At 39.3% G+C, this 57,671-nt stretch carries 53 protein-coding genes (1 of these 53 only partly in view); 16 read left to right on the forward strand and 37 right to left on the reverse strand.

Annotation, left to right across the window (positions count from 1 at the left end; all coding sequences use genetic code 11):
• The 4 genes from ACTJJG_RS09745 to ACTJJG_RS09760 form a co-directional block, all read left to right on the forward strand.
• Positions 1-219, forward strand: partial view of an MFS transporter gene (locus ACTJJG_RS09745; RefSeq protein ID WP_032056919.1) — the final stretch only. 1,425 nt of this gene lie to the left of the window's left edge; 219 of the gene's 1,644 nt are visible here — the last part of the coding sequence; the start codon falls outside the window, past its left edge; it ends in the stop codon at positions 217-219.
• Positions 220-258: 39 nt separating this feature from the next.
• Positions 259-1,377 carry an HlyD family secretion protein gene (locus tag ACTJJG_RS09750; protein WP_032056920.1) on the forward strand — a complete coding sequence of 373 codons (1,119 nt, stop codon included), beginning with the start codon at positions 259-261 and terminating at the stop codon, positions 1,375-1,377.
• Between the two features lie 65 nt (positions 1,378-1,442).
• Entirely contained in the window at positions 1,443-2,324 is an 882-nt protein-coding gene (locus ACTJJG_RS09755; protein WP_032056921.1) for a 1-aminocyclopropane-1-carboxylate deaminase/D-cysteine desulfhydrase, read from the forward strand.
• 117 nt (positions 2,325-2,441) lie between these two features.
• Positions 2,442-3,641, forward strand: a complete 1,200-nt coding sequence (locus ACTJJG_RS09760) for an NAD(P)/FAD-dependent oxidoreductase (RefSeq protein ID WP_032056922.1) — start codon at positions 2,442-2,444, stop codon at positions 3,639-3,641.
• A 12-nt stretch (positions 3,642-3,653) separates the two neighbouring features.
• Here ACTJJG_RS09760 and ACTJJG_RS09765 read toward each other — a convergent pair whose 3' ends face one another.
• From ACTJJG_RS09765 to ACTJJG_RS09775, 3 genes are all read right to left on the reverse strand, one after another.
• Positions 3,654-3,824, reverse strand: a complete 171-nt coding sequence (locus ACTJJG_RS09765) for a hypothetical protein (RefSeq protein WP_002120038.1) — start codon at positions 3,822-3,824, stop codon at positions 3,654-3,656.
• Between the two features lie 126 nt (positions 3,825-3,950).
• Complete coding sequence (locus ACTJJG_RS09770) at positions 3,951-5,654, reverse strand: mechanosensitive ion channel (RefSeq protein ID WP_372552696.1); 1,704 nt, start codon at positions 5,652-5,654, stop codon at positions 3,951-3,953.
• 225 nt (positions 5,655-5,879) lie between these two features.
• Positions 5,880-6,107, reverse strand: a complete 228-nt coding sequence (locus ACTJJG_RS09775) for a hypothetical protein (RefSeq protein WP_002120072.1) — start codon at positions 6,105-6,107, stop codon at positions 5,880-5,882.
• 290 nt (positions 6,108-6,397) lie between these two features.
• Between ACTJJG_RS09775 and ACTJJG_RS09780 the strand changes: the two genes are divergently transcribed.
• Positions 6,398-6,817, forward strand: coding sequence for a hypothetical protein (locus ACTJJG_RS09780; protein ID WP_014205905.1), 420 nt, complete (start codon positions 6,398-6,400; stop codon positions 6,815-6,817).
• Between the two features lie 49 nt (positions 6,818-6,866).
• Here the strand turns inward: ACTJJG_RS09780 and ACTJJG_RS09785 are convergent, their stop codons facing one another.
• On the reverse strand, positions 6,867-7,628 hold the full coding sequence (locus tag ACTJJG_RS09785; protein WP_032056923.1) for a ferredoxin--NADP reductase: 762 nt from the start codon (positions 7,626-7,628) through the stop codon (positions 6,867-6,869).
• Positions 7,629-7,714: 86 nt separating this feature from the next.
• Between ACTJJG_RS09785 and gigC the strand changes: the two genes are divergently transcribed.
• Positions 7,715-8,599, forward strand: coding sequence for a LysR family transcriptional regulator GigC (gene gigC, locus ACTJJG_RS09790; protein ID WP_002120024.1), 885 nt, complete (start codon positions 7,715-7,717; stop codon positions 8,597-8,599).
• Positions 8,600-8,618: 19 nt separating this feature from the next.
• Here the strand turns inward: gigC and ACTJJG_RS09795 are convergent, their stop codons facing one another.
• The 15 genes from ACTJJG_RS09795 to ndhC all read right to left on the reverse strand — a co-directional run bounded on the left by ACTJJG_RS09795 (position 8,619) and on the right by ndhC (position 24,808).
• Entirely contained in the window at positions 8,619-8,912 is a 294-nt protein-coding gene (locus ACTJJG_RS09795; RefSeq protein WP_005803269.1) for a cold shock domain-containing protein, read from the reverse strand.
• A 116-nt stretch (positions 8,913-9,028) separates the two neighbouring features.
• Positions 9,029-9,664, reverse strand: a complete 636-nt coding sequence (upp, locus tag ACTJJG_RS09800) for a uracil phosphoribosyltransferase (protein WP_002120045.1) — start codon at positions 9,662-9,664, stop codon at positions 9,029-9,031.
• 100 nt (positions 9,665-9,764) lie between these two features.
• Entirely contained in the window at positions 9,765-11,258 is a 1,494-nt protein-coding gene (gene nuoN / locus ACTJJG_RS09805; protein WP_017386603.1) for an NADH-quinone oxidoreductase subunit NuoN, read from the reverse strand.
• Positions 11,259-11,260: 2 nt separating this feature from the next.
• On the reverse strand, positions 11,261-12,859 hold the full coding sequence (nuoM, locus tag ACTJJG_RS09810; RefSeq protein ID WP_069119170.1) for an NADH-quinone oxidoreductase subunit M: 1,599 nt from the start codon (positions 12,857-12,859) through the stop codon (positions 11,261-11,263).
• Position 12,860: 1 nt separating this feature from the next.
• Positions 12,861-14,750: an NADH-quinone oxidoreductase subunit L gene (gene nuoL / locus ACTJJG_RS09815; protein WP_002120008.1), complete on the reverse strand. Its 1,890-nt coding sequence runs from the start codon at positions 14,748-14,750 to the stop codon at positions 12,861-12,863.
• Entirely contained in the window at positions 14,747-15,055 is a 309-nt protein-coding gene (gene nuoK / locus ACTJJG_RS09820; RefSeq protein ID WP_000529822.1) for an NADH-quinone oxidoreductase subunit NuoK, read from the reverse strand. The genes nuoL and nuoK overlap by 4 nt, the downstream gene beginning before the upstream one ends.
• Positions 15,055-15,573 (reverse strand): NADH-quinone oxidoreductase subunit J, encoded by a 519-nt coding sequence (gene nuoJ / locus ACTJJG_RS09825; protein ID WP_014205902.1) that lies wholly within the window; start codon positions 15,571-15,573, stop codon positions 15,055-15,057. Before nuoJ ends, nuoK begins: the two co-directional genes overlap by 1 nt.
• The gene (gene nuoI, locus ACTJJG_RS09830) at positions 15,573-16,115 is read right to left on the reverse strand and encodes an NADH-quinone oxidoreductase subunit NuoI (protein ID WP_002120012.1); all 543 of its coding nucleotides are present in this window, start codon (positions 16,113-16,115) and stop codon (positions 15,573-15,575) included. Before nuoI ends, nuoJ begins: the two co-directional genes overlap by 1 nt.
• 18 nt (positions 16,116-16,133) lie before the next feature.
• Positions 16,134-17,150: an NADH-quinone oxidoreductase subunit NuoH gene (gene nuoH / locus ACTJJG_RS09835; protein WP_002120063.1), complete on the reverse strand. Its 1,017-nt coding sequence runs from the start codon at positions 17,148-17,150 to the stop codon at positions 16,134-16,136.
• Positions 17,151-17,153: 3 nt separating this feature from the next.
• Positions 17,154-19,838 (reverse strand): NADH-quinone oxidoreductase subunit NuoG, encoded by a 2,685-nt coding sequence (nuoG, locus tag ACTJJG_RS09840; RefSeq protein WP_069119172.1) that lies wholly within the window; start codon positions 19,836-19,838, stop codon positions 17,154-17,156.
• Between the two features lie 11 nt (positions 19,839-19,849).
• The gene (gene nuoF, locus ACTJJG_RS09845) at positions 19,850-21,181 is read right to left on the reverse strand and encodes an NADH-quinone oxidoreductase subunit NuoF (protein ID WP_002120030.1); all 1,332 of its coding nucleotides are present in this window, start codon (positions 21,179-21,181) and stop codon (positions 19,850-19,852) included.
• Positions 21,178-21,687, reverse strand: coding sequence for an NADH-quinone oxidoreductase subunit NuoE (gene nuoE, locus ACTJJG_RS09850; protein ID WP_002120040.1), 510 nt, complete (start codon positions 21,685-21,687; stop codon positions 21,178-21,180). The genes nuoF and nuoE overlap by 4 nt, the downstream gene beginning before the upstream one ends.
• A 13-nt stretch (positions 21,688-21,700) precedes the next feature.
• Positions 21,701-23,488 carry an NADH-quinone oxidoreductase subunit C/D gene (gene nuoC, locus ACTJJG_RS09855; protein WP_002120052.1) on the reverse strand — a complete coding sequence of 596 codons (1,788 nt, stop codon included), beginning with the start codon at positions 23,486-23,488 and terminating at the stop codon, positions 21,701-21,703.
• A gap of 84 nt (positions 23,489-23,572) precedes the next feature.
• The gene (locus tag ACTJJG_RS09860; RefSeq protein WP_002120034.1) at positions 23,573-24,250 is read right to left on the reverse strand and encodes a NuoB/complex I 20 kDa subunit family protein; all 678 of its coding nucleotides are present in this window, start codon (positions 24,248-24,250) and stop codon (positions 23,573-23,575) included.
• Positions 24,251-24,256: 6 nt separating this feature from the next.
• Positions 24,257-24,808 (reverse strand): NADH-quinone oxidoreductase subunit A, encoded by a 552-nt coding sequence (ndhC, locus tag ACTJJG_RS09865; RefSeq protein WP_002120061.1) that lies wholly within the window; start codon positions 24,806-24,808, stop codon positions 24,257-24,259.
• Positions 24,809-25,233: 425 nt separating this feature from the next.
• On the opposite strand from ndhC, the gene ACTJJG_RS09870 reads away from it, so the two are divergent.
• Positions 25,234-26,652: a GGDEF domain-containing protein gene (locus ACTJJG_RS09870; protein WP_017481284.1), complete on the forward strand. Its 1,419-nt coding sequence runs from the start codon at positions 25,234-25,236 to the stop codon at positions 26,650-26,652.
• 92 nt (positions 26,653-26,744) lie between these two features.
• Positions 26,745-27,098, forward strand: coding sequence for a hypothetical protein (locus tag ACTJJG_RS09875; protein ID WP_002120022.1), 354 nt, complete (start codon positions 26,745-26,747; stop codon positions 27,096-27,098).
• 21 nt (positions 27,099-27,119) lie between these two features.
• Here the strand turns inward: ACTJJG_RS09875 and bfmS are convergent, their stop codons facing one another.
• From bfmS to ACTJJG_RS09890, 3 genes are read right to left on the reverse strand one after another with little or no spacing between them, the layout of a single operon-like run.
• The gene (gene bfmS / locus ACTJJG_RS09880) at positions 27,120-28,769 is read right to left on the reverse strand and encodes a sensor histidine kinase BfmS (RefSeq protein ID WP_002120020.1); all 1,650 of its coding nucleotides are present in this window, start codon (positions 28,767-28,769) and stop codon (positions 27,120-27,122) included.
• A gap of 32 nt (positions 28,770-28,801) precedes the next feature.
• A complete protein-coding gene (gene bfmR / locus ACTJJG_RS09885; protein WP_000076440.1) occupies positions 28,802-29,518 on the reverse strand; it encodes a response regulator transcription factor BfmR in 717 nt (238 codons plus the stop codon).
• Positions 29,515-29,697, reverse strand: a complete 183-nt coding sequence (locus tag ACTJJG_RS09890) for a hypothetical protein (RefSeq protein WP_031944149.1) — start codon at positions 29,695-29,697, stop codon at positions 29,515-29,517. Before ACTJJG_RS09890 ends, bfmR begins: the two co-directional genes overlap by 4 nt.
• 353 nt (positions 29,698-30,050) lie before the next feature.
• On the opposite strand from ACTJJG_RS09890, the gene ACTJJG_RS09895 reads away from it, so the two are divergent.
• From ACTJJG_RS09895 to ACTJJG_RS09905, 3 genes are all read left to right on the forward strand, one after another.
• The gene (locus ACTJJG_RS09895) at positions 30,051-32,885 is read left to right on the forward strand and encodes a ribonucleoside-diphosphate reductase subunit alpha (protein WP_002120003.1); all 2,835 of its coding nucleotides are present in this window, start codon (positions 30,051-30,053) and stop codon (positions 32,883-32,885) included.
• Positions 32,886-32,941: 56 nt separating this feature from the next.
• Positions 32,942-33,076 carry a hypothetical protein gene (locus ACTJJG_RS09900; protein ID WP_002120013.1) on the forward strand — a complete coding sequence of 45 codons (135 nt, stop codon included), beginning with the start codon at positions 32,942-32,944 and terminating at the stop codon, positions 33,074-33,076.
• A 138-nt stretch (positions 33,077-33,214) separates the two neighbouring features.
• Positions 33,215-34,498 carry a ribonucleotide-diphosphate reductase subunit beta gene (locus tag ACTJJG_RS09905; protein WP_005803276.1) on the forward strand — a complete coding sequence of 428 codons (1,284 nt, stop codon included), beginning with the start codon at positions 33,215-33,217 and terminating at the stop codon, positions 34,496-34,498.
• A gap of 81 nt (positions 34,499-34,579) precedes the next feature.
• On the opposite strand, the gene ACTJJG_RS09910 is transcribed toward ACTJJG_RS09905, so the two are convergent.
• Positions 34,580-35,473 (reverse strand): PhzF family isomerase, encoded by an 894-nt coding sequence (locus ACTJJG_RS09910; protein WP_032056927.1) that lies wholly within the window; start codon positions 35,471-35,473, stop codon positions 34,580-34,582.
• Between the two features lie 224 nt (positions 35,474-35,697).
• Here ACTJJG_RS09910 and ACTJJG_RS09915 point away from each other — a divergent pair, with 224 nt between their 5' ends.
• Positions 35,698-36,561 carry a LysR family transcriptional regulator gene (locus ACTJJG_RS09915; protein WP_069120101.1) on the forward strand — a complete coding sequence of 288 codons (864 nt, stop codon included), beginning with the start codon at positions 35,698-35,700 and terminating at the stop codon, positions 36,559-36,561.
• Between the two features lie 117 nt (positions 36,562-36,678).
• On the opposite strand, the gene ACTJJG_RS09920 is transcribed toward ACTJJG_RS09915, so the two are convergent.
• Both ACTJJG_RS09920 and ACTJJG_RS09925 read right to left on the reverse strand, forming a co-directional pair.
• On the reverse strand, positions 36,679-38,445 hold the full coding sequence (locus ACTJJG_RS09920) for a GmrSD restriction endonuclease domain-containing protein (protein WP_069120103.1): 1,767 nt from the start codon (positions 38,443-38,445) through the stop codon (positions 36,679-36,681).
• A 773-nt stretch (positions 38,446-39,218) separates the two neighbouring features.
• Positions 39,219-39,818: a TetR/AcrR family transcriptional regulator gene (locus ACTJJG_RS09925; protein WP_069120105.1), complete on the reverse strand. Its 600-nt coding sequence runs from the start codon at positions 39,816-39,818 to the stop codon at positions 39,219-39,221.
• 122 nt (positions 39,819-39,940) lie between these two features.
• Here ACTJJG_RS09925 and ACTJJG_RS09930 point away from each other — a divergent pair, with 122 nt between their 5' ends.
• Positions 39,941-40,270: a darcynin family protein gene (locus ACTJJG_RS09930; RefSeq protein ID WP_069120107.1), complete on the forward strand. Its 330-nt coding sequence runs from the start codon at positions 39,941-39,943 to the stop codon at positions 40,268-40,270.
• Between the two features lie 380 nt (positions 40,271-40,650).
• On the forward strand, positions 40,651-41,727 hold the full coding sequence (locus ACTJJG_RS09935; protein WP_069124161.1) for a hypothetical protein: 1,077 nt from the start codon (positions 40,651-40,653) through the stop codon (positions 41,725-41,727).
• A 125-nt stretch (positions 41,728-41,852) separates the two neighbouring features.
• Here ACTJJG_RS09935 and ACTJJG_RS09940 read toward each other — a convergent pair whose 3' ends face one another.
• The 5 genes from ACTJJG_RS09940 to ACTJJG_RS09960 form a co-directional block, all read right to left on the reverse strand.
• Positions 41,853-42,404 (reverse strand): TetR/AcrR family transcriptional regulator, encoded by a 552-nt coding sequence (locus tag ACTJJG_RS09940; protein ID WP_372552694.1) that lies wholly within the window; start codon positions 42,402-42,404, stop codon positions 41,853-41,855.
• Between the two features lie 683 nt (positions 42,405-43,087).
• A complete protein-coding gene (locus tag ACTJJG_RS09945; protein ID WP_000249487.1) occupies positions 43,088-43,579 on the reverse strand; it encodes a flavin reductase in 492 nt (163 codons plus the stop codon).
• Between the two features lie 185 nt (positions 43,580-43,764).
• Complete coding sequence (locus ACTJJG_RS09950; RefSeq protein WP_017400049.1) at positions 43,765-44,808, reverse strand: methionine synthase; 1,044 nt, start codon at positions 44,806-44,808, stop codon at positions 43,765-43,767.
• A gap of 21 nt (positions 44,809-44,829) precedes the next feature.
• Positions 44,830-45,816 (reverse strand): DUF1852 domain-containing protein, encoded by a 987-nt coding sequence (locus ACTJJG_RS09955; RefSeq protein WP_000031350.1) that lies wholly within the window; start codon positions 45,814-45,816, stop codon positions 44,830-44,832.
• A 368-nt stretch (positions 45,817-46,184) separates the two neighbouring features.
• Entirely contained in the window at positions 46,185-47,057 is an 873-nt protein-coding gene (locus tag ACTJJG_RS09960; RefSeq protein ID WP_233752474.1) for a LysR family transcriptional regulator, read from the reverse strand.
• Between the two features lie 256 nt (positions 47,058-47,313).
• Here ACTJJG_RS09960 and ACTJJG_RS09965 point away from each other — a divergent pair, with 256 nt between their 5' ends.
• Positions 47,314-47,922, forward strand: coding sequence for a LysE family translocator (locus tag ACTJJG_RS09965; RefSeq protein WP_069120115.1), 609 nt, complete (start codon positions 47,314-47,316; stop codon positions 47,920-47,922).
• Positions 47,923-48,023: 101 nt separating this feature from the next.
• Here ACTJJG_RS09965 and ACTJJG_RS09970 read toward each other — a convergent pair whose 3' ends face one another.
• Positions 48,024-49,049, reverse strand: a complete 1,026-nt coding sequence (locus tag ACTJJG_RS09970) for a fatty acid desaturase (RefSeq protein ID WP_081318653.1) — start codon at positions 49,047-49,049, stop codon at positions 48,024-48,026.
• 215 nt (positions 49,050-49,264) lie between these two features.
• Here ACTJJG_RS09970 and ACTJJG_RS09975 point away from each other — a divergent pair, with 215 nt between their 5' ends.
• Entirely contained in the window at positions 49,265-50,272 is a 1,008-nt protein-coding gene (locus tag ACTJJG_RS09975; RefSeq protein ID WP_069120120.1) for an AraC family transcriptional regulator, read from the forward strand.
• A gap of 59 nt (positions 50,273-50,331) precedes the next feature.
• On the opposite strand, the gene ACTJJG_RS09980 is transcribed toward ACTJJG_RS09975, so the two are convergent.
• The 6 genes from ACTJJG_RS09980 to ACTJJG_RS10005 all read right to left on the reverse strand — a co-directional run bounded on the left by ACTJJG_RS09980 (position 50,332) and on the right by ACTJJG_RS10005 (position 57,442).
• On the reverse strand, positions 50,332-51,699 hold the full coding sequence (locus ACTJJG_RS09980) for an amidohydrolase (protein ID WP_032070531.1): 1,368 nt from the start codon (positions 51,697-51,699) through the stop codon (positions 50,332-50,334).
• A 33-nt stretch (positions 51,700-51,732) separates the two neighbouring features.
• Positions 51,733-53,118: an outer membrane protein transport protein gene (locus ACTJJG_RS09985; protein WP_032056941.1), complete on the reverse strand. Its 1,386-nt coding sequence runs from the start codon at positions 53,116-53,118 to the stop codon at positions 51,733-51,735.
• Between the two features lie 162 nt (positions 53,119-53,280).
• Positions 53,281-54,327 carry an AbrB family transcriptional regulator gene (locus ACTJJG_RS09990; protein ID WP_032056942.1) on the reverse strand — a complete coding sequence of 349 codons (1,047 nt, stop codon included), beginning with the start codon at positions 54,325-54,327 and terminating at the stop codon, positions 53,281-53,283.
• Positions 54,328-54,376: 49 nt separating this feature from the next.
• On the reverse strand, positions 54,377-55,876 hold the full coding sequence (locus ACTJJG_RS09995; RefSeq protein ID WP_000382837.1) for a tripartite tricarboxylate transporter permease: 1,500 nt from the start codon (positions 55,874-55,876) through the stop codon (positions 54,377-54,379).
• 12 nt (positions 55,877-55,888) lie between these two features.
• The gene (locus ACTJJG_RS10000) at positions 55,889-56,335 is read right to left on the reverse strand and encodes a tripartite tricarboxylate transporter TctB family protein (protein WP_014208457.1); all 447 of its coding nucleotides are present in this window, start codon (positions 56,333-56,335) and stop codon (positions 55,889-55,891) included.
• Positions 56,336-56,389: 54 nt separating this feature from the next.
• Entirely contained in the window at positions 56,390-57,442 is a 1,053-nt protein-coding gene (locus tag ACTJJG_RS10005) for a Bug family tripartite tricarboxylate transporter substrate binding protein (RefSeq protein ID WP_005071167.1), read from the reverse strand.
• Positions 57,443-57,671: the final 229 nt, after the last annotated feature.

Raw genomic sequence — 57,671 nt, forward strand, 5'->3', positions numbered from 1 at the left:
TATCAACGCAGCGCATCAGTTACGACTACTGACCCAGCATTACAAACAGCCCAATCCATGCGCTCACTTAATCAAGTGGTCACTCGTGAAGCGCAAGTGCGTGCCTACAATGACGTTATTGCATTGAACGGTATTTTTGCTATCGCCCTACTCTTGTGGGGTGGATTTAATATTGCACGTAGTAAATATCTACAACGCAGAGGAATTAGCCGTCCTTAATGGCTTCTTTATTGATGAAATAGAAATTGAGATTGATATATGTCAGATGATCAAAACAAACCGGAACAAGCTCCACCTCAAGCAGCTCCCGCTCCATCTAACGAACCGGCACCCGCGAGCAAACTGATTCCAACAAAACGCTCCACTTTATTATGGATGTTAGTTGTGCTCATTGTCGGTATTTTAGTGATTTTGTGGGCATGGAGAATCGGACCCTTCGCAACGAGTGTTCAGCAAACTGACAATAGTTATGTTAAAGGTAAAACAACGATTTTATCGTCGCAAATTAATGGCTATGTTAAAGATGTATTAGTTAAGGACTTTGACCACGTTAAGAAAGGTCAAGTATTAATGCATATTGATGCAACCACCTACGACCAAAAAGTAACGCAAGCGGCTTCTGGAGTTGAACAAGCTAAAAATACTTTAGCCAATCAGACACAGTCTATTGCTCAAAAACAAGCTGATATTGTGGCTGCACAAGCAAAAGTTGAACAAGTTAGGGCTCAATATGAGCTTTCTTTAGCACAGCTTAGACGATATCAACAGTTAGGAAATAGTGGAGCAGCTTCTAAATCTGAGCAAGATAAAGCCGCAGCAGATGCTGAAAATAACCTTGCAGCACTGAAGCAGGCAGAGGCCAATGTTTTAGTTGCCAAAGAAGCGCTTAAAACAGCGCAAGTGGCAGAAGCTGGATTAGAAGCACAAGTTTCCAGTGCTAAAGCACAACTAGACCAAGCACAAACTACTAAAGACTATAGCGTTATTGTTGCTCCAATGGATGGTCAACTTGGTGAGGTGAACCCTCGTGTTGGGCAATATGTAGCAGCAGGGTCACAATTACTCTACCTCATCCCACAGCAAACTTGGGTGATTGCCAACTTTAAAGAAACCCAAATTGCCAATATGCGGATTGGTCAAAAAGCATGGTTTACAGTCGATGCGATGAAACACAAAAAATTTACAGGGCATGTTGAGCAGATCTCACCTGCTGCGGGTTCCGAGTTCAGTGTATTAAAACCTGACAATGCGACAGGTAACTTTACCAAAGTTGTTCAAAGAATTGCCGTACGCATTACTATTGATCCAAATCAAGAAGGAATGGAACACTTACGCCCTGGCATGTCAGTAATTACTTCTGTCGATACAAGTTCGTAAACAGCTTTTTAAAGCTCTATTTAAAAAGCTACAATGTGATCAATCATTATTTTTCTCAATTTCTAATGTTTGATCACATTGCCCAGCCTGTTTCCTATCAGCACATTGAACTCCCCTCTTTAGTTCATCTCGACATTAAGCGATTAGATTTAGTTCATCCTCAAATTTCGGGCAATAAATTTTTCAAACTAAAATACAATCTGCTTGTCGCAAAACAACAAGGTTTATCGAGCATTTTGACTTTTGGAGGGGCCTATTCAAATCATATTGCCGCGACTGCCTACGCAGCTCATCTTTTTGGCTTAAAAAGTATTGGAATTATTCGTGGTGAAGAGTTAGCTGACAAACCTCTGAATCCAACCTTAGCAAAAGCTCAAAGTTTAGGAATGCATCTACATTTTGTCTCACGCAATGAATATCGCTTACGAGATAATGCAAACTATCTTCAACAATTACGTCATCAATTTCCTGAAATTTTCATTATTCCTGAAGGCGGCACCAATGAATTGGCAGTTCAAGGTTGTCAGGAAATTCTCAGCCAAAGTGATTTAAATCAATATGATGTGATTTGCTGTGCAGTAGGAACTGGCGGAACGATTTCGGGTCTTATTGAAAGGAGTTCAGCAGATCAAAAAGTCTTAGGGTTTTCGGCTTTAAAAGGTGACTTTTTACAACAAGAAATTCGGCAGTGGACCAAAAAACAGAACTGGTCTGTGACAGATGCATACTGCTGTGGTGGGTATGCAAAAACTTCACCCGAATTATTGGCATTTATAGACAGTTTTGAAGAGCAGCATGCGGTACCACTTGAACCGATCTATACGGGAAAGATGATGTTCGGTCTGTTTGATCTTATAAAGAATAATTACTTTTCTGAAGGAACTCGCATTCTGGCAATTCATTCTGGTGGTTTACAGGCAGATATAAGAAATAAATCACATCAATAACTTATTAGCTTTTAGTGCACATTACTCCGCATAGCAGTAAATGTCTTTAGCATGACTAAGGCTCGGCATGATAGTATATGCCCCTTTTAAATTTTCACGATTAATCGAGAATCTCTTATGTCTAACAGTCATGTCGATGTCATTGTCTTAGGTGCAGGTGCTTCTGGACTCATGTTGGCTGCACATGCTGCTAAACGAGGGCGCTCGGTTTTAATTTTAGAAAAAGCCAATAAAATTGGTAAAAAGATTTTAATGTCAGGCGGTGGTAAGTGTAACTTTACCAACCTTTATGTAGAGCCTGACAACTATATTTCTCATAATCCACACTTCGTTATTTCTGCCCTATCACGCTATAGCAACTGGGACTTTATCGGTTTGGTATGTGATTATAAAATTGCTTATGAAGAACGAAAACACGGGCAATTATTCACGCTAAACGGCGCTAAAGAAATTTTAGAGATGCTAGTGAGTGAATGTGATAAAACCAATAACGTTGATATCCAAACTCAATGTGAAGCTGTACAGATTGATCCATTAGAAAAAGGCGGTTTTACTGTACACACAAACCAAGGCCGATTTAGCTGTGAGTCATTAGTGGTTGCTACAGGTGGTTTATCCATTCCAACTTTGGGTGGTTCTGGATTTGGCTATGAACTGGCACAAAAATTTGGACATACGGTTTTCCCAACTCGCGCAGGTTTAGTCCCGTTTACCTTTTCAGATCATATTAAAGAAGTTACTACACGCCTAAGTGGCAATGCTTTAGATGTGACTCTAAGTAACTCGAAAAATAGTTTTACTGAAGCATTATTGTTTACGCATCGCGGCTTGAGTGGACCAAGTTCCCTACAGCTTTCAAACTATTGGAACACTGGTGAAAGTTTTAAAATTGACTTTTTCCCAAGCCAAGATTTAGCAACTTATTTAAAAGATAAAAAGAAAGCCCAACCTAAAGTTCTATTGCGCACCCTTCTGAGTGAGTTTACTGCGAAAAGTATTATCCAAGAGCTACAACAACTTATATGGTCAGAGCAGAGCGAAACAGCAATTGGTAATATCAGTGATGCACAGCTAGATCATATTGCCGAGCAACTACATGGTTTTGCTGTGAAACCATCAGGTACAGAAGGGTATCGTACTGCCGAAGTTACTTTAGGTGGAGTTGATACAAGTGAAGTATCTTCCAAAACCATGGAAAGTAAAAAGCAGAAAGGACTGTTTTTTATTGGGGAAGTACTTGATGTGACTGGCCATTTAGGAGGTTATAACTTCCAATGGGCTTGGTCTTCTGCTTATGCAGCAGCACAATACGTTTAAATGATCAATAAGCTAATTTGAAGCTTTCGAATCATTTGAAGATTTTTCAGAATTACGTGTATGAGTTGTTGCCTGTTTTGACGAATTAGATTTGTTAAACACAAATTTATAAGCACTTGCTAAAAAACCTACCGTAATTCCCGCAATGACAATCGGTGCTAAAAAACGACCTGGTTTCTTCATCGTATTTTCCTCACTTATTTGTTTTTATAACGTCTAAAAAGAACGACCACTCAATATAGAGTGGTCGAACTTATCACAAAAATCAAAGATTTTTTGTACGGTTTATCTGAAAATTAGTTTTACTTACTAAATTTCGTCATTTTCTCCAGTAGATCCAAACGGTTTATTTACTGGTGGTTCTGCTGGATTTACTTGTGCAGAATCAGCTGGTTTTGCATCAGATGAAACCGTTGATGGTGAGGTAGTAGTCGTTGGTGCAACTGTAGATGTTGACGAACTCGTAGTTGCAGATGAGCTACCAGCAGATGGACTGCTTGTGGTCGTAGTAGAAGGCGGTTGATAAAGCGGATTCGGTTCATTCGCTTCTTTTTTAGCTTTATCTAGCAAATCGCTCAACAGTCTTTCTGCTGGTTGGCGACCACCTAAACCAAATGCAAGAGCGAAAGCAACTGCAACTGCGCCTAGAGTCAAACCAAATGCAAGATTAACGATTGAATCTGCAATACCCATCGCTCTTAAACCAAGCGCAAGTACAAGACCAATAATTAATACACGAACTAAACTACCTAACCAACGCGAGCTATTATATTCGCCGCGTTGAACCACGTTCGCCACAACATTGGCAAGCCAGAAACCAATAACCAAGATTACAGCGCCCAATAGAATGTTTGCACCGAAATGGATAAACATTGCAATTAGACCACTAATTTGATCGAAACCAAGACGATCCGCAGCTTCAGAAACCGCAAATAGCATAGTAAAGAATACAATTAACCAGCCAACTGCATTAGAAACTTTAGTTTGACCTAAAAAGCGTTGTACATCTAACTTTGCAGGAATCTCATCAACACCTGTACCTGCAATTAATTCAGCGACTAAGCGACCAACAAAACGAGAAACAATATAAGCAACCAGTAGAATTAAACCAGCAGCAATAATGTTTGGAATCGCCTGCAAGATTTCATTAAGCATTGCTGTTGCTGGCTGAGAAATTGTCTCAATCCCTAAAGCTTCAAACGCTACAATCAATGTTGTAATAATGATGATTGCGAAAACAAATGACCCTAAGAATTTGCCTACGTTAGAGCTTTTGAAAAGACCAATTTTTTCAGCTTGAGCCTGAACACCTAAGCTATTCACTAAACCTTCAACAATACCGCGTACAATTTTTGCCAAGATATAACCAACAAAAACGATAACACCAGCAATAAAGATATTTGGTAAGAATGCTACAGCATCATTTACCATATTTTGAACTGGAATCAGTAAGCCTGTTAATCCTAATATTGAAAGAACAATCGGAAGGAAAAGTAACAATACAAGCCAGTAAAGAATTTCACCAATATTCTGGCTAATTCTACCTACACCCACTTCACTGCTTAACTTATCGTCAAGTTGAGTTCGGGATAAAACATTGGTCACCCCTGCTCGCACCAGTCGAGCAACGATCCAACCAATAAAACCCACCACAACAGCAGCAATAATATTTGGAATATAGACGAGTACCTGATTAACCATATTGCTGAACGGGCCACTTACTCCACTAATGTTAAGTACATTGAGAGCTGCGACAACAGCTAAGATTAAAATAAACCAGAATACGACTTTTGAAATAAGACCTTCTATGTTTGGAGCACGCCCAGTTGCTGAAGATAATTTTGCATTGGTATTTACTTTTTGCAGAAGTTTTTTTACACCTGCCGCAACTAATAAGGCGATTATCCAGCCGACCAGTAAGATGACGATTGCAGCTAAAATAGGATGAAACTGATCCCAGTAATACATCGCATCAAACTGAGCGCCGCGAGGCCCATCAAAAAATTCATTCATATTGTTATGTCCTCAATTGTTATGTTCTTTTCAGTGCCATCAATTATGAAAAACACTTTTCGTTGTTAAAAATGACGATAAATGCGGTCTATCTCACCTTATGTTTTGAATATTTTCTAATCAACACACTTCTGCATAAATACAACAAATTGATGCAAAAGGTTGCAAAAAAAGCCTTCAGGTCACATCCCAAAGGCTTTCTATAAAGATATACTGGTTAGCTTATTACCCTTTATAAATATTCAAATCTGAAGTGCTCTTAATGACATGTGGTGTGACCTCATGTTGAAAAGCGGCTTCTTCTTTAGGTGTTTTGCTGTGATCAGCAACCATGTAGACGATGAGTGCAATAAGAAAAAGCCCAACAATAATTAAAATGTAAACTGGCAATCTTCTTTTTTTCGCAGTTTCTTCAGGACTCGTCACATGAGGTGGTTTTGAAAAATCATGCATCTTCTTTCCCCTCTTCTTTTATCATTAACTTTATAATCATCATAGCAATTTGGTTTGTTGCATTGTGTGAAAAAGCATTATGCTAAGGTGTCTGTGTTTGCAAAACTCTACTATTAAAATAATAAAAACAGTATAAAATTTAGGCAAAAATATTTAGCCATTAAAAAATAATGACAAGTTATGCTCGAGCTTCTTTGAGCTTCTATTTGTAATACAATATGTTTTAGCGCTTACTTTTTATAAAATAGGCTATAATAAGCCCCCTTGTTTTAAAGCTGCTCTATTTTATGATGTATCGTCAGCAAAACGTAACACTTGATCTCGACACTGACGTCACACATCAATGTTATATACATCAGACGAGAGACGAACATCTCATTGGTATTATTGAATTTAATAAACCAAGTTATGAACTCAAATGGGGTGATTTAGAGTATTTTCGTCGCCGTACTGAAGAATTTTCGGTCATGCCATTTCCTGACTGCATTAATGCCATGATTGTTGATATTCGTAATATCAATATTTTTCTAGACAATGATGTTCCGATTTTACCTTGGCGCTTACTGGAAGAAGACTGTCCTGTTCGCTTAGTCGTTCCACAAGATCGTTTGGAACATTATGCGGGTCTTTTTGAGCCAACTTGGCTTTCAACCGATGTAGACAGCGCAATTTCAGAAATTCGCGAATTTATGGATATGTTTGTCCACTAATAACATATCCATAAAATTAAATTTTAAATTACTTTCAAAATAAGATTTATTACCAGTAATTTTCTACCGCAATATTTCCCTCACCTCGACGATTCATCGTCAAACCACGGCGCTTTAAAGCCTCTTTAGTGTCATCTACCATTTGCGGATTTCCGCAAAGCATGACGTGGCTTGTGGCAGGATTCAGCTCTATACCAGCAGATTTTTCTAATTCACTATTTTCAATCAGAATCGGCAAACGATCATGCAATGGCGCAGATGGATCTCGAGTAATAATCGGAATAAATTTAAATCCGTTATGTCCTTCCCCAAAAGTTTCAGCAATCTCTTGAATACGATCAACGTAAGCTAACTCAGCTGCGGTACGGACACTGTAGACCAAATTAATTTTTTGATATTTAGACCATGTATCGAAATCTTGTAGCATAGATAAAAATGGAGCTAAACCCGTACCTGTTGCCAATAACCATAAATCATGCGGTAAAGGTTGTTGATAGCGAGCTAAAGTCAAATAACCATAAGGTATTTTTTCTAAATAAAGCTCATCTCCTACCTTTAAATGTTGAAGATTTGACGTAAATGCACCGTCTGGTACTACAATCGAAAAAAACTCAAGCGTTTCATCAAATGGTGATGAGACTACCGAATAAGCACGAACAACGAGTTCCTCTCCAACTTTTAGCCCAATACGTGCGAATTGCCCAGCTGTAAATTTAAAATGTGCAGGGCGAGTCATGGTGAAACTAAAAAGAGTTGGAGTCCAGCGGTGTACAGATAAAACTTTTTCTACGCTAAATTTTTCAATTGACATGATTTCAACGTGGCATGAAATAGTGCGCTCATGTTAGCATGACAGCCGAAATAATGAATACTTTTAAACGTTAAGGCTTTTTAAACATGCGCATGACATTACGCCAGTTGGCTGTTTTTGTAGCAGTCGCTCAAGAAGGAACTGTCACCAAAGCGAGTGATGCGGTCAGACTGACGCAAAGTGCAGCAAGTATGGCTTTAGCCGATTTAGAGGATGGCCTTGGTGCTCCTCTATTTGATCGTTTAGGTAAACGATTACAGCTTAATGATTTAGGTCGTTTTCTATTGCCTCAAGCATTAGAAATATTAGGTCGCTGTGAAGCTTTTGAGCAAGCTGCAAAAGGTGAATTGCAAAGCATTGATTTACGTATTGGGGCCACTTTAACGATTAGTGATTACCTCATGCCAGATTTAATGGCAAACTTTTTACAGCATCATCCTAAAGCGCATTTGCAATTACAAGTGGGCAATACACGCCAAATGATTGAAGCAGTCAATCAATTCCAACTTGATTTAGCTTTAATTGAAGGCTCATGTCACTTACCTCAACTCCAATGTATTCATTGGCGTGATGATGAGCTTGCAGTTTGCTGTGCCCCAAATCACCCGTTAGCACGTTTAAATAGACCTCTAACAGCGCATGATTTTCTTCAAGTCGAATGGATTTTACGTGAAGAAGGTTCAGGAACTCGTGAAGTGTTTGATAATGCTATATTGCAAGATCTGCCAGATGCGAATATTCGCTTAACCCTAGGTCACAATGAAGCAATTTTAAAAATCGTTGCTGGTGGTTTAGGTATGTCATGTATTTCTAAACTTGCCATTGAACCTTTAATTGAAAAGGGACAATTAGTAATTTTAGATACACCATTCTGGCAGCTTACCCGTCCGCTTTATATGCTGGTACACCGTCAAAAGTATCAAGGTCCAGGTCTCAAAGCATTCTTACAATTCTGTGAAGATCAGGTTTAAAACCTGATCTTTTCATTCATTAACGTCGAAAATTTGACAACAATTCGCTTGTGATCGCTTTATTGTGATCCGCAATTTTATTTTTCTTGGTTTTCGCAGGATTCGGGTCAACACGCTCAATTTTGATCGCTTTAAATTTGCCCTGATTATCTGCGGCAAGAAATCTCACTTTTTCATTTCTTTTCGGTTCGCCCTCTGATGCAGGGAAATCAGAAATATGAAAGAAAATATCTCCTTCAGTAGTTTCAATAAAACCAAAACCTTTATCAGGGTTATATTGTTTTACCCATCCAGTATAAAACTCTTGCTTCATGATCTTTCCCCTACTTTTCCAATCCAGTCGTTGCAGTAAATAAAAAAGAGACTCACGATTCCGTTTTTAAAATTATACGGTTGAATGAAGTCTCTTTTTATTACGATTTCAAAAAATTAATCTTTTTGTACACTACCAAAAATTTTATCGCCAGCATCGCCCAAGCCAGGAACAATATAACCTTGTTCATTTAAGCCATTATCAATAGATGCCGTATAAATTTGCACATCCGGATGAGCCGCTTCAACTTTAGCAACGCCTTCAGGTGCAGCAACCAACACCATAACACGGATATCTTTACAACCACTTGCCTTTAACACATCAATAGCAGCAACTAACGAATTACCCGTTGCTAACATTGGGTCAATAATCATCGCAAGACGATTAGCCACATCCGGAACTAATTTTTTATAATACGTGCGAACTTCTAGTGTTTCTTCATTACGCTCAAGACCTAAAACACTCACCTTTGCACTTGGAATCAGATTAAGTACACCATCCAACATACCAATTCCGGCACGTAAAATCGGTACAATTGTTATTTTTTTACCAGCAATACGCTGAGTAGTAACAGTTCCAGCCCATCCATCAATTTCACAATCCACAACTGGCAAATCTTTTGTTGCTTCATAAGTCAACAACATAGTCACTTCCTGAGCAAGCTCACGGAAATTTTTAGTACTGATGTCAGCACGGCGTAACAAGCCTAATTTATGACGAATAAGTGGGTGACGAATTTCTTGAATGGCCACAGATGTTACCTAAAAATATAAAAACGTATTTATTATAATCTTTTTTTAACGCTCAATAAAAAAAAGCCTCCAGATTTGGAGGCTTTTTTGTACACCAGAATTACTGTTGTGAAAGCATGAAATGTAATGGAGATAAAATTTCTGCTTTTAGTGCCAAATTAATCATTGGATCTGGGTAAACACCCAAAATAATAACTAATGCAGCAGCAGCCAATACCATTAAACCACCCACTTTTTGTCCCCAATGAGCATCTGCATCAATACGAGGAGTTTCCGGTGGTGTCATGTACATTACAACCATCACACGTAAGTAATAGTACAAACCGATACCACTACCCACAATAATCATTGCAGCTAAGAACCAGTGTTGAGTTGTTACAGCAGCCATTACCACCAAGAACTTACCAATGAAGCCTGCTGTTAATGGGATACCAGCCAAAGACAACATCATGACTGTTAAAGTTGCTGTAAGTACTGGACGACGCCAGAACAAACCACGGTAGTCTGCAAGGCTTTGTGCTTCATCTACGTTGTTATATGGGCTAGACATTAACGCTACTGCACCAAAGGCACCAATAGTTGTTAATACATAAGATACTACATATACAGTTACGCTACCCAAGCTCGCATAAGTCATGCTAATTAAAGCAATTAACAAATAACCAAAGTGAGCAATAGATGAATAACCAAGAATACGTTTTAAGTTAACTTGACGAACAGCGAGTAAGTTACCAACTAAAATCGACAATACAGCAATGATCGTCAAAATAGTTACTAAGGAGTTCACCATCATTGCGCCTGAAGCAAGCATATAGCGCACGAACAAACCAATTGTTGCAACTTTAGCAGCAGTCGCTAAGAAAGTTGCCATTGGCGCTGGTGCACCTGCATATACATCCGGTGTCCATTTATGGAACGGCGCAAGCGATAATTTAAATGCAACAGCAAAGATAATAAGTGCTAAACCTAATAACACCATTGGCTGTTTGATTGCTTCAAATAATGCTTGTACAGAATCATAGAATGAAAGCGAACCTGTATATGCATAGATATATGCCATACCCATTAACAACATTGCAGAAGCTGTCGCTGAAAGTACAAGGTATTTAATACCCGCTTCAAGTGAGTTACTACGTTGATAAGTATAAGCAAGTAAGCCATATACAGGAATCGACATTAACTCAAGGCTAATGAAGAACGATGCATAGTGAGAGCTTGCAACCATCAACATTGCACCTGCTACTGAAGCAAGTAACAAAAGATATAACTCTTCGCGGTTGTCTTTATAAGTTTCAATGTAAGCATGAGACAAAGTACAACATGCCAATGCCGCAATCAAAATCATAAATTGATAGAACATGGTAAATGGATCAACCATAAACATGCCCATCACATTTGCCGGTACAAACTTACCGCCAAATACTGCAAATAAAATATAAAGTGCAGCAAGGTTTAAACCAACAACAGAAGTCGTTGCGATTAAATTATGATTACGCTTAATAGAAATTAACAACATGACGACGATTGTTGTCAAAGCAACAATCATCACCGGAGCTAAAGGCATAAGCGTAGAGAATGATACTGTGAAGTTCATGATTATTGGATCTCCACATGGTCAAGTTGAGTAGCTGTTTGCTGAACAGTTTCAACGACTTCTTGTACTGGCACATAACTATTGACCAACCACTGCATGCTTGAATGAGATACATCCAAGAATGTTTGTGGGTAGATACCAAGCCAAACGAGACCAATCGCACAAATCATCAAAATACCAACTTCACGAGCAGATAAGTCTTTCAATGGACTAGTGTAATGTTGCTTTTGTTCAGAATTTGGTTCACCAAATAAAGCACGGTGAATCAAGATCAAGCCATATAAACCTGCAAATACAAGGCTGATAGAAGCAAGAATCGTGAAGACAGGATATTTATTAAATGAACCCATCAAAATCAGGAATTCACCAATAAAGTTACCTAAACCTGGTACACCTACAAGAGCAGCAACGAAGAACATCAAGAAAAATGGCAAGTACTGAAGCTGGCCACGAAGACCACCCATTAAACGTAAATCACGTGTATGTAAACGTTCGTAGATTTGACCAGACATAATGAACAATGCAGCTGATGACAAACCATGTGCCAACATCATGATCATTAGACCTTGGAAGGTCAAAATATTACCTGCATAGATTGCAAGTAAGATAAAGCCCATGTGTGAAATCGACGTATACGCAAGTAAACGTTTCATGTCAGTTTGCTGGTAAGCACACCATGCGCCGTAGAAAATACCAATCAAACCGAAAATAATCGCAATGTCTGCAAACTGTGCAGAAGCTGTCGGGAAGAATGGAATAACAAAACGAAGCAAGCCATACGCAGCTGTTTTAATCAAGATACCCGCTAAGTCTACAGAACCCGCTGTAGGTGCTTGAGCATGCGCATCTGGTAACCAACCATGTAATGGGAATACTGGTAACTTCACCGCAAAACCGATGAAGAAACAGATCATGAAACCGTAAGCTAAGCCTGCAGGTAAGTGGTTAGCTACAGCTAATAAATAGTTGTAATCAAAACCGATCATGCCCGTCATCATGTAGCCATAAACTACAAGACCTAGGATACCGATTAACATCACTAGACCGGCAATCTGCGTGTAAAGGAAGAACTTAGTAGCAGCGTAAACACGTGAACGACCGTTTGAACCTTTATGACCCCATAACGCAATCAAGAAGTAGATTGGTACAAGCATCATCTCCCAGAAGAAGAAGAACAAGAACAAGTCAATCGCTAAGAATACACCGATAACGCCACCTAAACTCCATAATAGGTTTAAGTGGAAGAAACCAACGTTCTTTTGAATCTCGCCCCATGAACAACCAACAGCAAGTACACCAAGTAACGCTGTTAATAACACCATGAGTAAAGATAAGCCATCCACAGCTAAGTGAATACCAATACCGAGTGATTGAATCCACGGTAAATAGAACTCAGCAGACCAAGTTGGGATTTTAGAACCCAACTCGTAGCTATAAGTTCCACTTTGCCAAAGCGCAAGACCTAAGCCCAAAGTAATGAGCATACCAATTAAGGCAATCCAGCGTGGCAAAGTTTTGTCGAGCTTATCGACTAACCAACAAATAAAACCGGCAATGAACGGAACAAGGATCAGCGCGGGTAAAATTAAATTGTTTTCCATTTTATTTCCCCACTACCTGAATAACGATCAAGATCATCAATAACACCACTACACCGAGTGACATGCTTGATGCGTATTCACGCAATGAACCTGTTTGACGTGAGCTTGTAAAACTATTTCCGCCTTTCACGAGTGCAGGAAGAACTAACCACAAACCGTCAATCGGATCACGGCCAAAGATTTTGGCGAAGAATAAATAAGGTTTAACAAAAACGATGTCATACAATGCATCAAAACCAAAAGCAGTACGGCAAATATGTGCCAGACCTGAACCCAAACTTGTTTGAGCAAATGATTTCACTGCACCATAAGCAAATGTAAATAATGCTATACCAACAACTAGACCAACTAGTGCAATACCTACTGCTAAGTGCTCTGCCCCATGCATGCCTTCTACAAATTGTTCAGCGACATGGAATTCAGGGATTTTTGCAGTATTCAGAATACCTGCTACTGGTGCTTTTAATACCGCACCAACAAAAGTAGACAATACAGCTAAAATACCCAATGGAGCCCAGTAAGTTGCACCTTTAATTTCATGGTAAGGCGTGTTTTCTTGACCAAAGAATACAACCCAGATTAAACGGAATGTATAGATTGAAGTCAGGAATGCACCTGCTACACCCACCCAATATAAGGTGTGATATAAAGCAACTGATTGACCTTGTACCCAAACTTCACCAAGAATCGCATCTTTAGAGAAGAAGCCAATAGTCAAGAATGGAATCGCTGCTAATGCACCGCCACCAATCGCGAAACAAGCAAACAGGAATTTGTTACGTTTGAACAAACCACCCATTTTGAAAATGTTTTGCTCGTGGTGATAAGCCAGAATCACCGCACCAGAAGACAAGAATAATAATGCCTTAAAGAATGCGTGAGCCAACATGTGGAACAAGCCAGCTTGATAAGCTTCCGCACCTACAGCCATAAACATATAGCCAAGCTGACTCATTGTTGAGTAAGCCAAGATACGTTTGATGTCTGTTTGTACAAGTGCAGCAAAACCTGCAACTAACAACGTTACCGCGCCAGTTACTGAAATGAATTGCATCACTTCAGGAGCAAGTTCAAATACGCTGAATAGACGACAGCATAAGTACACACCAGCCGTTACCATTGTTGCAGCGTGGATTAATGCAGACACAGGTGTTGGACCTGCCATTGCATCTGCCAACCATGTTTGCAATGGAATTTGAGCAGACTTACCAGCAGCACCCAAGAACAACATTAATGCAGTCCAGATTGTAAGTGACGAACTCTTCGTCATTACTTCTGCTGCGTGTTCAACGATGTACTGAGTATTCAGCGTACCAAATTGTTGGTAAAGTAAGAATAAAGCAATAAGCAAGAATACGTCACCAACGCGGGTCACTGTAAACGCTTTGATCGCAGCCCAACCATTTGCAGGGTTTGCATAATAGAAACCGATCAGCAAGTAAGAGCAAAGACCTACACCTTCCCAACCTAAGAATAACAACGCCAAGTTGTCACCCAATACAAGCACAAGCATGCTTGCAACAAACAGGTTGAAATAAGAGAAGAAACGCGCATAACCCTCTTCACCACGCATGTACCATGATGCAAAGATGTGGATTAAGAAACCAACACCCGTAATCATACCCATCATGAGTAAAGATAAGCCATCTAAATGTAAGCTAATGCCCGGAGCAAAACCGCCAACATTGAACCATGTCCACAAGTTTTGAACAAAAACTTGCTGACCACTCGTAGTAAATGCCATTCCAGCAATGAGTGCAAATAATGCAGATAAACCTACAGAACCTACACCAATAACAGCTGCAACATTTTCAGAGAGTTTGTCTCGTCCTGCCGCCAATAAAATAAAACCGATTAGCGGAAATAATACTGTTAAATATAAATAACTCATCCGCGCATCTCACTAGCAGCATCCACATCCAAATGATGGAAGCGATGATAGAACTGAAGGACAATCGCAAGACCGATACATGCCTCTGCTGCTGCAAGGGTCAAAATCAAGATGAACATCACTTGCCCATCTGGTTGTGCCCATACGCTACCCGCAAGAACAAATGCCAATGCTGCAGCATTCATCATGATTTCAAGGCTCATTAACATAAATAATAGGTTGCGTCGCACCATTACACCGTAAAAACCGAGTGCAAAAAGGATGGTTGCAACAATCAAACCATGTTCTAAAGGAATCTGGCCCATTATTCTTTTTCCTCTTCTGCACCTGGTTCACGTTTACCTAAGTGGTATGCTGCAACAAGGGCTGCTAGCAATAACATCGCGGCAACTTCAACCAATAATAAATAGTGAGTAAAGAGTGCTTGACCAACTACTTTTGGTCCAATCACTTGTGCCCCAAGTGGTGCTGAAATAGTGGTGTATTCACCACCAAGCATCCAAACTAAAAGCAAGCCGAGTAAGAAACTCATGAGTGCTGGATATGCCCATGCATCTGAAGAAAGCCATTTGCGTTCTTGTTCAACGGTGTGTTGACCTAAGTTAAGCATCATCACCACGAAGACAAATAGAACCATAATTGCTCCGGCATAAACGATGATTTCAAGAGCACCTGCAAAAGGCGCCCCCACGATCATGAAAATACCAGCAACAGCAAGCAATGAAACAATTAGACTAAGTAGAGCGTGTACAGGGTTCGTGTTAGTCACTACACGAACCGTAGAAACGATGGCCACGAGTGCCATCAAATAAAACGGCCACATCATGGTAATAGACTCCGTACATCGATTGGTGCACTTTCTTTTTGTGCTTGACCTTTCTCTTTACCGTTAATTGCCATACCCGTTACACGGTAGAAGTTGTAATCTGGGTATTTGCCCGGACCTGAAATGAGTAAGTTTTCTTTCTCATAAACAAGGTCTTGACGTACATATTCGCCTAACTCGAAGTCTGGTGTGAGCTGAATCGCAGTTGTTGGACAAGCTTCTTCACACATACCGCAGAAAATACAACGTGAGAAGTTAATACGGAAAAACTCCGGGTACCAACGACCATCTTCTGTTTCTGCTTTTTGTAGTGAGATACAGCCAACCGGACATGCAACCGCACATAGGTTACATGCTACGCAACGCTCTTCCCCATCAGGGTCACGCGTTAATACGATACGACCACGAAAGCGTGGCGGCACAATCTGTTCAGCCGGAACTTCTGGATATAAAATCGTGTCACGTTTACGCGTTGCATGGCTAAACACCATGAGTAACGTACGTACAATTGATCCGAATCCAGCTAGAAATTTATACATTTTGTACTCCCTGCTGTCCTAGGCCTGATTCATCAGAATCACAGCACCAGTCACTAACAAGTTGACCAACGCCAATGGCAAACAAATTTTCCAACCAAAGTTCATGACTTGGTCATAACGCGGACGCATTAAAGAACCACGTGCCAATACAAACATCATTACAAAGAATGCTGTTTTAATCACAAACCAGAATACTGGTGGAACAAATGGAATTTCTAAATTGAATGGCGTTAACCAGCCACCAAAGAATAAAGTCACGATCAATGCAGAGATCAGTACTACGTTGACATATTCAGCAACGAAGAACATACCCCATTTCATACCGCCATATTCAACATGGTAACCTTCTGCCAATTCTTGCTCTGCTTCTGGTTGGTCAAATGGATGACGGTGAGTTACCGCAACACCAGCAACTACGAAAATCAAGAAACCTAAGAATTGTGGAATGACAAACCAAACATCACGTTGTGCTTCAACAATTTCACGAAGGTTAAATGAGCCTGCAATTGCAACCACACCCATCAATGAAATACCCAAGAACACTTCATAAGAAATGGTTTGAGCTGCTGAACGTAAACCACCAAGCAATGAGTATTTGTTATTTGAAGCCCAGCCACCAAATAAAACCGCATAGACTGCAATACCAGCCATTGCCATGAAGAACAACAAACCGATACTCATGTCGGCAACACCCAGTGAAGGACTCACTGGGATTACCATGAACGAAAGAACCGCTGTTGCCATTGCAACAGCTGGTGCTAAACGGAATGTAAGTTTGTCAGCAAACTTTGGTGTCCAGTCTTCTTTGAACATGATCTTGAGCATGTCGGCAACGATCTGGAACATACCACCAGGACCAACACGGTTTGGACCATAACGGTCTTGCCACCAAGCAAGTAAACGACGCTCAATAAAAGACATCAACGCTGCAACTAAAACCACAACAAGCAAAATTACAACTGCTTGAACGACAGCATAAGCAATCGGCCAGTTCTCAGCCCAAAGTGGCGTTTGACGTATAATTTCTTGATTCATGAATTACACTCCTAAAGCCACTGAAACAGGCTCAGCTAGTGACACCATTGGTGCTAAACCAACTGGGTAACCAATATAACCTGTAGGTAAATATTCAATTACTTGTACAGGCAAGCTTACAGTTGTTTCACCTGCTTTTACTGTAATGCGTTGACCTTCTTGAAGGTTCAAACGAGTTGCATCTTGTTCGCCCACTGCAAACACAGCTTCAGGAATACGAGTTTCCATTGCAGGTGTTTTAATCGTGAATTCGCCAGAACCAAAAATATGGTGCATTGGAACTAAGCGGAAACTTTCAGGATTTGCAACTACTGGCACTGGAGCAACGTAGCTACGTGCAGGACGTTTTGCCAAGCGATCGAATAAACGAACACCAGAATCACCACCTTTTAAGTGACCACCAACTTCATCTTGGTATTTATTCCAAGATTGTGGAGAGTTCCAACCCGGAGCCCATGCAAATGGTACTAATGATGACGCTTTTTGCGGACCAACATAACCTTCCATTGAGAATGTTAATGCTGAATCTGGATCGGTAGGTTGTTTAGGCTCATGAACCGATAACGGCGCACGCATTGCTGTACGACCTGAATAACGACGTGGTTCACGCGCGATTTTCAAGCCATGTACACGGTAACCTGCATCAGGCGCAACATCTTGGATAGCTTCAAGTACTGGTACATTTTTCACGATGCTTTCAATTACATCGTCAAGCAATGTCCAATCTACAGCCTTACCTTTAATGCCAGTTTCAATGGCATGTAACCAACGCCATGATTCTTTAATTGCATATTCAGGTTTGTAGTAACTTGGATCGTAAACTTGATAGAAACGCTGTGCACGACCTTCTTGACTTACAACAGTACCATCACCCTCTGCAAAGCTTGCTGCTGAAAGAACGATATCAGCCTGTTTCACAGTTTCAGTTTCACTGTGATCAAGCACGATTACTGTTTCAGCTTTATCTAATGCAGCTTTTACTTGAGCAGCTGGTAAGCGACGGAACAAATCATTTTCAACAATAACAAGTGTGTCGTAGTCTTGAGCAAATGCTTGTTCAAGGCTTAAACCACCGAACAATGCCAAGCCCATAGAGTTCACTTCAGGAACTACAAGACTTAAACCAGCTTTAGAACCTAAGTTCTGAGTTAACTGTGCAGCAGCTTCCATAATAGAAGCATCTTGCAAGCTTGTACCCGCAATAATTAATGGTTTGTTTGCTGCTTTTAGAGTGTCGGCAATGGTTTGAGCAAATGCTTTTGCATCTTCATCTAAACCACCTACAACTTCACCATTTACTGCCGCAGCAACTGCAAAGCCTAAACGTGCGATGTCATTTGGAGAAGCAACCACTTCACCAGTTGCAATGTCAGCAAGACGAGTTTGAGTTGCAGCTAAAATGTAAACCGGAGATTTTGCTTCTTGGCCAATACGTTGTACAGGCTCAGCTAACCAATCTGGTGTACGTGTTTTTGCAGCCATTTCACGCGCTTTGTTTTTCGCAGCTTGGCGAACAGACAATGCCATACGAGGTGCAGTTTGAGTTAGGTCTTCACCTAAGATCAGAACAGCATCATAGCTTTCAATTTCACGCATATTCGGGTTGTAGATACCCTCGGTTTGCATGATAGATGCAGCAAGTTCAACAAGCTTTTGCTCTTTTTGTGCCATACCAGTTGAATAATTTGCCTGACCTACAAGCTCACGTAATGCATAGTTCGATTCCAAACTTGCGCGAGGAGAACCAATACCCAAAACTTTTTTGCCTTGAAGCTTAGCAATCGCTTGATCTAGAGCTTGGTCGACAGAAACAGTTGCAACAGTTTCACCATTACGGAACTGAGGCTGACGTGGACGGTCTGCACGGTTTACATAACCTGTGCCAAAACGACCTTTGTCACAAAGGAAGTATTGGTTAACCGAACCATTAAAACGGTTTTCTACACGACGGATTTCACCATAACGTTCACCCGGAGAAATGTTACAACCAGAAGAACAGCCTTGACACACGCTTGGTGCATACTGCATGTCCCACTTACGGTTATAACGCTCTGAATGAGTCTTATCAGTAAATACACCTGTTGGACATACTTCAGTCAAGTTACCAGAGAATTCAGACTCTAAAGTACCTGATTCCGGACGACCAAAGTAAACACGAGATGCATTGGCATATACGCCAAAGTCTGTACCGCCCGCATAGTCTTTGTAGTAACGAACACAACGGTAACAAGCAATACAGCGGTTCATCTCATGCGCAATGAATGAGCCGAGTTCTTGGTTGTAATGCGTACGTTTTGTAAAACGGTAGCGACGACGGTCATGACCCGTCATTACAGTCATATCTTGTAAATGACAGTGACCACCCTCTTCACAGACTGGACAGTCGTGCGGGTGGTTGGTCATCAAAAATTCAACAATAGATGCACGGAAATCCGTTGCTTCTTTGTCTTCAATTGAGATATAGGTATTGTCAGATGCTGGTGTCATGCAAGACATGACTAAACGACCACGCGTATCTTCTGGATTCGCATATTGCGTAACAGCACATTGACGGCAAGAACCAACCGAACCTAAGGATGGATGCCAACAAAAATATGGGATGTCGATGCCCAGACTCAAACATGCTTGTAGCAAGTTTTCCGAGCCGTTGACTTCATACGATTTTCCATCGACATGAATTGTAGCCATAGTCGAATTCCTTAAGCTTGTTCTACGTTGCTGGTTTGCACGACAGGACGATTCGTCACTTTCGCTTCAAACTCACCACGGAAATGTTTGAGTGCGCCCATAAGCGGCTCCATCGCACCTGGTGCGTGGGCACAGAAAGTTTTACCAATCCATAATTTACGAGTTAGTTCTTGTAAATGGTCGATATCTTCTTTCTTGCCTTCACCTGCTTCAAGTGCTTTAAGCGCTTTAACAGCCCATGGCAAACCATCACGACATGGTGTACAGAAACCACATGATTCACGCGCAAAGAACTCTTCTAAGTTACGAGTGAGCGATACCATACATTGAGTTTCGTCTACCACCATTAACAAACATGTTCCCAAACGAGAACCTGCTTTCATAATCGTGTCTGCATCCATTGGTAAATCAATGGTATCTGCTGGTAAAAAGTCAGTTGAAGCACCACCTGGCAACCATGCTTTGAGCTTTAAGCCCTCACGCATACCACCTGCATGATCTTCAATTACTTCACGTGCAGTTGTACCAAACGGCAATTCCCAAAGACCCGGGAATTTAACTTTACCCGATGCACCATAAATTTTAGTGCCTGGATCTTTTGATTTACCCGCTGACAAGCCGATATACCACTCTGGTCCACGAAGCATGATTGCTGGCAAGTTGTTATAAGTTTCAACGTTGTTCACAATCGTCGGACGGCCCCATGCTCCTGCAACTTGCGGGAATGGTGGCTTAGTACGTGGGTTAGCACGACGGCCTTCAAGCGAGTTAATCAATGCAGTTTCTTCACCACAGATATAACGCCCTGCACCCGTATGTACATGCAGATCAAAATTCCAGCCAGAACCTAAGATATTTTCGCCTAAATAACCTTTAGCACGAATCTGTTCTAACGCTTCATTTAGATATTGAGCAGCCTCGATGTATTCACCGCGGATAAAGATATAACCTTGAGTTGCTTCTAAGGTATAACCCGCAATTAACATCCCTTCGATCAATTGATGTGGAAGTTTTTCCATCAACAAACGGTCTTTAAAGGTACCCGGTTCCATTTCGTCGGCATTACAGATCAAGTAACGTGGACCACCATCATTTGGTGCCATCAATGACCATTTAATACCCGCAGGGAAACCCGCACCACCACGACCTTTTACAGTTGCAGCTTTAATGACATCTAACACTTCAGCAGGTTTCATGCCTAAAGCTTTTTTAAAGCCAGCATAGCCTTCAAGTGCTTCGTAATCATCAGCACTACGTACCGCTTCTTGTTTGCTTAAACGCCAAGTGAGCGGATGAGTTTCCGGATTACCGTCGCCATAAATTGGTTTTGGTTCAGTATTCATACATACTTCTCCAATAACTGTTTAATTGATGTCACTTCGACTAAACCGTGAGTATCTTCATCAATCATTAAAGTTGGGCCTTTGTCGCAGTTGCCTAGGCAGCAAATTGGAAGCAATGTAAAACGACCATCTGGTGTCGTTTGACCATACTGAATTCCTAATTCACGCTGGAATGCTTCAGCAAGAGTTTCTGCACCCATTAAGAAGCAAGCAATTGAGTCGCAAAGCAAAATTACGTGACGACCTACCGGATGGCGATAGATACGGTTGTAAAATGTTGCAACACCTTCCAAATCAGCAACACTCATCGACAACAACTGTGCGATGGCATTCATTTGAGCGTCATCTACCCAACCATTACGGCGCTGTACACACTTCAATGCATCCAAAGAGGCTGCACGAGGGTATGGATAGTGACCAATGTGATGTTCGATTTCGTGAATTTCTTCCGCAGTCAAAATCCCTTCGACATTCACACGTGGTTTTTTATCAGTCAAAATCATCATTATGTGTTACCTCTTAGCGATCCACGTCAGCCATAACCACGTCAATGGTCGCCAGATAAATGATTAAGTCAGATACTAAACTTCCGTTAATCACTGAAGGCATTTGCTGTAAGTGAGTAAACGTCGGTGTACGAATACGAGTACGATAACTCATGGTCGCTTTATCTGAAGTCAAGTAGTAAGTACTTGCACCTTTAACCACTTCAGTCATAAATGATGACTCGCCCGCTGGCATGACAGGACCCCATGAAACGCTCAAGAAGTGCGTAATCAAGGTTTCAATATCTTGTAATGTCTTATCTTTCGGTGGTGGAACAGCCAATGGATGATCCGCTTTATATGGACCAGAAGGCATGTTATCCAAGCACTGTTGAATAATTTTTAGCGACTCGGTAATTTCACGGAAGTGAACAAGCACACGTGCGTATGCATCGCCTTCATACTCAACCGGCACATCAAAATCGAAGTTTTCATAGCCGCTGTATGGACGATATTTACGAACGTCAAAATCGATACCTGTTGCACGTAAACCAGTACCAGTTACACCCCATGCGAGTGCAGATTTGGCATCGTATTGTGCAACATTACGCGTACGACCAATAAACACAGAGTTTTTCAATGCCGCTGTGTAGTATTCGTTTAAGCGTTTAGGCATCCACTCTAGCAATTCTTTAACAAGCTTTTGCCAGTTGTTTGGAAGATCGTGTGCTGTACCACCAATACGGAACCATGCTGGATGCATACGGTAACCCGTGATTGCTTCAACAATGTCGTAAACTTTTTGACGGTCTGCGAACATATAGAATACTGGTGTCATACCACCAGCATCCTGAATTGCCGTACCACAGAATAACAAGTGGTTATTAATACGGAACAATTCGTTCAACATGACACGAATCACTTGCGCACGTTCAGGAACTTTAATACCTGCCATTTGCTCAACAGCCATTACATACGGCATGTTTTGAGCACAACCACCTAAGTAGTCAACACGGTCAGTATAAGGAATGAAAGAATGCCATGTTTGACGTTCAGCCATCTTTTCCACACCACGGTGGTGATAACCGATATCAGGTACACAGTCCTTCACTTCTTCGCCATCTAACTGCAATACAACACGGAACGCACCATGTGCAGATGGATGGTTAGGACCCAAGTTCAAGAACATGAAGTCTTCATCAGCGTTACCACGCTTAAGGCCCCAGTCTTCTGGTACAAAACGTAAGTGCTCTTGTTCAAAGTCTTGTTTCGCTTTGTCTTGCATGTACGGCGTATATTCTGTCGCACGTGCTGAATATTCTTTACGAAGCGGATGACCTTCCCAATAGGTTGGCAACAAAATACGACGGAGCATTGGATGCCCTTCGAAATTGATACCGAACATATCGTAAGCTTCACGTTCATACCAGTTGGCATTTGGCCAGATATTTGTCGCTGTTGGAATGTTTAGATCATTTTCGTTCAAGGCAACCTTGATACGAATGTCACTATTACGCTCAAGCGATAATAAATGATAGAACACAGTGAAGTCAGATGCTGGTAAACCATCACGATGAACACGTAAACGTTCATCCATCGCAGATAAGTCAAATAGCATTACATACGGACGTTCCACTTTACGTAGGAACATAAGGACTTCTTGCACGCGTGCGCGCTCAACCCAGACTGTTGGAAACTCTTCAAAAGTCGCCTGCACGTAAAAGTTCTCACCAAATTTGGTTTTGAGCTCTTCTACGATTGCAAATGCTGGGCGTGAATCAACTGCTGTTGACTCTGGCATAGCAATGTCAGTTTCAGCCATTGGCTTGGCTTCCTATTTAATACAAATTCTGTCAATTGTCTCGATGAACATATCAGTTAGATATGTCAAAACACCGTCAAAAAATTATTTAATCTCATCCATAGAGCGTAAGTTTTTAACGGCAATACGCTCTGCATTCTTACGGTCACGTTCTGGCATCATCTTTGGCTTATATACTGGCTGAAGATCATCACCGATCACGGCAGAAAGCGGGCGTCGCTCTAATTGAATCTGGTCTTGTAAAAGCATTAAAGCTTGAATTAATGCTTCAGGACGAGGCGGACAACCTGGGACGTACACGTCAACAGGAATAATTTTGTCTACACCTTGTACTACTGAATAGATGTCGTACATACCTCCAGAGTTTGCACAAGCACCCATCGAGATGACCCATTTAGGCTCTAACATCTGTTCATACAGACGCTGAATAACTGGTGCCATTTTTACGAAACAGGTACCTGCAACAATCATCAAGTCAGCCTGACGAGGTGAAGCACGGATAACCTCTGCACCGAAACGTGACAAGTCATGCACACCTGTTAAGGTCGTTGCATATTCGACGTAACAACATGAGGTACCAAAGTTAAATGGCCACAAAGAGTTTTTACGTCCCCAGTTTACTGCTGTATGCAAGACATCCTCTAAACGAGTCATGAATACGTTTTTATTCACTTCCTCTTCAAGCGGATCCGTCACAATTTGACGTTCTTGCAATGGGTATTGATCAGCATCCGGATTCGCGCGGGTCAGAGTATATTTCATCCCGACTTACTCCTTTTCAGATGACAATGCAGGTGTAGTTTTTGACTTAACACGACCTGATGATTGAGCTGGAATCTGGCCTGTAGGGTCAGTTACGAGCTCTTCAATAGAATTAAAGCGTGTAATTTCAGCAATGTTCATTGTTGGTGAACCGATTTTAACCGCTTCACCTGCTGATTTACGGCGATCTGCTGGTGACCAACTTAAAGCACCTACAGAGAAGGCATAAACAAGCGCAATCAATAAATCAACGACAAAGATCACTACAGTGGTATATCCCAACCAACCTACTTCACGCACAGAAGTAGACCATGCATAGAGGTAAAGCGCCTCTAAGTCGAAGACAACAAAGAAAATTGCAACTAAATAGAACTTTGCAGACAGGCGAATGCGAGCGCCACCAGCACTCACGACACCTGATTCAAACTGCTCTTGCTTAGCACGTCCCCACGATTTTCCCCCGAGGAGTAAGGGAACTGTGAGCATAAAGACGCAAAGAAATGTAACGCCGATCACGAAGGCGATAATCGCCCAGTCGTATGGAGTAATGGCACTCATGCGGGGATAACTCCTGGCAGGCCTATTATTTAACAAAGAATGTATGTATTGGCCTTCAAATACACCAAACACAAAATTAATCCCGCCAATTGTACCTGATTTCTAATTTCCCATGCTAGTTGAAGCGTCTTAGTCTTTCGGATGATTTTCTAGACAAAACTATTCTTCTATGTGTTGTAAGGGGGGTTTCACAGCACATAATCGGTTTAACTAATAGTTTCTTTATTTATGATGATTTTTTTCATTTTTTAATTTTAGAATATTTACACAGTTGAAGCGCTTATTAACTTTTTATAACTTACTTTTTTATAATATTAGTTTGTTTTTTATTGTATTCAGCTTCTCCTCTGAATTATGATGAATGTTTAATCATACATAATATTTTATTACTCTTGGATAAGAGTATTTATCATTAAGGGCAGCTGATGCCATACTCACTTCGTGAATTTTCATTTCTCTCCTTTTTAAAATTTTTTCTCCTATTTAGCTTCATTATTGCGACATGTTGTTTCATTGGCATTGCATCTCGCCCTTTAAGTTTTCTTGCATTCTTTTGGCCTGCCAATTCGGTTTTGCTCGGATTGCTTATTCGTTTTCCAATCACACGCCGACCAAGCGCATTTTTCGGTGCCTATATAGGATATGTGATTGCTGACTTATTTCAGGGCACTCCATTTGCTCTCACACTTGTTTTAACAACATCAAACTTTCTTTATGTTGTTACTACGTTTGCGCTCTATATGTTTTTTAATCAACATATTAAGGCGGCCTATCGCGGTTATTCTTACCTTTTTTTATTTGGATTATGCGGAATAGGTAGCGTAGTAGGTGCATTGTTTGCAGCAACTTTCGTGCCTATGTTTAATACCAAATTTATGATTGGTGGCTTGCTGGATGAGTTTGGTTACTGGTTTACTTCAGAACTGCAAAATGCCTTGCTTCTTTTACCTATCATATTGAACATCCCTCAATATAGTCAGGTTAAACATTACTTTTCAAGAAATCGTGGCCTACAACCAACCGACCTTTTACCTTTTGGCGCTGTGCTTATTTCGATTGCTGCTAGCTATTATGACTCTGGTCCGGGTTCGCTGCTCTACCCGATTGCTGCCCTGATCTGGTGTGCCATTCGCTACAAACCTATTGTTGTTGCACTCATTACTAGCTTTACCAGTGCTTATATTATTTATCATGTCTCTGGACATTACCTTTTGCTCTATCCAAACGAATATTTCAGCAATACGATCTCAATCCGAATTGGGTTAATTATGATGACGATTGCCCCACTTACGGTTTCTAGTATTAGTGTTTTGCATTCAGAGTTAATTCAAAAGCTTCAACATGCCATTGCACATGATGAACTAACGTCAAGTCTGACTCGACGCCAGTTTTTACAGTCGGTCAGATTACTTCAAGAAAAAGTACAAAAAGAAAATAAGACCTCAGCTTTTTTCATGCTTGATGTCGACCACTTTAAGCAAGTTAACGACAACTATGGTCATCAAATCGGTGATCGGGCGCTACAAACTTGTGTCACCACGATTCAAAATATTTTACATCCTCATGATTTATTAGGTCGCTTTGGAGGTGAAGAGTTTGCCATTTTTATTGCAGATACCACCAAGGAAAGTGCATTTGAACTGGCTGAACAAATTCGAATTAAAATTAGTCAGCAACCGATTTATATTTATGGGAAATTACCAATTTTTATACAGGTGAGTATTGGGATAAGCTTATATTCCCCATCTTCCCATCGAGCGATTGAAAGTTTATTTAAAGAAGCAGATGACGCTTTATATCAAGCAAAACGCCAAGGACGTAATCGAGTGTTTATCTCTTTATAATATTTTCACTTCATCATCTAGTGTAATGAATTTTATACAATAACCTGTGTTTTGCCATGTATGCTAATAACAGATAATAAGGAGAAAAATGCATGACTCTAGAATATACGCATAAACCAAACTACTACTTGTTTGCACAATTACTAGTGCGACATATAGAAAGCTATATTCACAAACATCCAGATGCCAATAATGCAATTTTTGACTTGAGGGATGTCTATGAAATATTTAGACAGGATTTTGCGTCAACGACAACAAACCTAGAAGGTATTTTGCATATTGCAGATGAATATAAAATAGAAACGCTTAACGGAGATCAACCTCTTATTCAAAAATACCAGATTGATGCAAAAAACAATTCGTTACTGATCGATTTTAATTCCGATGCGTTAACCAGCTTAAGAAGCGGAAAACCTATTTTGGAACCAGATGCAACTCAACTATAAATAGATCAATAAAAAAGCACCTTATGAAGGTGCTTTTTTATTGGCTTTTAAAGGAGGCTGTTTAAAGCGTTTTGCTGGCCATGTCATGATAAAGCGAGCACCACCTAAGGTTGGGCTTTCATCCACTTTAATTTCACCGCCAAACCAGTAGGCAATACGGCTTACGATAGACAACCCTAAACCATAACCGCCCGACGCACGTGTACGACTATCATCTAGACGGGCAAAAGCTTCAAATACTCTTTTACGGTCTTGTTCAGGAATACCTGCACCGTCATCTTCAACACAAACAAAGGCCATACCATCGCTGTGGATACCACCAGTAATCCGAACTTTATTATCGCAATAACGAACCGCATTACCCACCAAGTTTTGAACAACACGATGTAAGTAACGACGCTCAGCATCTACTTTTACATAAAGTGGAGGAGCAACAAGTTCAATTTCTTTTTGCGTTTTTAAAGCTTCGGTTTCGACCGCAACCTGATCTAACACATCAAATAAAGTAATTTCATCAAAATCTAGCGAAGGTGTACCCTGCTCTAGTTTTGCATAAGTCATGATTTCATCAATTAAGGTATTGAGTGCTTCAATATCTTTATCAATCATATCGACCTGATGCATACGATGATTGTAATCATCTTCTTCTGCCAACATTTCTGTACCAAAGCGAATACGGGCAACAGGCGTTCTAAGCTCATGAGATACCGCTCTCATTAACTCACGCTGAGCCTCGATTAAACGCTGAATATGATCAGACATGTTGTTATAACTTGATGCCAAGTTTGCCATTTCGTCGCTTCCTTCAATAGGAACACGCAATGACAAATCACCAGACTTCATACGGTTTAATGCATAACGTACTTGGCGAATTTTACGCTCTAGTGGCAAGATCAACCCATAGACACCTAGACTCAGCAAAAATAAGCTAAATAAAGTAATCCCTGCTGAAAGCTGCAAAGGCATCCAGTTAAACATCGGCACTGGTCCAAGCACGAGAACCCGTGTAGGCTGATTCGGAATTGGAGAGACGATTGAAATAGTTGTTCCGCGTACTGTCGCACTGTCTTTGTACAACATGACACTTTGGTCTTGGCGTAAACGACCAATTTGTTCGGAGTCCAGATTAATATCTTGAATATTGTAGATATTAATTGGGTAAGAGAAATGCTTTTGAATCTTGGCAAGATATTCTTGTTCTTGCCCCGGATAAAACATTAGATAATCAAGTACAAAAATAGGGAGAGCCTTCATTTGGCGCTCAGTAATTTTGTCGACTTTTATAGATAAAAAGTGCTGAGGATCATCACGTAAGCCAATAATGATATACGCAATACTATTACTGGCATCGTAACGCACAACAGATTTTTGAGCTTCGATTCGTTTTTTCTCGGTACGAGATAACTCAACCTTGCTTGCATCAGTATAGTAAATTGGAAGTTCCAATAAATCTGACGCATCTGAAACCCAGTCTATTTTCTGTTGCTTCCCAGGCTGTCGAGCGACTCCCTCACTAATGACATAAGAAATACCATCGGTTAAAGATTCTCGGTATTCTTGTGCCCGTTGATAATTGATAATTTGTACAAGCAAATAACCAAAGACAGCAACCAAAACAACAAGAATTACCAATCCCGCATATATTCGCAGGAATATACTGTGTTTAAACACTCGACCAACCTTATAGGAAGTTTATTCAGATCTTATAACCCATTGGTTTCTTTAACGAACAAGTAACCTTTACTACGTACTGTTTTAATACGTTTTGGATTTTCAGGATCATCACCAATTTTTGGACGAATACGTGAAATACGGACGTCGATTGAACGGTCCTGACCATCGTATTCGATACCACGTAAACGTTCGAAGATATCTTCACGCGATAAGATACGACCAGCATTTGATGCAAGCAACCATAATAGGTCATATTCTGCGCTAGTGAAGTCAACAAGTTCACCATTTAACGTGACAGAACGACCGCCATTATCAATTACAAGGTCATCGAACTCGATACGTTGAGCAACTTCATCTTCTACAGTTTTATCTGTGCGACGTAATAGTGCACGGATACGCGCTAAAAGAACACGTGGTTGAACCGGTTTAGCAACATAGTCATCTGCGCCCATTTCCAAACCAAGTACCTGATCCATGTCTTCTGTACGTGCAGTCAACATCAAAATCGGTTGATGGTAATGTGGACGAACTTCACGGCAAACTGTTAAGCCATCGGCACCCGGCAACATGACATCCAAAACTACTAGATCTGGTTGTTCACTAATAATACGACGAATTGCACGGTTACCATCAGTTTCTACACCAACTTCCAAGCCGTTGCGAATTAAATATTCTTGAGTTAATCGCGCTAAGCGCTCGTCATCTTCAACGATCAGAATCTTTGGTAACTTTTCTTCTTGGCTCATATCATTGCCCCTATAAATCTCGTTTCATGCATCTTAAAAATCTTGCAGATACATTCGTTTATCATTTGCAATATACACACGTTTACATTGTAAACAAGTAGGCGTTCACCAAACTGATACATGACCATCGTATTTTGTTGCATTTTATTAGCCTTTGAATTTTCACGTGTTTTTAAGATTTATTTATTGTTATTAAATTTCATATTCTATTCATATTTCCAATGTATGAATATTAAACAAATTATTTCTCTGTTTAGTTTAAATTTATTTAAGTGTTTGTTTTTTGAGTTATCCACAAAGTTATCTATAAGCGTTTTTTAACAGCTTTGCTATGCTATCTCCCATCAAATCATACAGATAAAAAATTACTAAAAAGTCAAGATTGATCTGCTATGAAAAATCCCGTATCTTGTGTTGAAAATAAACTTTAACTACTAAGTCTTGTGTTTATCCCTCAAATATCGTGGCATGTTTTTTGCTCGGTTCAAACGGTCTATGAACATAACAAAAGTGACAATGGAGCTATGCTGGCATGAGCGTAATTACTTCGACTCCCGGTCAAATTCAGGTGATTAAGCGCACTGGAGATGTTGCTGCATTTGATGCAGAGAAAATTTCAGTTGCGATTGGTAAAGCTTTTCTTGCTGTGGAAGGTCAACAGAGTTCGGATTCTAGCCGTATTCATGACCGTATTACCCAGTTGACGGAAATGGTCTTAAATACTTTTACTCGCCGTTTACCATCGGGCGGTACGATCCATATTGAAGAAATTCAAGATCAAGTAGAACTTGCTTTAATGCGTACTGGGGAACAAAAAGTTGCCCGCGCTTATGTGATTTACCGTGAACAACGTGCTAGCGCTCGTCAGCAAACGAACTCAAACCACCACCCTACTTTACAAGTTACCGACAAAAACGGTCAGCTTCAGCCACTTGATTTAAGTGCATTGCAAGCAACTGTTTCTAAGGCAGCTGAAGGTTTGGAAGGTATTGACGTTCAAGCCATTGTCGATGAAACCGTTAAAAACTTATATAACGGCGTAAAAGAAAGTGATATTGCCACTACAATGATGATGGCAACACGTACCCGTATTGAACAAGAACCTAACTACACTTACGTGACTGCACGTTTGCTTTGTAACGAATTAGTGAGCACTGGTTTAACGTTCTTAGGCTTATCAACAGACACACCTGAAAACAATGCACTTGAAGCATTCTTGAAAAAAGGTGTTGAGCTTGATTTGCTTTCACCTGACTTGCTTGACTTCGACTTAGAAAAATTATCAGCAGCAATTCAGCCAGAACGTTCTAATCAGTTTACCTATTTAGGTTTACAGACTTTATTTGACCGTTACTTCATTCACTCAAACGGCGTTCGTTTTGAATTACCACAATTATTCTTCATGCGCGTGTCGATGGGTCTTGCACTCAATGAGCAAGATAAAGAAGAGCGTGCAATTGAGTTCTATAACTTATTGTCTAGCTTCGACTACATGGCTTCTACGCCTACGCTGTTTAACTCAGGTACATTACGTCCACAGCTTTCAAGTTGTTACTTAACAACAATTGGCGATGACCTTTATGACATTTATGGCGCAATGCGTGACAACGCGATGCTTTCTAAATGGGCTGGCGGTTTAGGTAATGACTGGACACCTGTTCGTGCCTTGAACTCTTATATTAAAGGTACTAACGGTAAGTCTCAGGGTGTTGTTCCATTCTTGAAAGTTGCGAACGATACAGCTGTTGCGGTAAACCAAGGTGGTAAGCGTAAAGGCGCTGTGTGTGCATACCTAGAAACTTGGCACTTAGACATCGAAGAGTTCCTAGAGCTTCGTAAAAACACGGGTGATGACCGTCGCCGTACTCACGACATGAACACTGCGAACTGGGTTCCAGACTTGTTTATGCAACGTGTATTTGAAGATGGTGAATGGACATTATTTACCCCTTCTGAAACTCCAGACTTGCACGACTTAACTGGTGCTGAATTTGCTGAGCGTTATGCTTACTATGAGTCTGTAGCGAAAGAAACTAACATGCTACACAAGAAAGTACGTGCTAAAGACTTATGGCGAAAAATGCTTTCTATGTTGTTTGAAACTGGTCACCCATGGATCACATTCAAAGATGTGTGTAACTTACGTTCACCACAACAACACGTTGGCGTAGTTCACTCATCTAACCTATGTACTGAAATTACCTTGAACACAAATCAAGACGAAATTGCAGTATGTAACTTAGGTTCGATCAACCTTGTACAACACGTTCAAGGTGGTGTATTAGACCGTGAAAAGTTAGCTCGCACTATTAAAACAGCAGTACGTATGCTCGATAACGTGATCGACATTAACTACTACGCTGTACCACAAGCGAAAAACTCGAACTTGAAACACCGCCCTGTGGGTATGGGTATCATGGGCTTCCAAGATGCGCTATACGAAATGGGTATTGCTTACGGTTCAGACGCTGCTGTTGATTTTGCTGATGAATCAATGGAAGTAATTAGCTACTACGCAATTGAAACATCAAGCAACTTGGCTGTTGAACGTGGTGCTTACTCAACATTCAAAGGTTCATTGTGGGATCAAGGTATCCTTCCAATCGACTCTTTAGAAATTGTTGCGAAATCTCGTCCAGAGCGCATGTTCGAAGTTGACCGTACTCAACGTTTAGACTGGGACACTTTACGTGCCAAAGTTCAAAAAGACGGTATGCGTAACTCAAACGTGATGGCGATTGCTCCAACTGCAACCATCTCTAACATTTGTGGTGTTTCTCAGTCTATTGAGCCAACATTCCAAAACTTATATGTGAAATCTAACTTGTCTGGTGAGTTCACTGTTATTAACCCATACCTTGTTCGTGCATTAAAAGAACGCGGTCTTTGGGACACAGTAATGGTTAACGACCTTAAACACTTTGAAGGTTCAGTACAAAAAATTGCTCGTATTCCTGAAGAATTAAAAGCAATCTTTGCTACTGCGTTTGAAGTAGATACACGTTGGATCGTTGATGCTGCATCACGCCGTCAAAAATGGATTGATCAAGCTCAGTCGCTTAACCTTTACATCTCTGGTGCAAATGGTAAGAAACTTGACATCACTTACAAGATGGCATGGTTACGTGGTCTTAAGACGACTTATTACCTCCGAGCTTTAGGTGCAACTTCTGCTGAAAAATCTACAATTAACACAGGTGCTTTAAACGCAGTTAAACCTGCGACTGTTGAAGCAGCAGCTGTTGCTGCCCCTGTTGTAGAAGCGAAGAAACCAGAAGCAGCGGTTGAAGAAGAAGGCTTCACTCAAGCAGCTCCTGTACCAATGGCTTGTTCAATCGACAACCCTGATTGTGAAGCTTGCCAATAACATTCAATAAGGTTGCTCTTTTTCACTAAAGAGCAACCTTAAAAGAGGTAAAGATTATGCTTTCTCATCTCAGCCATAACTATATGCTTGGTGTTGGAGTTTTAATCTTTGCCTTTATTTTCTTTTATATGCCGATGGTTTACGCATTTATCACAATACGTAAGCAACAGCGTAAACAAAATAAGTTGTAGTGAGTAGAGACCAAAGGCCCAAAATTTGGTCATGCATCAATAAAACTTAATTTTGTTTACACATTAAAAGCGTATAGTAGGGACATCTTCGTTTAAGAGATGTCAAATATAGATATATACAACGAAGAGAGAACAAAAATGTCTATCCTTAGTTGGGACGATTTTGAAGATGATTCGCAAAAACCGACTACACCTGAACACAAGTCTGCGCCCGTCCAATCGGAAAAAGCGTCAGATTCGCAGAATGTATCTACTGCGCAGCCATCATCGCCGAGCGTGGCAGCTCCACAATCCGCTGGAACCCATTCCGTGCGACCAACAGTTGCCTCCGATACAGTGGCTAGAGCCGCTCAAGCCTTAGAACATTTAGACGTTGCCCCTGGCCTTGAAGAGCTAGAAATGGGTGCTCAACGTGTTCAAGTTGACGACAAAGCAATGATTAACTGTCGTGCCGATTTGAACCAACTTGTTCCATTTAAATATGAGTGGGCTTGGCAGAAATATCTTGACGGGTGTGCAAACCACTGGATGCCTCAAGAAGTTAACATGAACCATGACATCGCACTTTGGAAGTCTGAAAATGGCTTAACTGAAGACGAGCGTACTATTGTTATGCGTTCTTTAGGTTTCTTCTCGACTGCGGACTCTTTGGTTGCAAATAACTTGGTATTGGCGATTTACCGTCACATTACTAACCCTGAATGCCGTCAGTACATCTTGCGTCAAGCGTTTGAAGAAGCAATTCACACTCACGCTTACCAATACTGTATCGAATCTTTAGGTATGGACGAAGGCGAAGTCTTCAACATGTATCGTGAAGTTCCATCTGTTGCACGTAAAGCAGCTTGGGGCTTGAAATATACTCAATCTTTAACTGATCCTAATTTCCACACAGGCACACCTGAAAACGACCAGCGTTTACTTCGTAACCTGATCGCATTCTACTGTGTACTTGAAGGGATCTTCTTCTACTGTGGCTTTACTCAAATTTTGAGTATGGGTCGTCGTAACAAGATGAACGGTGTTGCTGAGCAGTTCCAATACATCTTGCGTGATGAATCTATGCACTTGAACTTTGGTATCGATATGATTAACCAAATCAAGATTGAGAACCCTCACCTTTGGACTGCTGAGTTCCAACAAGAAGTGGTTCAAATGATTGTTGAAGGTACGATGCTTGAAATCGAATATGCACGTGACACAATGCCACGCGGCGTATTGGGTATGAACGCAAGCATGATGGAAGAATATTTGAAATTCATCTGTAACCGCCGTTTATCTCAGTTAGGTTTACCAGAGCAATTTGCTGGTGTAACGAATCCATTTGCGTGGATGTCTGAGATGATGGACTTACGTAAAGAGAAGAACTTCTTCGAAACTCGCGTAACTGACTACCAAACTGGTGGTGCGTTAAGCTGGTAAGTTTAAGGATCTACTAAATAAAAAACCGCTATCTATAGCGGTTTTTTTATTACTCAAAATGTCATAATTTCTTAAATATAATCAATCTTTACCCGAGTACAAAACTGAGCCAACTAAAACAGCTTGACCTGCAATGCTAACTTGTAATATTGAATCTGTTTTCTCAACTGTCACTAAAACTCGCCCCGGTTTTTCTATTGCGAAGCCTTGATATCCCCAATAAGTTACTTTCTGATCACATTCGATTAAATCGTGATGAATAAGGTACGCTCCCGCTGGACCATTTGCATTACCAGTTACAGGATCTTCATTAATACCGATTGCAGGGGCGAACATTCGGCCATAGGTAATAGGTTCTTGCTTACTACCCTCCAAGACAAATGGGAAAAAACCATTGCAGCCTATTTCAGCACTAATAGCTTTCAGTTTTTCATTATTCGGAGTTAATCCATCAAGCGTACCTCTGCTCAGCATGGGCACCATCACCTTGGAATGCCCCGTCGTAACAACTTGTATTGGTAAGTCAGCAAAATCATTCATACTTACACCCAATGCGCTTGCGAGTTCAGTCCGTTGACTCTCATTAAAAGGTGATAAAAACTCTACGCGACCTTGAGTCATTTTCACCAATAACGCTTCTGGACTTCCAAATATTGAAACGGGTAAATGACCAGCCCCCGTTTTTGCGATTAATGGATAGTCTGATTGGTGGCCAGTAGTTGCACGTAAAAAATGAGTAGCGATCGTCGCATGTCCACAGATCGGGACTTCATGTGTAGGGGTAAAATATCGAACATGTATGTCATGGCTTTGATCTTTAGGTGACAAAACAAAGGCAGTTTCCGAATAGCCTGCGAATGCAGCAATATCTTGCATCTCTTGAGTCGTAAGATGGTCCGCATCTAGAACAACCCCTGCTCGATTTCCTGTATTTGGTTTGGTGGTAAACGCATCAACTACATAAATGGTCGTCATGGCAGAACTCCTCTGTTGTTAACATTGTGATCTCAGAAATAGCTCCTGCCATAACCAGAAAATCTTATTTAATTGCAACGACACATGCCTTAGCTCAAAAAGGTTTATAGTCGCCTCATATAATGAGTTTTGATTCTTTGTACTAGTTATTTGAATTGTATAAATCTAAACATCGGGGATACTATAGTTTTTATTGCAAACGCATTTTCTAAATATGGAAAGGTATGAACTGGGACGATACTAAAATTTTGTTAGCTATTGGACGAACTGGCGGGTTGAGCCGCAGTGCAAAATTGCTTGGTATTAGTGTTTCTACCGTACATCGCAGAGCTGTTGAACTAGAGAAAAGTCTCAATGCGATTCTTTTTTCTCGAGACAGTGATGGCTATACACTCACCCACGTTGGAAAACATTTTTTTGCTTTGGCTGAAAAAGCAGAAGAGCATTTAATAGCGATGGAACGTTACAACGATCAAGGGCAACAATCATTGTTCCGCATTGCTTTACCTGAGTTAATCGGGCAACAGTTACTTCAGTCAAAGCTAACAGCGTTGCAACTGAAGTATCCAGATTTACAATTAGAAATCTCAACGAGTGTCGTTCCTGTTGATTTTTCCCGACGGGAAGCTGACATTATTCTTCGACTTGTTCGACCAGAAAGCGGGCGTTACATTATTCGACGCCTTGGTCAACTAGAGTATGGACTTTATTGCAGTAAAGGTTATCTCGCCAGTTTCACAGAGCATGCTGAAACAGCTGATGATTTGCTGAATCATCGTATAATCGGTTGGGACCGAAGCCTTCAATATACGTTCTTAGCGCAATGGATGCGTGAACTCACCCAAGATGCAGCCCCTGCTTTGTCTTTTGATAACATGCACTCACAGCTACGAGCAGTCATTGAAGGACAAGGAATTACAGCCTTACCTTGTTTTGTTGCAAAGGCTTCTGGTTTAGCATCCATACTACCTGAACAAACTTTAAAACAAGATGTGTGGTTAATGCGTCATTTAGATACTAAGGATAGTGACTATTCAACGTTGATTAGCGAGACGATTGAAAAAGAACTACAAGAATATCTGTTGTGATGAATATTCGCTTTTATTCTAATTTTGAATTCGAAAAAGAGATTTTATGTTAAATAAATTATCTAAGGTTAACTTCAAATAGAACTTAACCTTGAAAAGATAATATAATAAGATTTATTAGCTATTGAAGTTTGCGAATAAATCAACCATTTCTTGAGATCCTATTTCTATATCATTATTATGTGATAAATATCTAGTATGATACTGTTTATCATATGCTTCAGGTGCTTTACCTCGTTCTGCTCTAAACATAAGTATTTCTTTTTCTTTATAAGAAAAATTAACTAAGTTTAGAAGAATAGTATTTTTAAAACTTTGAGATATTTTATCTGAATTTTCAATATAATCTTTTATAGCCTTTAAATAATTATCAAGAGACTTATATATATGTTTTGCTTCTTCTTCAACTCCAACTATAAATAAATCATTATATTCTATATAGCTTTTTGAAAAAGTATTTTGATGATTTATTGCTCCATCTTTTGTTTCAGATATTCCAACAATTACCATGCATTCTCCTTTGTTACTATTCGTCATGGCCGTTAATGTTTTTAGTATTTTATCTATCAATCCAAAATTAAGTTTATTTTGAAGTGGACTAATTGTTAATAATCCAGCTTTGTAATCATAAAATTGTTGTTCAGTTCTAGATTCATTTATAATATTTTCTAAATTTTTTATCCATCCACCAGGTTGGAATTTATCATTTTCTTTTTTAGAAAAATGATTTGAAATCAATCCTTTTGTTGCTTGTATTAATTTGGTTCTATCAGAATTCCTCCATTTTTTATCTGATCCTAAAATTGAACTGTAATGTTTTTCATATATAAGAGATAAATCATTATGTAGATTCTTATAGTTATTAATTTTTTTTCCTTCATTTATTATTAATTCATATAAACTTAAAAAAACCACTTGAAAGCTACTAGAAGACTTTATAAATTTTCCATTATAGATAGTATCTGAGAAAGAACTTCTATCATTTTTAAATATCTTATTTAGCTCATCAAATATATGATTGAAAGATTTAACTATAAAATCTTTAGTGTATTTATTTATTTCAACAGTTAATGACTTATTTTCATTTGAATCTTGTATATAAATTTTATCTAAATATGTTGCAGATGTTTCAGATGTTTTAGGTAATAATATATAGCTTAACATGTAAGCAATAAGTTCTTCATCTCTGGATTTTCTAATGTCATCTCTTAAAATTATTTTATTCTTTACCCAAAATATTGAATCTATATCAATACCATAGTTAAGACCGCTATTACCTATGCTAATAGATTTTATATTCTTTAACGTTACAATATCAGTTCTAGATGAATCTTTTCTTATATATGTTGAGATTTGATTAATAATTTCTGGAATTTGGCCCAGTGATCCAGCTTGTCTTAAATCTTGTTTAGATAATGTTCTTCCACCTGTATTAATTCTTCTAAAGGTTTCATCTATAAAATCATTGGTTTTTGAAATTGTTGTTGAAAGAGGAATTTCATAATTAAGAATTGTGGAACATTTGTCGCTGTCTAAAACAGGAGTTCGCTGTTTCACAATACCTTGAGACTTAAGTTGTTTCGTTAATGTTATTGAATCAAGATCAAAGAATTCTCCGTTTAAAGAAAACTCACATTCTAAGAAAGATGTTATAGCATTAAGTCTTTGTAACCCATCTAATATTTCTAGGCGTTCACTATCTTTTTGTTTAGATGTTAGTATCAAAGGTATTGGATACCCATTTACTAAAGAATCAATAAACTTTTCTTTTTCTTCTAAAGACCAAACTAATTTTCTTTGATATCTACGATTTACGACAATTTGTTCTTTGAGATACATGTCAAAAAGTGATTGTACGGGTTTAGGTGTAACTATTGAACTCATAGTTTTATCTTTAGATAGTAATAAAAATTGAATTTAATCATGTAATTATAAAAATTACATCCATATATATTAGTTTCCCTAAAATTAACATAATACAGCTTATACGAAATTCACTTTTATCTTATATAAATCAAAGTCTTACTTTTTAATAATTTGTCACGCTTCACGATTACTTATTGATCAACTTTCCACAATTTCATATAATCTCTCTTAGTTCTAAAGCTAATAAATAACTAATCTAAATCCTTCATATGTCGTAAGAGTTACTAAACTTTTGGATTGCTGAAAGAGAAAATGACAATTTATGTGTTACATGACAAACAGACTCAAAAAGCCGCTCTACCAGAGTGGCTTTTTTATTTTTCTACAAATAATATTTTAAAGAGAAATTATTTAAATCTATAAATTTCAAAATTCAATCGATATGTCATAAAATTTATTAAGCATGCTTCTCTAATCCTTTTTCTAAACAGTTCTTGAAAATAAGGATTTGTTAAAAAAATACCCAAAGCAACAATTAAATATACAACACACTTATTTTCGATCTGAAGTAGCTTTAAAAGCTCAGAAAAGAACTCATCCACTAAATTAAAATAAGTTAAAGTTAATAGAGAAACAAATAAATAGAAAAAATACGATAAAAATTTCTTTTAAACATAACCATTTCTCTACTAAATTATTCTAAGTACATCAAAAATATAGCATAGTTAAAAAACATTACCCACAGAGATGAAGGATCTTTAAAATTCTTCTATAACATTGGCTTATGTACGCTAGCTCAAATTCAAATAACCAAATACAGCTTTTTCAACTCGCTGCTGTAATTGATTTAAATCACCTTCCCCTGCCATGCCTGCCGCATTAATCATTCCTTTACTTAAAGCAATTATATCTTGTGCAGCTGTCTGGGCATATGAAATGCAAGAACGTATAAACAGATCGGAAATTATGGTCTCAAGCTCTTGTTGAAGTTCTCTTTCTTCAATGTCTTTACCAATGATTTCAGAAGCAAACTCTAGTGTTCGTGCCAACTGCGGACGGCTCAATTGATGTTGCACAGCGGCATGTATGACGAGTTTTAATTTTTCTTTTAAGTCTGCGGCATCATTTTGCTGTATAGCTTCAACAATATGACTTGAAAGCTTAGCTCGCTCACGTCGAATTAACTCAACGATTAAAGCATCTTTAGATGGAAAGTATTGATATAGGCTACCAATGCTTACGCCAGCAAGTTCAGCCACGGCATTTGTGTTGAATCCAGCAAACCCTAAAGACTCTAAAATGCGAGCAGCCGCCTCTAAAATAGCTTCAAATGTAGCCACTGAGCGTGCTTGACGCGGGCGTTTGCGAGGGTCTGGAAGGGTTTCTGACATGGGCCGAAATGCGAGTATTTAATGTGAGTAATCACTCATATACTGACTGAGTCATGTTGTTATGACAAGCAAATAATGTCTTTTTCAGTTGAGCTTCAACTCGGCCCAGTCATGGAGTGGTTATGTCTAGAACCTATACTTTTTTTATTCATTTAAGAGCTTTGCCTACTTGGTTGGCTTTAGCTCGTAAAAAGCGGGCTGAGTTTAGTGCAAAGAAGCTTGAACCTATTTTTGAGAAGTACCCGACCGTAAAAGTTCGCTGGTATGACGTTGAAGCGTTTAGTACTAAAGCGAGTGATATTGCTGTGTTTGAGACCACATCTCTGCAAGATTATTATTTTGTGATTGATGCGATTCGAGATTCTGAATTTTGTACAGTGCCCTACTTTGAGTTTGTAGAGATTATTCCTGCAATTGAAGATGGGTATGTGGAGTATGAAAGTTCTTTATAGAAGTTGCGAATTTTTTAAGTACAAATAATTAATTAAAAATTAATTTTTCAACAACATTGATTACCAAAACTTAATAAAACTATCTATTATAGTATTTTTATTAAGTTCATCAATACATAACAACCTACTATTATTAAAAACAGACGAATATTTTAAATTATTAAGAATAATAACTAAATTAAATAAAATTATTTAAAAAAAATTAAATATAGTAAAAATAAACGTCACAATATGTCGCCCATTTAAAAACTACTATTCAAACTCACAAACCATTACTTTAAACTAATTAACTAACAACTATTTTATTATTTTATGGAAATTTTTTCTAATTTTAATAAAATTTTAAAAACAGTAACTTTTAATTTAAGGATGTATTTATCATGCTAGATAGAAAAAATTTAGATTTGTTAAAAAAAGATATAAATTATTTTTTAAAAGATAAATCTGAAGAAGATATTCTAAATTATTTTAATGAAATAAAAAAATTTTCTTTACACTACATAATGAGCTATGAACTTGATGGTGAAATATATTTAGTTTTAGATAATAGTTTAATACAAGAAATTAAGCATAAAGATACGAAAAATAATAGAGCTATAAAAGCAGAAGCTTATATTACATTTTGTAAGTTTGTGAAATATTGGAGTGACAGGACTAGTTATCTTGCGATATCTCCTATGGCTATTTATGAGCATCTTGGAAGAAAAATACCATCAACATTATCAGAATTACATAATGCTCTTATTGAGTTAAATAATATTTTAGCTATCTCTGGTTTAGAGATTAGATATATCAGTTTTCGTGATGCTAATTCTTTATATCCAATTCTTTTAAATATAGCTCATGATGAAAAAGTATTAACTGAATATATTCAAGGAATTGATAAAATATCTTGGAAAACTGACTTAGCAGCTCCTATGGGAGTAAAAATACCAATGAGTATTGCAGCAAAATCATTACCAACGCTTCCAACTTTAAAATATTTTGATCCCTGGTATGTACATTTTGTACTATCAGGAAGAGTTGAACAATATATTATTGAACAATCAAAACACAATCCAAATGCAATGCCTATTTCAAGTGGTGAATTAACTATTCTATTTTCACAATTAAACACATTTAAGAAAAAGACTATACTACAAGGATTAGGTGATATTGATATATTCCAAATATGTGATGTATGTAGTCAATACAAAAACAAAAAAAAGCATTTTTTTATAGGTCAATCTCTAGATAAAGACTTAAGTAGAGTACTTTTTCATAGACATACTCTGCATGTTTCATCTGAAATAGTAATAGGAGGAACTCCTGATCAAGAAGAAAAAATATCAAATCTCGTAAAATTTATGTTTTCTAAACCCTTTGAAGAAAATGAAATTCGTAGACAAAGAATTCAACCAAAATTTATAAATTTCATGGAGTTTATAACTAATATATGTCAAGAGAATATTAATTAAGAGTATAAATACTATATTAGAGCAATGTGAAAACTTGCTCTAATATAGCATGATTTAAATAGTTTATTTAATGTAAAAAACTTCATCTTATAACCTTTAAAATCTCCTGTATGTCTTCAAATTCTTTAACCCCTCCCCCAAAACCATTCCAACACCACATCCCTTTCATCCAAACGATTTGAACTCAACACTTGTAGCATCAAACCATCAATTAGGTTTAAAACCATGTTGGCATCGGGTTTGAGTTTGTTGGTTTGCAGACTAAAGACCAGATCAAAAATTTCTTTCAGTAGCCATTTTCGATATTCAACTGCCATGCGGTAAGCCCGTGGATAAAGCAGTTTTAATTCAAAAATGGCTTTAAACAAAAGATGGTAAAGGCTATTCACATCGACATGTAAGCGGACAATTTCTTTGAGTTTATCGGCTGCGGTTGGGTAGTGATGTGAGTAGACAATTGCCAGCACTTCTTCTTTGAGTCGGCTTTTTTGAAAGATTAAACACATTTCAACAAGGCGTTCTTTCGAGTGAAAGTAGTTATAAAACGTGGCTTTTTGAATTTTAGATTTTTTAATAATCAGGTCTACGCCTGCATTATGGAATCCATGCGTGGTAAAAAGTTGGATGGCGGTTTGAACCACCTGTAATTTTTTGGAAGATATTTCTAAAGTTGGCATAGTTTTACCGTTATAAATTCTTGTTGTTTCTAAATGAGATAAAAAGCCTGTGCCCTTTCTGGGAGAAAAAAAGGCACAGCAAAGCCGTAAGACGGTGCTTGGCACATCTCAAGTTTTGTTTTGCTAAGTTTTAAGTAAAAATGACTTAAAGCCTGAAAACCTTATGGCGTTCAAGCTGCTGTAAATTTTTAAGCTGTGTCGTTATAGCTTTTGGCACTGAGTACCAAGAAATGATGGATGTGCATAGCCAACTCCTAATTTTGGGAGTTCTGCCAAAGCATTCATTAAGAATTATGGTGGCAGAACGAGCAAGGGTTAGCAGACTGATAGTAAGAAATCAGCACACCCGAAGGTGTCCCTCACTCGTCCTACCGCAACGAGCGAGGGACGATTGATACACATAAGACTACTCCTCAGAAGGAATAATCTGATGCTCTTACTATGCGGTCTGCTAAAACCGGCTGGCAATGTGGCCAGCACGCAAAGGATAATCCGAGAGTTTAGAGGTGTCAATGTAGCTTTTATGACAAGTAATTAAATTTCTTATTGTTTTTCATTAGATTAACTTAATTATTATTTTAGATATTATATTTAATTGTATTTTTAAATTAAGTGAAGCGATCCATGCTTATTCATTTCTATCTTTTAACTTTTAATTTGAAACAACAAAATGGAAAGTGGGATTAGACAATCTCTGTCTGTCCCACTTGGTGATAAGCACGGTTAAAATAAACCAAACTTTGGTCATGTTGGCTTTGTTTAATCGCCACAATCGGACATATAAAAATTGTGTGTGTGCCGACTTGTTGAATTTGCTCAATCTCACAATCGAAACTCACCAAAGCATCGTCTAACACAGGTGAACCCGTTTCTAACTCAATCCATGCGCCATGTTTAAAGCGCTCTTCTGGTGTGAGCTTAGATGAAAATGCTTTTGAAATATGTTCGTGATGCGCGCCTAACACGTTCACCGTTAAGATTTTGTTATCTAGGAAATGTGCATGTGAACTCGCAGATTGGTTCATACAGACCAATAATGTCGGTGGTGTGTCGGTCACACTACAAACAGCAGAGGCAGTAAATCCAAAACGGCCAGACATGCCTGCCGTGGTCACAACACTAACTGCACTTGTGAGTAAAGACATTGCATTTCTAAAGTCTGTTGCTTGAACCATGACATTATTCCTAAATTGAACCGTACCTTATCCTGTGTGCTTGCTATACCGCCCAACTCCATCAGGAAGGTACTATCGACATGCGATCTGATTAGAGCGACATGTAGTAAGTAAAATGAGGGTTACTTGTTTGATTATCAACTGCCATCAAAAAAGTAACCCTTTATACCACTTATTGGTAAATATTAAGCAGTAAGATCATAACCAGTCAGTTCTCGGCGAACGATTTCTGCACCTGCACTTAAAGCATTTAACTTGCCACGTGCCACTTCACGAGAAAGAGGTGCCATACCGCAGTTTGTGCAAGGATAAAGCTTGTCAGCATCTACAAACTGAAGCGCTTTACGTAGTGTGTTAGCAACTTCTTCTGGTGTTTCAATCTGGTTAGATGCGACATCAATTGCACCGACCATTACTTTTTTACCGCGAATGAGTTCGAGTAAATCGATAGGCACATGTGAGTTGTGACATTCTAACGAGATGATATCAATGTTAGACGTTTGAAGTTTCGGGAAAGCTTCTTCGTACTGGCGCCATTCTGAACCGAGTGTCTTTTTCCAGTCAGTGTTGGCTTTAATGCCGTAACCGTAGCAAATGTGGACCGCAGTTTCACATTTTAGACCTTCAATTGCACGCTCTAAAGTCGCGATGCCCCAGTCATTTACTTCGTCAAAGAATACGTTAAATGCAGGTTCGTCAAACTGAATGATGTCTACACCAGCAGCTTCTAGCTCACGCGCTTCTTGGTTCAAGATTTTGGCAAATTCCCAAGCAAGTTTTTCACGGCTCTTGTAGTGACCATCGTAAAGCGTATCAATCATGGTCATTGGGCCAGGTAATGCCCATTTAATTGGCTGATTGGTTTGCTGACGTAAAAACTTCGCATCTTCAACAAACACAGGCTTTTGACGAGATACCGCACCCACTACAGAAGGTACGCTTGCATCGTAACGGTCACGAATACGAACAGTTTCGCGCTTCTCAAAATCTACGCCATTTAAGTGTTCAATAAACGTGGTCACAAAGTGTTGGCGAGTTTGTTCACCATCACTGACAATATCAATGCCAGCAAGTTGTTGTTCGTGCAACGCCAAACGTAACGCGTCTTTTTTACCTTCGGCTAAACCTTCGTTTTCAAGTTTCCAAGGCGACCAAAGCTTTTCAGGTTCTGCAAGCCAAGACGGTTTAGGTAAGCTGCCAGCAGTTGAAGTTGGTAATAATTTTTTCATGATCAATGACCCGTATGTTGATTAATTAGGAGCGTAATTAGCAGACCACTGCTCAAGAATCGCTTGGTATGGTTTGATAAATTGCTCTTCAACAAACTTCCCCTGCTCAATAGCCAGACGGCTACGTTCTTCACGGTCATACACAATTCGAGTAAGTGAATAATCTTCGTGTTTCAAGCTTGGTTGATAAGATTTTCCAGCCACTGAATTTGCGTTGTAAATTTCAGGACGGTAAATCTTTTGGAATGTTTCCATCGTACTAATGGTACTAATCAACTCAAGGTTGGTGTAATCACTCAACAAATCGCCTGTAAAATAGAACGCTAACGGCGCAACGCTATTTGGCGGCATGAAGTAGCGAACTTTTAAGCCCATTTTTTGGAAATATTCATCAGTGAGTGAATAGTCTTCTTGCTTGTATTCAACACCTAAAACAGGATGTTCGTTTTCAGTACGGTGGTACTCTTTAGTCGTCGAAACGCTTAAGCAAATCACAGGCGCCTTTTTAAAGTTGGCTTTATAAGTCTCAGAGTTAATAAAGCTCTTAAACAAGTTACCGTGTAATTCACCAAACTTTTCTGGCGTGCTAAAAGTCGACTTGTTTTTGTTGTGATCTAACAACAGCACACTAAAGTCATAGTCACGTACATAAGACGAGAAGTTGTTGCCCACAATACCTTCGATGCGCTCATTAGTTTTCTTATCAACAATATTGGTTTTCAATATTTCGATGAGAGGAAGCCCGCTGGTACGGTTTTCGGCATCAATGTTCATTTCAACTGAAATGATTTCAAGTTCAACGCCATAGCGATCGCCTTTAGGGTTGTCCCAATGAGCTAAGGCATTGAAACGATTGTCGATCATCTGCAATGTATTGCGCAAATTCTCTTCGCGGCTCATCCCTCTTGCCAAGTTAGCAAAGTTGGTTGTAATACGTGTATTGTCTGCTGGACGATAGTTCTCATCGAAACAAATACTCTTAATCGTAAATGTAAATTCTTTACTCATTGTGATCAGTACCCTAATTTCTGAGATAAAACCTAAATAAAAACTTTTTGCTCTTTTTAAACTTTCCAGACTTGTCAGTTTTGTGCCTTATGGTCTTATCAAAGTGAATTACTGGAGCGCTTCAGAGCATGAATAGATTTATACCGCAATCACAACATGAATAAAAATGATTTAGTCTCATTACAAACTGAGTGAAATTCATGTTTAGGGTTTAATAAATAAGTATAAAGTTAAATTTTTTTCATCTTCGGGAATTTTAGACAGCAGAAATTCAATATACGGCGCTCACACAGCACCTTAATCATTTTAAATATTAATTATTACTTTCAAATACTTAATAGTAAAAATTTAAGTTAAAAAGAATCAACCTAAAGCAATGTGTGCTGACTTTCATTCATCTCTGCTTTTAGCCATTCTAAAAATATGGTTTTACGTGAATCTTCCTCAAAAGCGCCATGAGAAAGTAAAAAATAGGCTGAATTATCTTGCACAACAGGTGAAATTTTTTTCAGTAAGTTCCACTCAAGCTCTTTTTCAATCATATAAATTGAGATGACTGTTGCGCCGAGTCCAGCCAAACAACCTTCTAAACATAGATAAAAATGTTCGAGTTCAACTTTAGCGTAGCCTTTTAAACTCTGCTTTAACTCAGTAATGCGAGTGATATTTTTGAAAAAATTCGGTCTAGAGGTCGAAATGAGTAAATCGTTTGTTTCCGATGGCTTGGTTGCTTGAACTAGAGCGATATATTCATCGGCAATCTTTTCGCTATAAATATGCTCTCCCCAATCAAAGTCATTTCTGCGAATCGCGATATCAATATTATCTTTTTCAAAATCGACCAAACCGCCTGCGGTAAGTAACACCACCTCAAAATCATGACCGAGCTTTTTAAATTTTGATAACCGTGGAATGAGCCATTTCATGGAAAGAGTCGGTTCACACGACAAGACCAGTTGTTTGTTTTCAGCTTTAGGCTGGCTGAGTTGTATTAAGCATTCATCGAGTTGACCAAAAACTTGATGGCAACAACTCAATAAAATTTCACCCTGCTCGGTCATCACAAGTGTTTTATTTTTTCGATCGAACAAAGTGGTATTTAAAGCTTCTTCTAAATTATAAATTTGTTTACTAACCGCACTTTGCGTCACAAATAATTTCTTTGCAGCTAAAGTCACGCTGCCATACTTCGCCACAAAATAGAAAAATTTTAGTGAATTCAGCGATATTCTTTCGATCATTCCAAAAACTCATAAATGTGTAGTCGTTTTTATCGATTTTTATTTTTTAGGTTTCTGTTCAAAATAAAAATCATGTTTATTAAACCCCATTTTAGATGATGAAAAATATATTAGATATCTATATCTATCTTCATAAATGTAAAACCCCTATCTTTCTCACCAAAAGAATAGCAGCTCTCAATAAAACAGTTCTCCTCTCAAATACATTCCAAAAAGTACAGATCAACCCTCTCGTTTTCAGCGAGAGTGCAAGATAATGGCAGAGTTTATTGCGGTTATTTTAATTACGATTTTGGCGGTGGTTAGCCCCGGCGCAGACTTCGCGATCGTGACTAAAAACAGTTATCTGTACGGTAGAAAAATAGGTGTGTTCACTTCACTTGGAATATCGCTTGGCGTGTTGGTGCATGTGACCTATACGTTAGTTGCCGTTGCCTTTGTGATGACTTATACGCCGCAAATTTTGAATATTGTTAAGTATATTGGCGCGCTTTACCTGATCTATATTGGCTATAAAACCTTTACTCAAAAACCAGTTTTAGACTCTGCTACTTTAAATTCTATAGGTACTTTGCAAGCCATAAAATACGGCTTTTTTACCAATGCTCTGAACCCTAAAACCACCCTATTTGTGATTAGTACCTATACGCAAATTGTGAGTTTAACCACGCCTAAATCGATTCTTTTGGCTTATGGCTTTTTTATGTCTTTTGCGCATTTTGTATGGTTTTCACTGGTGGCTGTACTGTTTTCATCCATGCTACTGAGACAAAAAATGTTAGCCAAGCAAGTACAGATTAATAAGGTGATTGGATCAATCTTATGTGTCTTAGGCGTGATTCTGCTTTTTACTAAGTTTCAGTAGAGCTAGTTATTTTTTAAGAAACTGTATAGTGAGTTTATGGTTAATGGACTGAGCGCTTCGTACAGAACTCAGTCCATTTGAGTGAGATAAAAAGCTATGTTTTAACTTTTTGACTCTGATAAATCATTTACATTCCAACGATTTGCTCTTTTAAAGGTTCCGACATCGTTAAACCGTACTCCCATATCACGCATGACTTTATGGGCAACTGGTGCAGTCATTTGGCGAATGTAGAATGGTTCTTTCACCACAAAATGATGAATGGCATGTGTTGAACCAAAGTTAAAGCAAAACAATTGGAACGGCATCATCCACCACGGCGTTAATACTTGAGTTTGTTGAATGACATTACCCAATTCAACATCACCGTAGTAATGCATATTACTAGTCACAAAGTGCAAGCAGAAGGTACGCAGCACATTCGGTGCAACCCAAACAACAGTCAAAATATTAACTACATGCATAATGTTTAAAGTGGTAGCCGACCAAGCAATTGGTGCATCTGCCAAGCTTGCAGCTAAATCAACTGCGTGAAAACCTAAGAAGATATACCACAGTGACCAGTGAATAATCCCTAGCGGGAAATAGGCCATAAATGCACGTTTAAAAATTACTTTTCTAACCGTCCAATTGCTTGCAGAAATAATACGGAACAAGACCGCCAAGCCGTTATCACCAATCGCGATGAGTCGACGTATGCTCCACTGCTCTCCATTGGTTAAAGCTCTTTCTTCTAAATCGACTTCGGTGCCTGAGTTTTTATGATGGTTAAAATGCAGCTCACGACGTTTCCACGGGTTAATTGTACTTGGTCGAGCTAACCAGACTAAGCCCATCATTAAATGATGTGCCCATGGTTTCTTTCTAAAATACATCCAGTGAATCAGGTCATGCTCTAACTCATGGGTGAGCGATGCAAAAAAAGCAATAATTGGAATTGCAAACCAAGCTGAAAGTTGATGATTTATATAGAGCACAGCAGTCGCTATCATGCTCACCAACAATATAAATAGAATCATCGCCCCAATGGCATTTTGATGGTTCAAAATAGGATGGCGTTTGCGTAAAGCCACACCTTCTGCTGTTACTACTTTTTTAATATGTTCCGTTTTTTCGCTATCGGTCATTCCAGCAGGATTTTTATAAATATAGGTCATCCGTTATTCCTCAGTTTTTCATGCCCCTACTTTATTTAGATCACCCTAAATGTGCTTAGCTCGAAACGCCAATCTATTGGCTATGGATGCCAAAATAAAAAGATTCAAAATAAACAAAAGATTTTTTAGTTTTGAATCTTTTATACTGTTTACAGGAATATGAATCAGAAGTTATAGGACATAACATGCCACAGACAGCAACGGCACTGGCTAGCTGGGTGAAAGCGATTCAAAAAGCGCTTGAAAAAGCCGGTGTTGATAGTCAACCTTTATTAGAACAAGCAGGTTTAGATATTCAGGCTCTGAGTAATCCTGATGCACGATATTCATTAAAACAAACAGCAAATTTATGGAAATTAGCAGTTCAGAAAACTCAAGATTCATGTTTTGGCCTTAAAGTTGCCAGCCAAGTCAATCAAAATACTTTTCATGTGTTAGGGCATTCACTGATTACCAGCACCACCCTAAAAGAGATGTTTCTAAGAATTATTCGTTATTTTCGTGTGGTTACGGATATTCCAGAGCTAGAGTTTTATGGGCAAGGAAATAACCATTATTTCGTGATTCATGTTCCCGACGAAGTTCAACCCGAGTCAATAGATGCATTTATTTCCGTTTTTATTCGCTCGAGTCGTGCCTTACAAGGCTCTGTTTTTTCACCCTTACGCATTGAACTTAGACGTTCAGAACCTGAAGATTTAGAAACATTCCAGAGTATTTTAAAAGCTCCGATTGTTTTTAATGCAACCAAAGACATGATTGTGTTTGATACGGCAACCATAGAACAACCACTCGAAGGTGCAAATCCGACTCTCACCCAAGAATATGATGAAATTATTAATCGTTATCTGGCACGGTTCGATAAAGAAAATATATTGGCACGTGTGAAAGTAAAATTAATTGAAAAATTATCTACAGGTGATTTTCAACAACAAGACGTTGCAAAAAGTCTGGGCTTAAGCATACGGAGTCTGCAACGCAAACTTTCTGCCGAAAACACCTCTTATAGTGAGTTACTTGATCAGACTCGGCATGAACTCGCCTTATCGTATATTAAAAACTCAAACCATAATATTACTGAGATTGCTTATATTCTTGGCTTTACTGATGTCAGTAGTTTTACCCGCGCATTTCGCCGCTGGACCGATTTATCACCTATCCATTATCGAGAAAAATATCTGGCTTGCTCTTAACTTTTAAAAAACCTAGGCAAAAAAGATGCATGTAAGTGCATCTTTTTTTTATGAGTAACTTATTTTTTAGTAAGTAGTTCTAGCATCGAAACTGTAGTGACTTTGGCTCCCACTGGTAAAGCTTTTAAGTCAACAATGTAGTTTGGACTATGTGGAATATAAGGCACAGGTTTGCCTTGCTTGACTGCATTTGCAAACACAACTGGGTCTGCCACACCAATAAACATAAAGTTAAACGGAATGTCTTTTTGGTCGCCTAACAAATGGTGAACATCCTCAGACCCCATAACCGCAGGATACTCAGTTAGAACATGTTTATCGCCTAATAATGCTTTTAAAGGCCCATTTAAACGTGCAGAAAATTCTTTATTGTTAATTACAGGTGTGCTTGAACCTTTAAAAGTAAAGGTCGGCATTTGGTCTTTACCCATCCCCTGCATTTGAGACGCGCCTTCACTCATAGACTTAATGTTATTTAACATGGTTTCACGCACTTTAGGATCAAACCAGCGCAAGTTCATTTTGACCAATGCTGTAGAAGGAATCACGTTATTCGAATTTCCAGCTTGGATTGAGCCAATTGATAACACTGCCGCTTGTTGCGGATCAACTGCGTTACCCATAATGGTTTGATATTGATTTACTGCATTGGCCGCCATGCTAATTGGGTTTTTGGTGAGCATTGGTAGTGAACCATGCCCACCCACACCTTTAAATAAAACATCAAGCTGATCGGTTCCCGCCATACGTGGCCCTGGTGCATTGATGACTACGCCTACAGGTGCAGGCGTGGTATGCACTGCAAAGAAATAATCAGGTTTTGGTAAATTGTATTTTGTCCATAAGCCATCGGTCACCATAGCTTTTGCACCTGTGATCGGCTCTTCGGCAGGTTGCGCGACTAAAATAATAGTTCCGCTCCATTCCTTTTTTAAAGCGACTAATGTTTTTGCCATGCTGAGCATCCATGTCACATGTGCATCATGACCGCACATATGTGCTACAGGTGTTTCAGTTCCATCATCAAGTTTTACACGCACTTTACTCGCGTATGGTAAACCAGTCGCTTCTTCAACAGTGTTGGCATCCATATCGGCACGGTACATGACTGTTGGCCCTTCACCATTTTTTAAAATGCCAACCACGCCTGTTTTGGCTATTCCCGTTTTAACGTCAAAACCCAGTGACTTAAGTTCTTTGGCAACAATTGCTGAGGTACGCGTTTCCATAAACCCAAGTTCAGGGTGTTCATGGATGTCTTTATAGACCTTATTTAACCACTCTGTTTGCGTATCAATAATGGTTAACGCTTTTTGCGAAACCGCCGGCAAAGTTGTTGGACTTGCTTCCGCATGAAGGAGAGTTCCATAACCTGCAATGAAAGTCGATAATCCTAAAAATAGGCTGTTTTTAATGATTTTATTCATGTAATTAAAACCTTATAAATGACTGATTTAATTTTAAAATTTATATCCAATTTTTAAGCCATAGCTGACTGAGTGGTTATCCTTAAACTCACCTACATAATAGTCACTACCTGCTTGCGCGCCAAGCTGAGCTTTTGCATCACCTAACCAGTAATACTTCACGCCACCAGAAATAAAGTATTGCGATGTCGGGCTATATTGAGCACCCACGCCCAAGTTGTAATATCCCTTGGTTGGGCCACCCGTTGACACTTTATCACCTGCTCCTGAATCCCATCCAACCGACACAGAGCCTAACCATTTAGGTGAAAAGCGTTGTCCAACCCCTAAATTTAAAGACCATTGGTCGTCATAATAACGAACCAAATTAAAACCTTCCGGACGGCTTGGCGTTGATAGTACGCCAACAACTTTTGAGATCTCACCGAAGCGATAAGGTTGTAGAGCGAGATCACTCCAATTTACCCAGCGTAAACTACCAAACAGTAACGTTCCCTGACGAAGTCCGGTCTGGAACTCCAAATTCACTGAATCAGGAGATTTAAATTTTGTTGTACCTGTATCTTCTTGTTCTGGCAAATTGGCAATAATCTGATTTAAGTAAGCTTTCTTTTGTGGAGTCATCTGACCAATAGAAATCATGTAGTCTAGATGCTGATTAACTAAATCACGACCTTGTTGAGTGCTTAACATCTCAATGAGTGGGGCATTTTCAGTCGCGTTTAGTTTGTGAGTAATGGCTGAACGGTAGGTTAATGAGACTTTCACAGCTTTTTCCGGAATCTGGTAGGCAAGCCCTGCTAACCATCCCAAGTCACCTACAGTTTTGGTGTGAAAGTCATAGCCGTTGTAAAGACTAAATACATTACCTCTTAATTCAACCTGACTTTTAAAGGTTTGATAGACTGGCCCCGCATAAAGATTCCAGTTCTTTGTGGGTTGATATCCCAAAATAAAGCTTAAATTTTGTATATCAAATTCTGATTTTGCATTTCCTGTAGGAGCCTGACCAGAAGTAGCATTGGCAAGTCCTGCTGTTGCAATGCCAGGTAACATAACCATGTCTTTTGGCGTTGCAACAAAGCCATTTAGGCCTGAATATTCTGTGTCGGCACCAAAAGGTTGATCATACAGCAAGCCAAATGAATACTGCGGTGCTAACTGTAGTTTTAACGCTGCGGTAGGTCGATAATCGGTGTTGGCTATATCTGAAATTGAATGATGTGAAGGGTTGGTACCGGACTCTACACCACTTAAATCGGCATCTGTGATTCCTAAACTTGCTTCAAAATAGTTACCCGGTTGTAAAAATGCCGCTACAGACTGCCCTGTTTTATCAAATGCAGCCGCATGTAAGGTGCTTGTGCAAATTGAAGTTATTCCTAAGATCAATATTTTTTTATTCACAACAAAACTCATGGATCCATCCTGGATATTTTTTATTTTGATTCCTCACTTTATGTAGATTTGAATGCTTCTGCTTAGCTCCAAACGCCAATGATTTGACCGTAGATGCCATATTGAAAAGTTATGATTTTTATAGCGGTAAGCACAACAAAGTTTTTATGTTAAAAAAGGGTCTTACTTTTTAGATTTAAAAAACAATTGCAGACTGTATTGATAAAAAAAGCGCGTAGTGAGAATTACAAAAATTAATCTTGAGAGTTGGAAAGAAACGACGATGGGTACTGCGAGTCCAAGAGCTTTAGCCATCAGTGACATTTCTGCGATGCCTCCGGGTGAAAGGCCTAAAATCAAGATTTGTTTTTCTGTATGACTTAAATTAACCAGTAATAAAGCAACGCTGATCGATAGTACTAAAGCCAGTAAATTGAATATCAGTGTGATTCCAATAAATTTTTTATTTTTCCTTAAAAAGCTAAATGGAAACTTGCTACCTAGTGACCAACCAATACAGACTTGACCAAAGGCAGTAAACCATTCAGGCAATTTCATCTGAAGTATTCCGCAAAATGACAATAACCCAATAATGGCGAGTGGCCCCAAAATCCAAGCGTTTAAAAGATTAAAAAATTGAAAAACCTGACCAACAAACAGGGCCAGACAAAACAGTAAGAAGACCTGAAAAAAGCTAAATTGATCCGACACTGGTATCTTTAAACCAGTCCATTCGACATGAAAATAAAGCTCCATAAAAATTGGGACCAGCACAACCAGAATCACAATTCTTAGGCTATGAGCGGCAACGACTTTATCGACTTGAGCTTGGTGTCGCTCTGCAATATTCACCATTTCACTGGCGCTACCAATGGCCGAAGAAAACCATGCAGTTGCCCAATCCAAGGTATTAACTCGATATTGCAATCCAGCCAGCAACGTACCCAACACAAGTGACCATGCCAAACCTATGAGGATAAAGCCCCAATATGCTGCCACTGCCTGTACCAAAGCTGGTGAAAAGTATAGGCCTAAAGCCATACCAATAATGACCTGCCCTATGCGTCGCCACTGGGGGTCACAGGCAAGTGGATGACCAACACTACCGAACAATAAGGCCGTCAATAAAGGTCCAAGCAACCAAGGCAAGGGAATATGCAAATATTTGGCAATTAAAGCTCCGACCAGAGCAATTGCTAATCCTTTGAGATTTGAGCTTATTTTTTCCATAATTCAGAGCAATAATAGCCAACCAATGCTGACTATTATTGCTGTCCTTTTAAGCTTGTTGCTTTTTGATAAACAAGTATTTACGAACGATTGGCAAGATCAATAATAATCCTGACATGATCCAAAGTCCTATACTAATGTTACTGCTCCATAAGACATCAAGTTCCCCTTGAGAAATTGAAAGTGCACGGCGCAGATTCGATTCCATTAATTCGCCAAGTACAAAACCAAGAATCAGTGGAGCTAAGGGAAAATCAAATTTTCTGAGAATATATCCACATACACCCAAGCCCATACAGAGCAGCAAGTCAAAGATATTGCTATGAATAGCATACACACCAACAAAACTTACACTTGCGATGATCGGAATCAGAATGTAATTAGGAATACTCAGCATGCGGGCAAAGAAGCCTACCAATGGCAAGTTTAATACCAACAGAATGATATTACCCACCATAAGCGATGCAATCAGCGACCACACCAATACAGGTTGCTGAACAAATAACTGTGGACCTGGTGCAATGTTGTACATAAGCAACGCGCCCATCATGACCGCAGTCGTCCCCGAGCCCGGCACACCGAGTGTCAACATGGGTACAAATGAACCACAAGCCGCTGCGTTATTCGCACTTTCTGGTGCAGCAAGCCCACGTAAATCACCTTTACCAAACTTGCTACTATCCTTTGCCATTTTTCGTTCAGTGGTATAGGCCATTGCACTTGCAACGGTTGCGCCTGCTCCTGGAAGAATACCCAAGAAGAAACCAATCACTGAACTGCGAATAATTGCAACTAACGAGAAAAAGAACTCTTTAAGATTAAAAAGAGAACGCTTTCCTTGTTTTAAAGCAACTTGACCAATTGTCGTACGTTCGAGCATTAATAGGATTTCGCTTACACTAAATAGGCCAATAACCAAAGTAGTAAAAGCAATTCCGTCACTTAAACCCACACTGTTAAAGGTAAAGCGATATACACCTGTAATTGCATCCATTCCCACAGTTGAAAGTGCTAGGCCCATGAGTGCCATAATTAAGGTTTTAAAAGGCTGCGTACTGACCAGACCAGTTAAACAAACAATTGCAAAGACCATCAAAGCAAAATATTCAGCAGGTCCAAACGCAATTGCCCATTTCGCCAATATAGGAGCAAACAACACAATCCCAATAAAGGCAACCGTACTTCCAACAAAGGAACTGACCGATGACAAAGACAATGCGATTCCTGCCTTTCCTTGCTGTGCCAATGGATAACCATCTAACGTAGTCATAATGGCTCCAGCATCTCCGGGTACGTTTAACAAAATCGCTGAAATACGTCCGCCATATTCACAGCCCAAATAAACTGCTGCCAATAAAATCAAGGCACTATCTACGGGCAAACCTAAAGCGTAAGCAAACGGCAATAAAATTGCCACCCCATTAATTGGACCTAAACCCGGTAATAAGCCAACAATCGTTCCAATAAATGCGCCAATCAAAGCAATTAAAAGATTCTGTGGTTGTAAAGCAACCTCAAACCCCATCATTAAAAAACTTAATACATCCATAGCGGGTCATCCTTAACCAAAAAATCCAAGTGGTAACGGCACATCCAAGAAACGGTCAAACATATAGTAGGTACTGATGCTAAGTACTAAACCTGTCACCAAAACCGGTATGGTTTTGCCATGGAAAAGTTTGCCCACTGCAATGGTCATTAATAGGGTTGCAACAATAAAGCCGAGCCATTCAAAAACTAATGCATATAGCGTTAAAGCCACCGCGCACAACGCTAACTTAACGATTAAATGTTTTGTCCATCCCAACTCAACGGGTTCAAACATAATGGCTGGTCGAATAGTGAGATATGCTGCACTCGCTGTAATTAAGCCCATTAATAAGATAGGAAAAGCTTTAGGGCCCACTGGATCGTAGGAAATTGGGGCTTCAAAATTGCTCGCATAAATCAACAAAAATAACCCGCAAACCGTAATAATGGCGGTAAGAATCCGTTCAGATTTCATCATCTATCCTCAGAAAAAAACTGAGCTGAAAAATAGCTTCTCAACCCAGTCGATTTGTTATTGTGATAATTTATATTCTTGCGATAACTGCCGCATTTCCGCGGTCTGTTTATAAACGTAAGCTTTGAGTTCTTCACCTGTCAGTTGAAATGGGAGTAGATCCTGATTTTCACGGACTGCGTCAAATTTCTGGTTAGCCATCATTTTATCGAAGGCATTTTTCCACCAACCATAAGCTTCATCACTGACCTTTGGTCCCATATAGAAACCACGGATGACTGGCCACTCAATGTCATAGCCTTGTTCTTTTGCAGTAGGTAATTTTGAGAACTTCCCGTCCAAACGTTTGTTAGCAAAAACTGCCAAAACCCGAATATCACCAGACTCTAGGTATGAACTGACTTCACTAATATTGCCGACCCCAACTTGAATATGCTGACCCAGTAATGAAGTCAGCACTTCCCCACCACCTTCAAGTGCAACAAATCTTAAATCAGCAGGACTAATACCTGCTTTTTTTGCCAACATTGCTGTTTGCATCCAGTCTTGACCACCTACACTTCCTGCACCACCAAAGCTGAGTGCTTTTGGGTTTTCTCGGAGTGCTTTCATCAAGTCATCGAGATTTTTCAATGGCGAGTCTTTATGTACCGAAACCAGACCATAATCGACGGCGACCCCAGACAACCATTTCACATCTTTTTCAGTGAAGTGTCCGAATTTTCCTTGTGCTAAGTTCAGAAGTGAACCAGTGGAAAATGCAACCACGGCATTATTATTCGCAGGGTCACTGTTTACGATCTTGTTATAGGCTACGGCACCAACCCCACCCGGCATATAGGTTACGCGTATTGGATCTTTGAGCTGGTCTGTTTGTTTAAAGCCAGATTGAATCAATTTACAGGTCATATCAAACCCGCCACCCGGCTTGGCTGGGGCTATACATTCCGGACGTTTTGGCTGACCCGCCTCTTTAGAAGCATTTCCTGAACCACACCCAGCCATTGTCACACTGACGCATGTTAATGCGAGTAAAGTTAAATTTTTCATGTTACATACATCCTTATAACGTTTTGCTCTATTCATATTTTGATTTTTACCAATCTCCATAATCGACCTCCTTGGCACGATCATGCTTATTGGTTTTTAGTTTTGGTCTTATGTTTTGAAATGCGCTTTTTCACAGCGAACTTCAGTAATGCAGCGTTACTATAAAAATTACGAATCAATCGACTGAAAGAAATAGCTAAGGAGAGGGAAAGTTAGGACAATCACCAGATCTATAATGAGAATTAAAACCTTTGCAAAAATATCCTGAAATGCTTCGGTTAAATAATAC

This window comes from Acinetobacter sp. 22512 (assembly GCF_052044755.1).
GTDB classification, from domain to species: Bacteria; Pseudomonadota; Gammaproteobacteria; order Pseudomonadales; family Moraxellaceae; genus Acinetobacter; species Acinetobacter pittii.

Coding starts and splice junctions, on each gene's coding strand:
- ACTJJG_RS09750 (WP_032056920.1), top strand. CDS start 259: ATGTCAGATGATCAAAACAAACCGGAACAAGCTCCACCTCAAGCAGCT.
- ACTJJG_RS09755 (WP_032056921.1), top strand. CDS start 1,443: ATGTTTGATCACATTGCCCAGCCTGTTTCCTATCAGCACATTGAACTC.
- ACTJJG_RS09760 (WP_032056922.1), top strand. CDS start 2,442: ATGTCTAACAGTCATGTCGATGTCATTGTCTTAGGTGCAGGTGCTTCT.
- ACTJJG_RS09765 (WP_002120038.1), bottom strand. CDS start 3,824: ATGAAGAAACCAGGTCGTTTTTTAGCACCGATTGTCATTGCGGGAATT.
- ACTJJG_RS09770 (WP_372552696.1), bottom strand. CDS start 5,654: ATGAATGAATTTTTTGATGGGCCTCGCGGCGCTCAGTTTGATGCGATG.
- ACTJJG_RS09775 (WP_002120072.1), bottom strand. CDS start 6,107: ATGCATGATTTTTCAAAACCACCTCATGTGACGAGTCCTGAAGAAACT.
- ACTJJG_RS09780 (WP_014205905.1), top strand. CDS start 6,398: ATGTATCGTCAGCAAAACGTAACACTTGATCTCGACACTGACGTCACA.
- ACTJJG_RS09785 (WP_032056923.1), bottom strand. CDS start 7,628: ATGTCAATTGAAAAATTTAGCGTAGAAAAAGTTTTATCTGTACACCGC.
- gigC (WP_002120024.1), top strand. CDS start 7,715: ATGCGCATGACATTACGCCAGTTGGCTGTTTTTGTAGCAGTCGCTCAA.
- ACTJJG_RS09795 (WP_005803269.1), bottom strand. CDS start 8,912: ATGAAGCAAGAGTTTTATACTGGATGGGTAAAACAATATAACCCTGAT.
- nuoN (WP_017386603.1), bottom strand. CDS start 11,258: ATGAACTTCACAGTATCATTCTCTACGCTTATGCCTTTAGCTCCGGTG.
- nuoM (WP_069119170.1), bottom strand. CDS start 12,859: ATGGAAAACAATTTAATTTTACCCGCGCTGATCCTTGTTCCGTTCATT.
- nuoL (WP_002120008.1), bottom strand. CDS start 14,750: ATGAGTTATTTATATTTAACAGTATTATTTCCGCTAATCGGTTTTATT.
- nuoK (WP_000529822.1), bottom strand. CDS start 15,055: ATGGGCCAGATTCCTTTAGAACATGGTTTGATTGTTGCAACCATCCTT.
- nuoJ (WP_014205902.1), bottom strand. CDS start 15,573: ATGTGGCCGTTTTATTTGATGGCACTCGTGGCCATCGTTTCTACGGTT.
- nuoI (WP_002120012.1), bottom strand. CDS start 16,115: ATGTATAAATTTCTAGCTGGATTCGGATCAATTGTACGTACGTTACTC.
- nuoH (WP_002120063.1), bottom strand. CDS start 17,150: ATGAATCAAGAAATTATACGTCAAACGCCACTTTGGGCTGAGAACTGG.
- nuoG (WP_069119172.1), bottom strand. CDS start 19,838: ATGGCTACAATTCATGTCGATGGAAAATCGTATGAAGTCAACGGCTCG.
- nuoF (WP_002120030.1), bottom strand. CDS start 21,181: ATGAATACTGAACCAAAACCAATTTATGGCGACGGTAATCCGGAAACT.
- nuoE (WP_002120040.1), bottom strand. CDS start 21,687: ATGATGATTTTGACTGATAAAAAACCACGTGTGAATGTCGAAGGGATT.
- nuoC (WP_002120052.1), bottom strand. CDS start 23,488: ATGGCTGAAACTGACATTGCTATGCCAGAGTCAACAGCAGTTGATTCA.
- ACTJJG_RS09860 (WP_002120034.1), bottom strand. CDS start 24,250: ATGAAATATACTCTGACCCGCGCGAATCCGGATGCTGATCAATACCCA.
- ndhC (WP_002120061.1), bottom strand. CDS start 24,808: ATGAGTGCCATTACTCCATACGACTGGGCGATTATCGCCTTCGTGATC.
- ACTJJG_RS09870 (WP_017481284.1), top strand. CDS start 25,234: ATGCCATACTCACTTCGTGAATTTTCATTTCTCTCCTTTTTAAAATTT.
- ACTJJG_RS09875 (WP_002120022.1), top strand. CDS start 26,745: ATGACTCTAGAATATACGCATAAACCAAACTACTACTTGTTTGCACAA.
- bfmR (WP_000076440.1), bottom strand. CDS start 29,518: ATGAGCCAAGAAGAAAAGTTACCAAAGATTCTGATCGTTGAAGATGAC.
- ACTJJG_RS09895 (WP_002120003.1), top strand. CDS start 30,051: ATGAGCGTAATTACTTCGACTCCCGGTCAAATTCAGGTGATTAAGCGC.
- ACTJJG_RS09900 (WP_002120013.1), top strand. CDS start 32,942: ATGCTTTCTCATCTCAGCCATAACTATATGCTTGGTGTTGGAGTTTTA.
- ACTJJG_RS09905 (WP_005803276.1), top strand. CDS start 33,215: ATGTCTATCCTTAGTTGGGACGATTTTGAAGATGATTCGCAAAAACCG.
- ACTJJG_RS09910 (WP_032056927.1), bottom strand. CDS start 35,473: ATGACGACCATTTATGTAGTTGATGCGTTTACCACCAAACCAAATACA.
- ACTJJG_RS09915 (WP_069120101.1), top strand. CDS start 35,698: ATGAACTGGGACGATACTAAAATTTTGTTAGCTATTGGACGAACTGGC.
- ACTJJG_RS09920 (WP_069120103.1), bottom strand. CDS start 38,445: ATGAGTTCAATAGTTACACCTAAACCCGTACAATCACTTTTTGACATG.
- ACTJJG_RS09925 (WP_069120105.1), bottom strand. CDS start 39,818: ATGTCAGAAACCCTTCCAGACCCTCGCAAACGCCCGCGTCAAGCACGC.
- ACTJJG_RS09930 (WP_069120107.1), top strand. CDS start 39,941: ATGTCTAGAACCTATACTTTTTTTATTCATTTAAGAGCTTTGCCTACT.
- ACTJJG_RS09935 (WP_069124161.1), top strand. CDS start 40,651: ATGCTAGATAGAAAAAATTTAGATTTGTTAAAAAAAGATATAAATTAT.
- ACTJJG_RS09940 (WP_372552694.1), bottom strand. CDS start 42,404: ATGCCAACTTTAGAAATATCTTCCAAAAAATTACAGGTGGTTCAAACC.
- ACTJJG_RS09945 (WP_000249487.1), bottom strand. CDS start 43,579: ATGGTTCAAGCAACAGACTTTAGAAATGCAATGTCTTTACTCACAAGT.
- ACTJJG_RS09950 (WP_017400049.1), bottom strand. CDS start 44,808: ATGAAAAAATTATTACCAACTTCAACTGCTGGCAGCTTACCTAAACCG.
- ACTJJG_RS09955 (WP_000031350.1), bottom strand. CDS start 45,816: ATGAGTAAAGAATTTACATTTACGATTAAGAGTATTTGTTTCGATGAG.
- ACTJJG_RS09960 (WP_233752474.1), bottom strand. CDS start 47,057: ATGATCGAAAGAATATCGCTGAATTCACTAAAATTTTTCTATTTTGTG.
- ACTJJG_RS09965 (WP_069120115.1), top strand. CDS start 47,314: ATGGCAGAGTTTATTGCGGTTATTTTAATTACGATTTTGGCGGTGGTT.
- ACTJJG_RS09970 (WP_081318653.1), bottom strand. CDS start 49,049: ATGACCGATAGCGAAAAAACGGAACATATTAAAAAAGTAGTAACAGCA.
- ACTJJG_RS09975 (WP_069120120.1), top strand. CDS start 49,265: ATGCCACAGACAGCAACGGCACTGGCTAGCTGGGTGAAAGCGATTCAA.
- ACTJJG_RS09980 (WP_032070531.1), bottom strand. CDS start 51,699: ATGAATAAAATCATTAAAAACAGCCTATTTTTAGGATTATCGACTTTC.
- ACTJJG_RS09985 (WP_032056941.1), bottom strand. CDS start 53,118: ATGAGTTTTGTTGTGAATAAAAAAATATTGATCTTAGGAATAACTTCA.
- ACTJJG_RS09990 (WP_032056942.1), bottom strand. CDS start 54,327: ATGGAAAAAATAAGCTCAAATCTCAAAGGATTAGCAATTGCTCTGGTC.
- ACTJJG_RS09995 (WP_000382837.1), bottom strand. CDS start 55,876: ATGGATGTATTAAGTTTTTTAATGATGGGGTTTGAGGTTGCTTTACAA.
- ACTJJG_RS10000 (WP_014208457.1), bottom strand. CDS start 56,335: ATGATGAAATCTGAACGGATTCTTACCGCCATTATTACGGTTTGCGGG.
- ACTJJG_RS10005 (WP_005071167.1), bottom strand. CDS start 57,442: ATGGAGATTGGTAAAAATCAAAATATGAATAGAGCAAAACGTTATAAG.